Source organism: Campylobacter concisus (genome assembly GCF_902460535.1).
In the GTDB taxonomy this organism is placed as follows: Bacteria; Campylobacterota; Campylobacteria; order Campylobacterales; family Campylobacteraceae; genus Campylobacter_A; species Campylobacter_A concisus_AS.
Genome location: NZ_CABPTV010000001.1, coordinates 1 through 57,671, shown reverse-complemented (window position 1 = coordinate 57,671; position 57,671 = coordinate 1). Strand labels below are relative to the sequence as shown.

Annotated in this window: 53 protein-coding genes and 4 pseudogenes (1 of these 57 running past the window's edge); 12 read left to right on the top strand and 45 right to left on the bottom strand. The window is 39.7% G+C overall.

Annotated elements, in window-relative coordinates:
• The 4 genes in view from FZ945_RS00275 to pgp2 are tightly spaced (at most 9 nt apart) and all read right to left on the bottom strand, a layout consistent with a single transcriptional unit that may run on beyond the window.
• A protein-coding gene (locus tag FZ945_RS00275) for a peptide deformylase (RefSeq protein WP_148801686.1) crosses the window boundary here: on the bottom strand, positions 1-121 show its start. The gene continues 311 nt to the left of window position 1, outside the view; 121 of the gene's 432 nt are visible here — the first part of the coding sequence; its start codon is at positions 119-121; the stop codon falls past the left edge of the window.
• A 9-nt stretch (positions 122-130) separates the two neighbouring features.
• A complete protein-coding gene (locus FZ945_RS00270) occupies positions 131-1,144 on the bottom strand; it encodes an alanine racemase (protein WP_148801684.1) in 1,014 nt (337 codons plus the stop codon).
• A complete protein-coding gene (cmeU, locus tag FZ945_RS00265) occupies positions 1,137-1,376 on the bottom strand; it encodes a CmeU family protein (RefSeq protein ID WP_009294264.1) in 240 nt (79 codons plus the stop codon). Before cmeU ends, FZ945_RS00270 begins: the two co-directional genes overlap by 8 nt.
• A 2-nt stretch (positions 1,377-1,378) precedes the next feature.
• Positions 1,379-2,344, bottom strand: coding sequence for a cell shape-determining L,D-carboxypeptidase Pgp2 (pgp2, locus tag FZ945_RS00260; protein ID WP_148801682.1), 966 nt, complete (start codon positions 2,342-2,344; stop codon positions 1,379-1,381).
• Positions 2,345-2,480: 136 nt separating this feature from the next.
• On the opposite strand from pgp2, the gene FZ945_RS00255 reads away from it, so the two are divergent.
• From FZ945_RS00255 to FZ945_RS10480, 5 genes and pseudogenes are all read left to right on the top strand, one after another.
• On the top strand, positions 2,481-2,903 hold the full coding sequence (locus tag FZ945_RS00255) for a copper chaperone PCu(A)C (protein ID WP_012001485.1): 423 nt from the start codon (positions 2,481-2,483) through the stop codon (positions 2,901-2,903).
• A complete protein-coding gene (locus FZ945_RS00250; RefSeq protein WP_103611157.1) occupies positions 2,903-3,367 on the top strand; it encodes a hypothetical protein in 465 nt (154 codons plus the stop codon). Before FZ945_RS00255 ends, FZ945_RS00250 begins: the two co-directional genes overlap by 1 nt.
• A gap of 9 nt (positions 3,368-3,376) precedes the next feature.
• Positions 3,377-3,919 carry an SCO family protein gene (locus tag FZ945_RS00245; RefSeq protein ID WP_148801680.1) on the top strand — a complete coding sequence of 181 codons (543 nt, stop codon included), beginning with the start codon at positions 3,377-3,379 and terminating at the stop codon, positions 3,917-3,919.
• A gap of 147 nt (positions 3,920-4,066) precedes the next feature.
• Positions 4,067-4,786: pseudogene (locus FZ945_RS10485) on the top strand (cache domain-containing protein); the annotation flags it as partial.
• A 36-nt stretch (positions 4,787-4,822) separates the two neighbouring features.
• A complete protein-coding gene (locus FZ945_RS10480; protein WP_410369040.1) occupies positions 4,823-5,986 on the top strand; it encodes a methyl-accepting chemotaxis protein in 1,164 nt (387 codons plus the stop codon).
• A gap of 331 nt (positions 5,987-6,317) precedes the next feature.
• Here the strand turns inward: FZ945_RS10480 and FZ945_RS00235 are convergent, their stop codons facing one another.
• The 13 genes and pseudogenes from FZ945_RS00235 to FZ945_RS09710 form a co-directional block, all read right to left on the bottom strand.
• Positions 6,318-7,169 (bottom strand): universal stress protein, encoded by an 852-nt coding sequence (locus tag FZ945_RS00235; RefSeq protein ID WP_148801676.1) that lies wholly within the window; start codon positions 7,167-7,169, stop codon positions 6,318-6,320.
• Between the two features lie 18 nt (positions 7,170-7,187).
• Positions 7,188-9,386 (bottom strand): polyribonucleotide nucleotidyltransferase, encoded by a 2,199-nt coding sequence (locus tag FZ945_RS00230; RefSeq protein WP_148801674.1) that lies wholly within the window; start codon positions 9,384-9,386, stop codon positions 7,188-7,190.
• On the bottom strand, positions 9,376-10,074 hold the full coding sequence (locus FZ945_RS00225; protein ID WP_002941705.1) for a sodium:proton antiporter: 699 nt from the start codon (positions 10,072-10,074) through the stop codon (positions 9,376-9,378). Before FZ945_RS00225 ends, FZ945_RS00230 begins: the two co-directional genes overlap by 11 nt.
• A 13-nt stretch (positions 10,075-10,087) precedes the next feature.
• Positions 10,088-12,250 (bottom strand): LPS-assembly protein LptD, encoded by a 2,163-nt coding sequence (locus tag FZ945_RS00220; protein ID WP_148801671.1) that lies wholly within the window; start codon positions 12,248-12,250, stop codon positions 10,088-10,090.
• Positions 12,243-12,707 carry an RDD family protein gene (locus FZ945_RS00215; RefSeq protein ID WP_262367120.1) on the bottom strand — a complete coding sequence of 155 codons (465 nt, stop codon included), beginning with the start codon at positions 12,705-12,707 and terminating at the stop codon, positions 12,243-12,245. The genes FZ945_RS00220 and FZ945_RS00215 overlap by 8 nt, the downstream gene beginning before the upstream one ends.
• The gene (gene purD / locus FZ945_RS00210) at positions 12,689-13,936 is read right to left on the bottom strand and encodes a phosphoribosylamine--glycine ligase (RefSeq protein ID WP_148801669.1); all 1,248 of its coding nucleotides are present in this window, start codon (positions 13,934-13,936) and stop codon (positions 12,689-12,691) included. The genes FZ945_RS00215 and purD overlap by 19 nt, the downstream gene beginning before the upstream one ends.
• A 232-nt stretch (positions 13,937-14,168) precedes the next feature.
• On the bottom strand, positions 14,169-14,807 hold the full coding sequence (locus FZ945_RS00205) for a uroporphyrinogen-III synthase (protein WP_148801668.1): 639 nt from the start codon (positions 14,805-14,807) through the stop codon (positions 14,169-14,171).
• Positions 14,800-15,960 carry a multidrug effflux MFS transporter gene (locus tag FZ945_RS00200; RefSeq protein WP_148801666.1) on the bottom strand — a complete coding sequence of 387 codons (1,161 nt, stop codon included), beginning with the start codon at positions 15,958-15,960 and terminating at the stop codon, positions 14,800-14,802. Before FZ945_RS00200 ends, FZ945_RS00205 begins: the two co-directional genes overlap by 8 nt.
• A 111-nt stretch (positions 15,961-16,071) precedes the next feature.
• Complete coding sequence (locus tag FZ945_RS00195; protein ID WP_103581887.1) at positions 16,072-16,716, bottom strand: cupin domain-containing protein; 645 nt, start codon at positions 16,714-16,716, stop codon at positions 16,072-16,074.
• Between the two features lie 72 nt (positions 16,717-16,788).
• Positions 16,789-17,148, bottom strand: a pseudogene (locus FZ945_RS00190) (bifunctional tRNA (5-methylaminomethyl-2-thiouridine)(34)-methyltransferase MnmD/FAD-dependent 5-carboxymethylaminomethyl-2-thiouridine(34) oxidoreductase MnmC); the annotation flags it as partial.
• Positions 17,149-17,283: 135 nt separating this feature from the next.
• The gene (guaA, locus tag FZ945_RS00185; RefSeq protein ID WP_148801664.1) at positions 17,284-18,816 is read right to left on the bottom strand and encodes a glutamine-hydrolyzing GMP synthase; all 1,533 of its coding nucleotides are present in this window, start codon (positions 18,814-18,816) and stop codon (positions 17,284-17,286) included.
• Between the two features lie 10 nt (positions 18,817-18,826).
• A complete protein-coding gene (nhaD, locus tag FZ945_RS00180; RefSeq protein ID WP_148801662.1) occupies positions 18,827-20,215 on the bottom strand; it encodes a sodium:proton antiporter NhaD in 1,389 nt (462 codons plus the stop codon).
• A gap of 113 nt (positions 20,216-20,328) precedes the next feature.
• The gene (locus tag FZ945_RS09710) at positions 20,329-20,496 is read right to left on the bottom strand and encodes a lipoprotein (RefSeq protein ID WP_002940093.1); all 168 of its coding nucleotides are present in this window, start codon (positions 20,494-20,496) and stop codon (positions 20,329-20,331) included.
• A gap of 30 nt (positions 20,497-20,526) precedes the next feature.
• On the opposite strand from FZ945_RS09710, the gene FZ945_RS00175 reads away from it, so the two are divergent.
• From FZ945_RS00175 to FZ945_RS00160, 4 genes are read left to right on the top strand one after another with little or no spacing between them, the layout of a single operon-like run.
• Positions 20,527-20,979, top strand: a complete 453-nt coding sequence (locus tag FZ945_RS00175; protein WP_148802019.1) for a hypothetical protein — start codon at positions 20,527-20,529, stop codon at positions 20,977-20,979.
• Positions 20,973-22,790, top strand: a complete 1,818-nt coding sequence (uvrC, locus tag FZ945_RS00170; RefSeq protein ID WP_148801660.1) for an excinuclease ABC subunit UvrC — start codon at positions 20,973-20,975, stop codon at positions 22,788-22,790. Before FZ945_RS00175 ends, uvrC begins: the two co-directional genes overlap by 7 nt.
• On the top strand, positions 22,787-23,521 hold the full coding sequence (locus FZ945_RS00165; protein WP_148801658.1) for a hypothetical protein: 735 nt from the start codon (positions 22,787-22,789) through the stop codon (positions 23,519-23,521). Before uvrC ends, FZ945_RS00165 begins: the two co-directional genes overlap by 4 nt.
• The gene (locus tag FZ945_RS00160) at positions 23,511-26,390 is read left to right on the top strand and encodes a DNA-binding transcriptional response regulator (RefSeq protein ID WP_148801656.1); all 2,880 of its coding nucleotides are present in this window, start codon (positions 23,511-23,513) and stop codon (positions 26,388-26,390) included. The genes FZ945_RS00165 and FZ945_RS00160 overlap by 11 nt, the downstream gene beginning before the upstream one ends.
• Before the next feature lie 280 nt (positions 26,391-26,670).
• Here the strand turns inward: FZ945_RS00160 and FZ945_RS00155 are convergent.
• Positions 26,671-26,925 (bottom strand): annotated as a pseudogene (locus FZ945_RS00155) (phosphatidylserine decarboxylase); the annotation flags it as partial.
• 57 nt (positions 26,926-26,982) lie between these two features.
• Positions 26,983-28,254 (bottom strand): anthranilate synthase component I family protein, encoded by a 1,272-nt coding sequence (locus tag FZ945_RS00150; RefSeq protein WP_148801654.1) that lies wholly within the window; start codon positions 28,252-28,254, stop codon positions 26,983-26,985.
• A 144-nt stretch (positions 28,255-28,398) separates the two neighbouring features.
• Here FZ945_RS00150 and FZ945_RS00145 point away from each other — a divergent pair, with 144 nt between their 5' ends.
• On the top strand, positions 28,399-29,139 hold the full coding sequence (locus FZ945_RS00145; RefSeq protein ID WP_103598330.1) for a sulfite exporter TauE/SafE family protein: 741 nt from the start codon (positions 28,399-28,401) through the stop codon (positions 29,137-29,139).
• Between the two features lie 27 nt (positions 29,140-29,166).
• On the opposite strand, the gene FZ945_RS00140 is transcribed toward FZ945_RS00145, so the two are convergent.
• From FZ945_RS00140 to lpxB, 25 genes are all read right to left on the bottom strand, one after another.
• Positions 29,167-30,627: a methyltransferase regulatory domain-containing protein gene (locus FZ945_RS00140; RefSeq protein ID WP_148801652.1), complete on the bottom strand. Its 1,461-nt coding sequence runs from the start codon at positions 30,625-30,627 to the stop codon at positions 29,167-29,169.
• Positions 30,627-31,706, bottom strand: a complete 1,080-nt coding sequence (gene serC / locus FZ945_RS00135; protein WP_148801650.1) for a phosphoserine transaminase — start codon at positions 31,704-31,706, stop codon at positions 30,627-30,629. The genes FZ945_RS00140 and serC overlap by 1 nt, the downstream gene beginning before the upstream one ends.
• Positions 31,707-31,708: 2 nt before the next feature.
• Positions 31,709-32,875: an exodeoxyribonuclease VII large subunit gene (gene xseA, locus FZ945_RS00130; protein WP_148801648.1), complete on the bottom strand. Its 1,167-nt coding sequence runs from the start codon at positions 32,873-32,875 to the stop codon at positions 31,709-31,711.
• Positions 32,868-33,590 (bottom strand): bifunctional demethylmenaquinone methyltransferase/2-methoxy-6-polyprenyl-1,4-benzoquinol methylase UbiE, encoded by a 723-nt coding sequence (gene ubiE, locus FZ945_RS00125; protein WP_148801646.1) that lies wholly within the window; start codon positions 33,588-33,590, stop codon positions 32,868-32,870. The genes xseA and ubiE overlap by 8 nt, the downstream gene beginning before the upstream one ends.
• Positions 33,591-33,603: 13 nt before the next feature.
• Complete coding sequence (locus FZ945_RS00120; protein ID WP_262367118.1) at positions 33,604-35,010, bottom strand: CYTH and CHAD domain-containing protein; 1,407 nt, start codon at positions 35,008-35,010, stop codon at positions 33,604-33,606.
• Positions 35,011-35,145: 135 nt separating this feature from the next.
• A complete protein-coding gene (locus FZ945_RS00115; protein ID WP_148801644.1) occupies positions 35,146-35,556 on the bottom strand; it encodes a Fur family transcriptional regulator in 411 nt (136 codons plus the stop codon).
• A 71-nt stretch (positions 35,557-35,627) separates the two neighbouring features.
• A complete protein-coding gene (dxs, locus tag FZ945_RS00110; RefSeq protein ID WP_148801642.1) occupies positions 35,628-37,454 on the bottom strand; it encodes a 1-deoxy-D-xylulose-5-phosphate synthase in 1,827 nt (608 codons plus the stop codon).
• Entirely contained in the window at positions 37,447-38,301 is an 855-nt protein-coding gene (fliH, locus tag FZ945_RS00105; RefSeq protein ID WP_148801641.1) for a flagellar assembly protein FliH, read from the bottom strand. The genes dxs and fliH overlap by 8 nt, the downstream gene beginning before the upstream one ends.
• Positions 38,298-39,329: a flagellar motor switch protein FliG gene (gene fliG / locus FZ945_RS00100; RefSeq protein WP_021087878.1), complete on the bottom strand. Its 1,032-nt coding sequence runs from the start codon at positions 39,327-39,329 to the stop codon at positions 38,298-38,300. Before fliG ends, fliH begins: the two co-directional genes overlap by 4 nt.
• Positions 39,329-41,026: a flagellar basal-body MS-ring/collar protein FliF gene (fliF, locus tag FZ945_RS00095; protein ID WP_148801639.1), complete on the bottom strand. Its 1,698-nt coding sequence runs from the start codon at positions 41,024-41,026 to the stop codon at positions 39,329-39,331. Before fliF ends, fliG begins: the two co-directional genes overlap by 1 nt.
• 4 nt (positions 41,027-41,030) lie before the next feature.
• A complete protein-coding gene (hisC, locus tag FZ945_RS00090) occupies positions 41,031-42,128 on the bottom strand; it encodes a histidinol-phosphate transaminase (RefSeq protein ID WP_148801637.1) in 1,098 nt (365 codons plus the stop codon).
• Positions 42,128-43,207 (bottom strand): prephenate dehydratase, encoded by a 1,080-nt coding sequence (gene pheA / locus FZ945_RS00085; RefSeq protein WP_148801636.1) that lies wholly within the window; start codon positions 43,205-43,207, stop codon positions 42,128-42,130. Before pheA ends, hisC begins: the two co-directional genes overlap by 1 nt.
• Positions 43,191-44,414, bottom strand: coding sequence for a diaminopimelate decarboxylase (gene lysA, locus FZ945_RS00080; RefSeq protein WP_148801633.1), 1,224 nt, complete (start codon positions 44,412-44,414; stop codon positions 43,191-43,193). The genes pheA and lysA overlap by 17 nt, the downstream gene beginning before the upstream one ends.
• Positions 44,415-44,469: 55 nt before the next feature.
• Positions 44,470-45,534 (bottom strand): LptF/LptG family permease, encoded by a 1,065-nt coding sequence (locus FZ945_RS00075; protein WP_148801631.1) that lies wholly within the window; start codon positions 45,532-45,534, stop codon positions 44,470-44,472.
• Positions 45,531-46,079, bottom strand: a complete 549-nt coding sequence (gene pth / locus FZ945_RS00070; RefSeq protein ID WP_103581994.1) for an aminoacyl-tRNA hydrolase — start codon at positions 46,077-46,079, stop codon at positions 45,531-45,533. Before pth ends, FZ945_RS00075 begins: the two co-directional genes overlap by 4 nt.
• Positions 46,080-46,090: 11 nt before the next feature.
• Entirely contained in the window at positions 46,091-46,627 is a 537-nt protein-coding gene (locus tag FZ945_RS00065) for a 50S ribosomal protein L25/general stress protein Ctc (protein ID WP_002939542.1), read from the bottom strand.
• Positions 46,628-46,694: 67 nt separating this feature from the next.
• Positions 46,695-47,855, bottom strand: coding sequence for a type IV pilus twitching motility protein PilT (locus FZ945_RS00060; protein ID WP_148801629.1), 1,161 nt, complete (start codon positions 47,853-47,855; stop codon positions 46,695-46,697).
• Entirely contained in the window at positions 47,855-48,847 is a 993-nt protein-coding gene (locus FZ945_RS00055; RefSeq protein ID WP_148801627.1) for a transaldolase, read from the bottom strand. The genes FZ945_RS00060 and FZ945_RS00055 overlap by 1 nt, the downstream gene beginning before the upstream one ends.
• A 4-nt stretch (positions 48,848-48,851) precedes the next feature.
• Entirely contained in the window at positions 48,852-49,478 is a 627-nt protein-coding gene (gene serB, locus FZ945_RS00050; protein ID WP_148801625.1) for a phosphoserine phosphatase SerB, read from the bottom strand.
• 8 nt (positions 49,479-49,486) lie between these two features.
• Complete coding sequence (locus tag FZ945_RS00045; protein ID WP_021087872.1) at positions 49,487-49,984, bottom strand: chemotaxis protein CheW; 498 nt, start codon at positions 49,982-49,984, stop codon at positions 49,487-49,489.
• Positions 49,985-49,994: 10 nt separating this feature from the next.
• The gene (locus FZ945_RS00040; RefSeq protein WP_148801623.1) at positions 49,995-52,349 is read right to left on the bottom strand and encodes a hybrid sensor histidine kinase/response regulator; all 2,355 of its coding nucleotides are present in this window, start codon (positions 52,347-52,349) and stop codon (positions 49,995-49,997) included.
• Positions 52,350-52,357: 8 nt separating this feature from the next.
• Positions 52,358-53,311 (bottom strand): chemotaxis protein, encoded by a 954-nt coding sequence (locus FZ945_RS00035; RefSeq protein ID WP_148801622.1) that lies wholly within the window; start codon positions 53,309-53,311, stop codon positions 52,358-52,360.
• Entirely contained in the window at positions 53,311-54,102 is a 792-nt protein-coding gene (locus tag FZ945_RS00030) for a UDP-2,3-diacylglucosamine diphosphatase (RefSeq protein WP_148801620.1), read from the bottom strand. Before FZ945_RS00030 ends, FZ945_RS00035 begins: the two co-directional genes overlap by 1 nt.
• Positions 54,103-54,164: 62 nt before the next feature.
• Positions 54,165-54,650, bottom strand: a complete 486-nt coding sequence (gene greA / locus FZ945_RS00025) for a transcription elongation factor GreA (protein ID WP_012001423.1) — start codon at positions 54,648-54,650, stop codon at positions 54,165-54,167.
• 3 nt (positions 54,651-54,653) lie between these two features.
• Positions 54,654-55,688 carry a lipid-A-disaccharide synthase gene (gene lpxB / locus FZ945_RS00020; protein ID WP_148801618.1) on the bottom strand — a complete coding sequence of 345 codons (1,035 nt, stop codon included), beginning with the start codon at positions 55,686-55,688 and terminating at the stop codon, positions 54,654-54,656.
• Positions 55,689-55,790: 102 nt separating this feature from the next.
• Between lpxB and surE the strand changes: the two genes are divergently transcribed.
• Positions 55,791-56,567, top strand: a complete 777-nt coding sequence (gene surE / locus FZ945_RS00015) for a 5'/3'-nucleotidase SurE (RefSeq protein WP_148801616.1) — start codon at positions 55,791-55,793, stop codon at positions 56,565-56,567.
• Entirely contained in the window at positions 56,557-57,204 is a 648-nt protein-coding gene (locus tag FZ945_RS00010; RefSeq protein WP_148801614.1) for a tRNA threonylcarbamoyladenosine dehydratase, read from the top strand. The genes surE and FZ945_RS00010 overlap by 11 nt, the downstream gene beginning before the upstream one ends.
• A 245-nt stretch (positions 57,205-57,449) precedes the next feature.
• Here the strand turns inward: FZ945_RS00010 and FZ945_RS00005 are convergent.
• Positions 57,450-57,671 (bottom strand): annotated as a pseudogene (locus tag FZ945_RS00005) (methyl-accepting chemotaxis protein); the annotation flags it as partial.

Sequence of the window (57,671 nt, the reverse complement as noted above, 5' to 3'; positions counted from 1 at the left end):
CGACAAAGGCTGGGATCTGCTTTGTATCAAGCTGATTTAGTATCTGCTCATAAACTTTAAACTCACTCTCCTGCGCGCCAAAAGCAAGGCTTGCAAGAGCTAATAAAACGATCTTTTTCACATATTACCTTTATATAAATTTTCTAGTGATATTTGGCGAGAGTTTGACCAAGATGTCGTAGTTTATCGTGCCAAAAAAGTTAGCCCAGACATTTGCGTCCTCAAAGACACAGACCCACTCGCCACTATCCTTGCAGCTAAAGCTATCCATCGAAATTTTGCCAAGTATCAGCTCACCGTTTGCAAGCCTTAGCTCGCCAAGTCCATTATATCTTAGCAGTCCGTCGCCATATCCAAGATCATAAGTAGCGACGTTTATATCATCTTTTGCTATAAATTTAGCCCCATATCCCACGCTTTGACCACTTTTTAAGACCCGCCTGCTGACGCGCTTTGCCCAAAGTGAAAGCACTGGCTTTAAATTTAAAGAGCTATTAAACTGCGCATATCCATACTGAGCGATGCCCACGCGCACCATCTCATCTTTTATCTCGCTCGCTCTTTCAAGGGCGGCTGAGTTGTGAGAGTGAAAAATCGGTTTTTTTATACCAAACTCATAACAAAGAGCTAAAATTTTCGCTTTTGCGGCGTTAAAATTTTCTCTTTGCACGAAATAATCAGCATTTAGCTCATCACTTGCGCGAAAGTGAGTATAAGCGCCAAGAAGCTCTAAATTTCTTCTGGCTAAAATTTCAAATGCATAATCAAGCTCGCTTATATCAAGCCCATTTCTATGCATGCCAGTGTCGATAGCAAGGTTGATTTTTGTATTTTCTTTTATCTTTAAAAGTGCGTCTATGTCGTTTATGGCGTAGGTAAATTTAGCGCTCTCATCGCCTGTTGGGATGTGCGAGAGGATCAAGATATTTTCAAAGATATCAGCGATCTCATTTGCTTCACACTCGCTCTTTACAGCGCAGTTTTTTATGCCAAATTTCTTAGCCTCGCTAGCTATGAGCCTTGCGCCGTGCCCATAAGCGTTATCTTTTAGCACTACGATAACATTTTCTTTTCCGCCAGCTTTGTCACAAATTTTAGTTAGATTGTGGATGTAAGCTGCTTTGTTTAGGCGTATCTCAGACATTAAAATTCACATCATAAGCTTTATAAACATCAGGCAAGAGCTTTCTTACGTTGTAGTCAAATGCATAAAATTTAGCGTAAATTTCTTTTAGATCAGCCTCTTTAACCTTGCTAAAGTCAAAGACATCAGTGCCATTTTTCTTTGGCACTTGGCGGTCAAGCTCAGCAAAAAATGCCGACCTAGCCTCTAAAATTTTCTCTATCTTCTCTTTTACTTCTTGAGATTTTTCCACTTCTACTCCTCTATAAAAATTTTCATCTCATCGCCATAAAGCTTGACATAAAGGGTCTTTTGACCTGCAAATTTATGCGTATCAGCAGCGTAATCCTCATAAAAACTCACGCGAAAGAGCTTGTCGTTTTTAAGATTTGGATAAGGTGTGATGAGAAAATTTGAAAAAGAGATATGTTTTTTCTCTTTTTTAGAAAAGATAGCTCGTTTCATATTTTTAAAATTTTCTAAGCTCATGCCGTCATATCGCTCAAAATCTTTATCATAAAATTTCAAATAGCTATCAATGTCACTCTCACTCCAAGTCTTTTTCCAGTTAAGAATTCCAGAGATGATCACCGCTATGTCGTTCACGCTTGCTTCTGGGCGCTTGTCTTCGTAGATAAATGCGAGCGTTTTTTTATGGTCTATAACTTCGTCAAATTTCATCAAGATGTCATTTTGCATAGCCACACAGCCCTTTGTCTTTAGCTCATCTGTCCTTTGACCATCAAGCGGATAGCCATGTATCCAGATGCCGCTGCCATTGCGTTTTGCAAGTTTATCAAGCAAATTTGGATATGAAAGAGAAAAGGCAAGAGGCCCCAAGTATCTATCATTTGGCGTAAATCTACGTGTGAGCTGATAGACACCAACTGGCGTTCTTAGATCGCCCTCAAGCAGTTTGTCGCCGTTTTTGCCAACAATGACGCTTGAGCTAAATAGTTTTTTTGTAACGCCGTCTTTATAAGAGATGACTTCAAGCTCTTTATCAGTCTTATCAACCACGCTTAGAAGTATCTCGTTGTCGTAATATCCGTATCTAACGTCCTTGTCTTTGAGCTTTTTTAGCCAGTAGTCCTTACTTAAAATGTTTTTTTCAATGGCTTCTATGACAGCAGATGGGCCATTTTTTAAGTAAATTTCTTCGTAATTTTGGGCAAAAAGACAAGGCGCTAACGCGATGAAGAAAAGTAGTATCTTTTTCAAATGAAGTGTCCCAAAAAGTAAAATTTAGTGCGTAATTATAACCTAAAAAATTTCAATTTTTAAATTTTAAAGGGAATTTTAGTTTCTTTATATGTATAATCTGAAAACCATTATTAATTTACCATAAAGGAAAAATATGAAAAAACTTGTTTTTGGTGCATTACTTGCGGCTTCTACACTAATGGCAGCTGACATCAGCTTAGATCATGTCAGAGCAAGAGACACAAAGCCTGGCACAAACAACAGCGCTATTTTCATGGATATCAAAAATGCTTCAAATGCCGATGTAAAGCTAGTTGGCGTTCATTCAAGTGTTTGCAAAAGCACTGAAATTCACACTCACAAGATGGAAAATGGCATGATGGCTATGGTTCAGGTCGAAGACGCCGTTATCCCAAAAAATGGCGAGACAAAGCTAGCGCCTGGTGGTCTTCACATCATGCTTATGGATCTAAATAAGCCCATAAAAGATGGCGACAAGGTTGATCTTGAGCTAAAATTTAGCAATGGCGAGAGCATCAAGCTTGATAATATCGGAGTAACCAAAAACTTTAAATAATGAAAAAAATTCTAATCATTTTTTCACTAATCTTTATCGTAGCAGGCGCTTTTTGGATAGGTCATAAATTTATGGTCAGCAAAGAGGATCCGCCTGAATTTGCCGATGTAAATACATCGCTTGATCCTCTAAAATGCGATCTAAACAAAGATGCTTGCGAGGTGAAATTTAATGGCGTTAAGCTAAAGATAGACATCTCGCCAAGACCGATCTTTGCGATGAGGCCATTTAGCTTTAAGATCATTAATGGCAAAAATTTAGGGCTAAAAGATCCAAACCTTGTAATCGATGGCATAAACATGAACATGGGTTCTATAAAGGCAAGGCTTGATCAAAGAGGCGATAATCTAATAGCGCAAGTCGTGTTAAGTGCTTGCGTGGTCGATCTTATGAGGTATAGGTTTAAGCTACTTGATGGCGAAAAAGAGACTGGATTTTTTGTCGATCTTGATCTAAAAATGTAAGGGCAAATGATGAAAAAGACACTTTGGGGCTTAATAATAATCTTAATATGTGCTGGTCTTGCGATGCTTTTTATAAAGCCAAACAAGTATGATTTTAAGGCGCTTTCAGAGCATGGCGAAGTGAGTCTTAAAAATTATAACGGCAAGTATAAAGCGATATATTTTGGTTATCTTTACTGCCCCGATGTCTGCCCTACTACGCTCTCTCTTTTGGGCGATGAGCTAAATAAACTAAAAAGAGACGACTTTGAGCTACTTTTCATCACTCTTGATCCTGAGCGTGACACGCCTGAAAATTTAACCCTAATGGTAAAAAATTTCTACAAAGATGCAGACGGACTAAAGATGAATGATCTGCCAAAAGCCACTAAAAACTACGGCGTAAAATACCAAAAAGTGCATCTTAAAAACTCTGCTATGGGCTACTCTGTCGCTCACAGCTCCGCTATCTATCTGCTAGATAAAGAGGGGAATTTCTACAGCGAAATTTCAAATTTAACTAGTGAAAATATCAGAGAAAATCTTTTAAATTTGATAAAAGAGCGACCTTAAATTTATCTTTTAGATCAGAATTTCTTATTTTTAAAGAAAAACTTCTTAAACAGCTATACAATTCTTTTTAAACTAGCCGATATAGACAACATAAAATCATTATGTAAAGGAATTCGTGTGAAGTCAATCACCAATAAAATAGCACTAATGCTAATAGTTGCTCTATGTATTTCGTTTGTGGCTATGTCAGCCGCTAGTTACTACACTGCCCAGAGTAAAACCATCGAGCTAGTCACACAAGCTCAACGTCAAATTCTAAAAGATGTAAAATCTACACTAGATACATTTTTTGACAACAATTTTCAGACGATAGAAAAGATAGCTGCGACTATGTCTAAGCTTGATGAAAATCGCAATGGTATAGATATCGCTCTAGCACAAGGCAAAGCAATGGCTAACAAAGAAGTAGCTCTTGTCTATGCTGGCTACGATGATGGAGCTATGTTTCGCTCAAATGGTAAAAATCAAACTCCAAAGGATGGCTATGATCCAAGAACAAGAGGTTGGTATAAACTAGCTAAGCAAAAAAATGGCACAACATTTTCTGATCCTTATATGGCAGCTTCTTTAAAACAAATGGTTATAAGCTTTGTTGCGCCGATAAAAGATATAGGCATTGCCGCAACTGATGTAAGTATAGAAGATCTTAGTAAAGATATCACGGAGATCAGCAAAACAGATTACAGCTATGCATTTGTTGCTGATAAAGATGGAAATATCATTATGCACCCCGATAAAAATTTGATCAACACAAAGCCTGAAATCACTAAACAACTAATAGAAAAATATAAAAATAAAGAATTTAATGAAAACGGACTAATTGCTTATAAAAATACAAAGGGAGAGGATAGATATGCCGACTTCATAGAGCTAAACGATCGTGGCTGGCTGGCTATATCTGCTATGCAAAAAGATGTATTTACGTCAAATACTATGCCATTACTTAAAATACAAGCTATTATGGCTGTTATTTTTATTGTTATTTTATCTGCATTTGTTTTATTCCTTTTAAAAAGTTCTTTAAAACCTATCAAGACCATACAAGATAAATTAACTGAAGTATTTAAATTTGTTACATATAAGGCTGATGCTCCAGCTAAATTAGATATAAATAGAGAAGATGAATTTGGGCAGATGAGCAAGGTTATTAATGAAAATATTAGCGAAGTAGTTGAAGGTATCAAAAAAGATAATGCAATGATTAGCGAGCTTAATGCCATTGTCAATACTGTTAATAAAGGTAAATTAGGAGTTGTTATAAACCAAAATCCAAATAACCCATCTTTGGCAGAGTTAAAAACACTACTAAATAGCTTCTTTGCTGGCATAACACATAATATTAGAAGTGTTACTGCTATTTTAAACACGTATTCTAAGAATGATTTTACACCAACTATCAAGGTTCCAGAAGGTGCTGAGGCTGATCTAAAAGATATGATACTTGGAGTATCAAATATGGGTGAAGTAATTTGCACTATGTTAAACTCAAATTTAAATGATGCCAAGATGCTTGAAGAAAAAGCTAAACTTCTAGCTGAGTCTGTATCTCAAGTAACAAGCTCAGCTAGCACACAAGCAAGCTCACTTCAAGAATCTGCAGCTGCAGTTGAGCAAATGTCTAGCTCAATGAATGCCATCTCTCAAAAGACAGCTGATGTTATAAGACAATCAGATGAAATTAAAAACATCATAACTATCATTAGAGATATAGCAGATCAAACAAACCTTCTAGCTCTTAATGCTGCAATAGAAGCTGCAAGAGCTGGAGAGCATGGTAGAGGATTTGCTGTTGTTGCTGATGAAGTAAGAAAGCTAGCTGAAAGAACTCAAAAATCTCTAGGTGAGATAGAAGCAAATACAAATGTATTAGCTCAATCAATAAATGAGATGAGTGAATCTATAAAAGAGCAAAGTGAAGGCATAAATATGATAAATCAATCAGTTGCTCAAATAGATAATCTAACAAAAGAGAATGTTGTAATTGCTAATAGAGCTAATGAAGTAACAAGTGATGTTGATAACATGGCTAAGACAATAGTAAGTGAAGTAAGAAAGAATAAATTTTAATCAAACTACTTCATAAATCTTCATAAATTTCAACCTGGTTTAGGCTGGGTTGGGATTTTAATCTTTTTAAATTTAATTTTTATCCAACTGCTTTAAATTTAATAATCAAAAAGCTTAAACAAAAATGCATGCAGTGCTTTAGCACAATTGCATGCGTTTTGTGTAATAGAAAGTCAGGCAAATTTTAAAATTTCATGAACGAGTAATTTCGGCTCTGATTTTAGTGGCAAGCTTTGCGAGACCTAGATCAGTAGTCAATTCTTGCGAGTGAATGGGATTCTAAAATTTGTAAAGCAAAAAAGAATTAGATCGCGGGCTAAGCCGCAATCCATTATAGATAAACTGGGATATTTGTATGTTCTAAGAAAAATCTTGATGTTCCGCCAAGAACCATCTCCATTAGTCCGTTTTCGCCGTATCTGCTAGCTACGATAAGGTCTGCGTTTCTATCATTTGCAGCTTTTAAAAGTGCCTCGCCAGGTATAGTTGTAGTTGCTATAACTTCAAAACTAGCACTGATATTATGAACCTTAAAGTACTCTTCAAGTTTTTTAAGATTTAGCTCGGCATTATCGCCAAGGCTTGCTTTTGAAGTGATGCACTGAACTTTTTTAGCGCTCTTTAAAAGATCGATCGCGCCAGTTAAGGCTCTTGAGCTTTGAGTTGTTCCCGTCCAGCTTACAAGGATATTATCAGCTTTAAAATCACGCATCTTTCTAGGGATAACGATCGCATTTTTGCCGCTTTTTAAAACAGCTGACTCAAATGTACCTGTGATCTTGCCATCAAGTGGCACTGCAGCTACGACTAGATCGCAAAATTTACTCTCTTGCTCAACTATGGCGCTTCTTTTTCCATTATGGATCGTGAAATTTGCAGTGCAGACATCTTCGATGACCTCGTCGCTCACCTTTATGCCTAGCTCTGCGCAAATTTTATTAAAAAGCTTTTCATTCTCTTCGTGCTCAACCGCAAGCTCTGACTTGGCTGATTTTAAGAATTCCTCAAAAAGCACTCCACCACGAAGCGTCATTTTCATATTATAAACCACGCTTGGATCTAGTTGGCAAGTGAGGATCTCTATGTGAGCTTTAAACCATTGTGCAACCTTTAAAGCACCGTAAATTCTTGGCTCGATATCGTCCCCTGCTCCTATTGGAAAAAGCAACTTTTTGTATTTCATCATCTATCCTTTAAAAATTTATTCAACCAAAGAGAGCGAAATTTTGTTTCCTTTTTGCTCGCTCACACACACTTTTACCTGATCGCCTACGTTTAATGGGCTCTTTATCTTCGAGATATGAAGCAGACCATCAACACCGTCTTTTAGCTCAATAAATACTCCAAAATCAACCACGCTTTTTACGCTTCCAACAAACTCATCTCCGATATTAAATGTCGGTTTTACGCGGTCTTTATCGTGTTTAAATGGCTTTTTGCCAAATGAGCGAGAGTTCTCTTTTGAAGTGATCGAAATGATGTAGTCTTTTGCCGCATTGACGTTTTTCTTAGCGCCACCTGCTATTTTGACCTCGCCTTTTTCTCTATCAAGGTCGATTGAAACTTCAAATTTCTCGATGATCTCTTTTATGGTCTTGCCAGCTTGACCGATGATATCTACGATCTTGCTTGGATCAACGCTAAATAGCTCAAGTTTTGGAAGCACATCTTCGTTTATCTCTATATTTTTATCAGCCTGTGTCATTAGAGCAAGGATATGCTCTCTGCCGCGTTTTGCTTGATAAAGTGCCTCTTTTAGCACCTCTAAGCTTATGCCACCAAGCTTGATGTCCATCTGAAGCGCTGTGATGCCATCACCTGTGCCAGCAACTTTAAAGTCCATATCGCCGTCATGGTCTTCAAGTCCCATGATGTCAGTTAAAACTGCGTGCTTATCGCCCTCAAATATAAGACCCATCGCAACACCTGCAACTAGTTTTTGGGTATTGACCCCAGCAGCTCTAAGTGCGAGCGAACCACCGCAAACACTAGCCATAGAGCTTGAACCGTTGCTCTCTAAAATTTCTGAAACGACCCTTATCGTATATGGAGAAGCTAGATCGATGCTTGGTGCAAGGGCACGTTTGGCTAAATTTCCATGTCCAAGCTCACGTCTGCCTGGAGCTTTAAGCGGGCTTGCTTCACCTACGCTAAAGCCTGGGAAGTTGTAGTTAAACATAAATTTCTCAACCAAAGGAGCTTTTTCGGTAAGGATGTCATACATCTGAGCATCGCTATCTGTGCCAAGAGTGGCGACAACTAGCGCTTGAGTCTGACCTCTTGTAAAGAGGCATGAGCCGTGAGCGTTTGGAAGGACATTTGTCTCGATGCTAATAGGTCTAACCTCTTCAAGTCCGCGTCCATCGGCTCTAACGCCCTCGTTGATGATCTGCTCTCTTACTATTTTCTTTTTATATTTACCAAGGACATTTGAGATGACGGCCTCATCCCAACCCTCTTTTTGAGCTACCTCATCGCTTGAAATTTGCTTAGCGATCTTGCCAAGCTCGCTAGCACGCTCACTCTTTGCCATTTGGTTGATAGCGTTTTTAACCTCTGCTTTATAAAATTTATCTATGTAAATAGCGATATTTTCGTTTTCTATCTCTGGTTTTAGTTCAAGTGCTGCGTCCTCTTTTTTATGCTCTTTAAACGCCTCTTCATAAGCGTTGCTAGCTCTTAAGATCGCCTTTCCAGCAAAGTCTATCGCCTCAACCATCATATCTTCGCTAAATTCGTTCATCACTTGCTTTTGCGCCATGCTATCGCTTAGGCTTGGATCTATCATCGGCTCTATCGCTACCATCGGTATAAGCTGCGTAGTTTGCTGAGGCAAGCTTCTCATCTCTATCATCAAAAGCTCATCTTTTGTACCAGCTACATAAAGATCGATCGCACTTTGTTTTAGCTCAGAGTTGCTTGGGTTTATGACAAATTTATCATCTATATATCCAACTCTCACGCCACAAACTGGGCGATTTACAGGGATGTCACTAAGATACAGTGCAACTGAAGCTGCATTTAGGCTCACAACTTGCAAATCAACCTCAGGATCAGCCGAAAGTACCATGACAACGATCTGCGTTGGGTATGCGTAGCCTTTTGGGAAAAGTGGGCGAAGTGATCTATCTATGATGCGAGCTGTTAGCGTCTCAAAGTCGCCTGGCTTGGTCTCACGCTTGACGTAACCGCCTGGGATTTTACCAGCAGCGTAAGCTTTTTCGATGTATTGCACCGTTAGAGGCAAAAAGTCCTCTTCAACTTGCACATCTTCTCTTGCCACAGTTGCTAAAACTACGGTATTTTTCACCCTTAAAAGCACCGCTCCACTAGCTTGTTTAGCTACTTTATTAAGGTCAAAAATTTCGACCTGATTATTGACTTCTATACTATATTGCATTATTTTTATCTCCTTGTTGTTTTTGTAACGGTAAATAGTGAGGGCTCTCTTCTAATATCGACATGATGCGCTCGCTCGTAGCCTCGATCTTTTTCTCGTAATACGAATCCACATCGATAAAATCAACGATCTTGTTTATCGTGTAAATTTCATCGACCATATCATTTAAATTTGCAAAGACATCGGTGGCTATCATCGGCGTTGCGTATGAGATGGATTTTACCTTCACATCAAGCAGCGTCTTTATGCAGATGAGTGCCGTCATGCCAGTCTCACACCCCTCATCGATCAGTAAAATATTCTTGCCCTTTAGCTCTCCTATCAAATTTCCTTTTCTATATTTATAGACATTTTTTAAAATTTTCTCTTCATATTTTCTATGCGCCTCGCCGTAGATGTAGTCATAGCTTATGTTAAAAGCCTTTATGAGAGGGTCGTTTAGCACGATATCCTCAGTTTCGCTAACTATCGCTACGTCACATTCACTGTTGTTTGGCGCAGGGATTGGCTCGCTAAAGAGCATCTCATAGCTTAAATTTAGCCCCCTGCAAACCACATCAGTCAGTATAACTGACTCAAGCGACATGCAAAGAACTATCGTCTTAGCGTCATTTAGCTCTTTTTTTGGCAAGATCTCGATGAGCTTATTGGCTGCATCTAGTTGATCTTTAAATTTAACGCTTGCCATTTACCTAGCCATCTTATTTGCTACTTGATGAAGCGGTGCTGCTTTGTGAAAAGTCATAGTGCAAGCCGCCCATCGGATAGAAATTTATAGTAAAGTAGATGCCGCTTTTCTTAGTTGAGGCTGAGCCATTTGTCGTTGTTGTCGGCTCGACATCGTGTTGATAAATTAGCCCGTAGTTCCAGCACTTCCTTTGATGAAGCACACCAACTCTCCAGCTCTTTGTGTAGCTTCTCTCAAGGTCGTATTGCCAGCCGCCAATTAGGCTATATTGATGCGGGAGCTTCACGCCAGCGCTGCTTGTAAAGTAGCTATCTTTTGTTGCACTATTTTTAGCCTTGCTGTCGCTCTTTTTCATCGTATGGAGCATATTTATCCAAAATAGATCGTGCGTATAGTAAAGTCCGTTTTGCACCTTTTTAAGCTCTCTATCTTTGTGCGAGTACTCAAGCTTGTTATAAACGCTAAAATTCTCAAACGGATATAGGTAGATAGCATTTTTTAAATTTGAATACTCATCATCTTTTGTGTAGTAACCTTGTGAGATACTGTGTTTGACAACCTTTCTGCCACTGCCATTAAAGAAATACTGCGTCAAATAGCCAGAAACTTCCTCTTTACTTTGATCTTGAGCTAAGAAATTTTCATACTCATTTAGATCTTTATCGTAGATAAACTCGTCGTCTAAATTTCCTTTTCTATATCCTGGCAGCAAGTACTCAGCACCAAAATTTAAAGTGTGATAAAAACTCTCATACGCCTTTGCAAGGTCTGTGTGAAGAGCAAATTTATGGTAGTTATTTACAAAATTTGCGTGCTTATCTTCTCTTTTGTCATCAAATGAATTTATCTTATTTTCGTAGTTTATCCTTGAAGCGTAAAGGTACTCGTAAAATGAAAACGTTAAGCTATCATCAAACAGTGGCACATGCACTGAAGCTGGCAGCGTAAATTCATACTGAGTTGCTCTAACGCCTATTTTTCTATCATATCTATGCGATTGAAGATCGATTGAATATAAGATGTTTGGCAAGACTATATCGTCTGTAAATTTATGATACTGAAGCGATGGAAGCTCTTGAAGTGTATCTTTGTTTTCGTTCTTTGAGCCGATCTTTTCGGTATCTATGTAGTATTTTGCATAGGCACCAAAGTAGTGATCGTCATTTGCGATAAAGTAGTTAAATTTAGAGGTCACAAGCGAGTCATAGTCATCATCTCTGCCCTTTAAATTTAGATAGTCTATGTCATTTAGCTTGGTTGCATCTATCCACATACCCTCTTGCAGATCAGCCTCGCTAAGGTATTTTATGAGTTTATCTCTTTCATATTTTAGCCCGACACCTTTGTGGGTTTTGTTTTTTAGCTCGGCGCTGTTTGAGGTCTTGCTAGTTTGCTTGTCACGGTATCTTTGCTTGTCGCTAAACATACCAAAACTGATCTCACCTCTTGAATCAGGCGAATCAGTAAATCTAAAAGCACCGTAAATTCCAGCGCCTCTGTTTGTTCTTATCTGCGGATCAAACTCCAGATCCCACTCATTATAAGGCGCAAAATATACTGGCTGCTTATAGTAAAAGCCCTCTGACTTGCCGTATCCAAGCTCTGGTGGCAAAAGACCTGTCCTTCTTGTGGTATCAGTTGAGAAGCCAAAGTATGGCAAGTAAAAGACTGGCACATTTGCTATGCGAAAGACTGGGTTAAAAAGGTGCAAAAATTTACTCTGTTTGTTTAGCATGGCTGAGCTTGAAGTGATGCTCCAGTCAGGATCTTGGACATTACAGCTTGAAACCATAGCCTTTCTTACTCTATAATACTCGCTATCAGAGCTGCTCTCGTCGCTTCTCATCCACACTTCCATGTCTTTGTTCATCATAAAGAGCGACTCAAAGGCAGCATTGTTGTTTTTTAAATTTAGCTTGGCGTAGTTTGAGCGAGAGACCTCGTCTTTACCTTTCATCATATTGACATTGCCAAAGAGCTCGATGACGGAGCTATTTTGATCATAGACAGCGCAATCAGCTGTCACAAGATACTCTTGCGAATATACAATAACGTTTTTATTTGCCGTTACGATGCCCTTATCTTGCTTCACGTCATCAGCTAATAGCTGCACATCTTGCACTGCTGCACTTAAACTAAAAACACAAACCGGAATTAAAAATAAAAATTTACGCATTTATCACCACTGTTTTTGCTATTTTGTCTTGCCACGTCTGCCTTGCAGGGTTTGAAAGTGCCCACGCAAAGCCAAGATAAAAACAAGCTTCACTAACTATCCTAAAGATCGCCCTAACAAGACTTTGAGTTAAATTTGGCTTATCTAAAATTTCTACATTTATACACATCGTCTTTGTTATCATCTGCCCAGGGCTTGCACCATAATACCAAACGAAAAATGTGTGATAGATGACTTTTATAGCGACCACTTGCCAAAATAAATTTAATACTAAATTTCTAGCATCATCATAGTTAGTGCTAGTAGAAAGAGGCTCCCAATAGATGATCATAAAAAGACACGAAACTATGATCTCATCGATAGAAAACGTCATGATCCTTTTAGCAAAAGGGGCAAGTGAAATTTCTTCGTTTTGAAGCTTCTCTTCTATCTGCATGCTCATTTTAGTGCCTGCCACGCGATATCTTTTCTAAAGTGCGCTCCGTCAAATTTGACATTTTTGCAAAGCTCATAGGCCTTATCACGTGCCTCTTTTATGCTCTTTGCAGTCGCCACGCAGACTAGCACTCTGCCACCATCTGCGTAAATTTCATCACCCTCTTTGCTAACACCTGCGTAAGCTATATGGGCATCTTTTACATCATTTAAAACTGAAATTTTAGCCTTTGGGCTGCTTTTATAAGGATAGTTTTTGCTAGACAACACCACACCAACAGCAAATTCATCTTTTAAGCTGATAGGCTTTAGCTCGCCCTTTGCAGCGTTTAATAAAATTTCACTCAAATTTCCATCTATCAAAGGCATCAATACCTCGCACTCAGGATCGCCAAATCTCACGTTAAACTCAAGCACATAAGGCTCATTTTTCACGATCATCAGCCCCACAAAAAGCACTCCGCAAAACGGACTGCCCTCGTTTTTCATCCCTTTTAGCGTAGGTTTTACCACCTCTTCTTCGACCCTTTTTACTAACTCTTTTGAAGCAAGCGGGCTTGGAGCATACGCACCCATACCACCAGTATTTGGGCCCTCGTCGTTATCAAGCAAGCGCTTGTGGTCTTGCGCCACTGGTAAGCTTACGAAATTTTCGCCGTCACAAATGGCAAAAAAGCTAAGTTCAAACCCGTCCAAAAACTCTTCAACCACCACAAATTTACCAGCATCACCAAAGCTAGCCCCACTTAGCATGTCGCTAACTGCCTCTTTGGCCTCCTCTTTAGAATTTGCGATGATCACGCCTTTTCCAGCGCAAAGTCCATCAGCCTTTACGACCATTGGCACGCTTAATGTATCAATAAATTTAAATGCTTTTTCTTTATCGTCTGTGTTTAAGTATTTTGCAGTTTTTATATTATTTCTAGCTAAAAAGTCCTTCATATAGGCCTTGCTAGCTTCTAGTCTAGCAGCTGCTTTGCTTGGTCCAAAGATGAGCAAACCCTCTTTTTTAAAGATATCCACCACGCCTTCGCTAAGAGGCGCTTCAGGTCCCACGATAGTTAGTTCAATACTATTTTTTTTGGCAAAATTTGCTAGTTCATGAAAGTCTTTTATGTTTAAATTCTCGCCAAGGCGTGAGGTCGCACCATTTCCAGGCGCAAAGTATAAATTTATATCGTTTTTTTCACTTTTTAGCTTAAGAGCGATAGCGTATTCGCGGCCGCCACTTCCTATTATGAGAATGTTCATATTATCTCCGTAAATTTAAAAACCCAAGTGGGCGTCGCATAGAAGAGTGGCCCATAAACAAAGCCAATCTTGCAAATAGATGGATACCAAAAGGTTGCAACTTCTCGCTGTTTAAGGCTCAAACGAAGCCACATCGCAAGGCACCCATACCTTTTCGCTAACAAAAAAGTGTTGGACCCCGTAAAATGCTGACTCGCTTCACTCAGGCAATAAAATTATATAAATTCTTTGCTTAAAGTAACGTTTTAGCAAGTGCGATACAAGCGTTTATATCTTGTTTTTGGCTCACTATTGGCGTGCTAAATTTTAGCTCTTTTGCAGTGACCTTTCCGATGCTTATCGTCTGATAGCTCTCGTCCCAGCCAAAATTACTAAGAAAATTTCTCACATTTATTGGAGATGCGAATATCAAAATGCTATCTTTTGGCGGTTTTAGCTCCATTTTGCAAGGGTTTAAGACATTTTCGTAAGCGATGATCACCTTTATATTTACGCCGCCATCTTGTAAAATTTCTAAGAAATTTGAAGCGCTGTCTTTGCCCTTTAGATAAAGCACCTTTTTGCCTTTTAAAAGTGGCAAAATTTCTCTTGCAAAGTCATCTCCATGAGCATTTTGCCCAGTGTAAATTTCACTAAAGCCAAACTCTCTTGCAGCTGCTGCACAACTATTTGCGATAGCAAAAACTGGCAAATTTATAGGCAAAATGCCATTAAATTTTAAAGCTTTAAAGGCATTTTTGGAGGTTGCCACAAGAGCGTCATATTCACTTAAATTTATCTCAAATTTCAAAAACTCGATCTTACTAACGTTTAAATTTATAACGCTCTCATCAGTCGTTTTTGTGTTTGAGACAAGATAAATTTTACGCAACTCTTTTTAGTCCTAAAAATGAGATAAAGGCAAGCACGCTGCAAGCTAAAATAGCTATTGACGTCAAGTAAAAAATGTCGCCAAGACCAACTAGTGGAGAGATGACGCCGCCTAAGAAAAATGGGCAAAATCCAAGCACCGCCGAGGCTGAGCCAGCGTACTCCCTGCCCTCGTTCATCGCAAGTGATGAGGCCGTTGGTAAGATAAAGCCAGTAAAGAGCAAAAGCAAGAAAAATGCGATGATAACGCCGATCACTTCAAATTTAGTGCAAAGCATGAGTGCAACAAAAATGCTAGCAAACAAGGTGCCAAAAAGCCCAGTTTTTAGCGCTTTGCGTTCATTTATTAGGCTTGCAAGCCTAGCACCTATGACGATGGCTAGACCATTTGCCCCAAAACAAAAGCCGTAGCTTAATGGACTTAGCGAGTAAAAATCCTGAAATATAAAAGAAGATGCCGCGATATAGGCAAACATCGCGCCCATAGTAAATGTCTGGATCGCGATAAAGAGCATAAATTTCTTTTTTCTTAAAATTTTGCCAAAGACACCGTAAGTCTGAAGCAGTGGTACTTTTAGGCGATCTCTCTGGTTTAGGCTCTCTTTGAAATAAAAATTTGCGATAAATAGCACAATGCCAATGATAGTTAGTGCCATAAAGATGCCGCGCCAGTCGGTAAATTTAAGTAGCAAGCTGCCACCTATTGGCGAAAGTATCGGAGCAAGGCCATTTACAACCATCATAAGGCTAAAGAATTTTGTCATCTCGTGACCCTTATAAAGGTCGCTCACAACGGCTCTTGAGATGACAAGACTGCCCGCACTTGCAAGGCCTTGGATGATGCGCATAAAGATAAAAAACTGGATATTTTGCGCAAAAAATATAAAAATCGTGCTTACCGTATAGACGATGAGCGAGATGGTAAGTGGCGTTTTTCGGCCAAATTTATCGCTGATTGGGCCAATTATTAGCTGGCCTATCGCAAGGCCTGCCATTGAAGTAGTTATCGTTAGCTGCGTGGCTGAAACGCTTGTACTAAACCACTCAGTTATGGCTGGAAGTGCTGGCAAGTAAAGGTCTGTGACAAATGGTCCAAAAGCTGAGAGCACGCCCAAAAATAGTAGTAAAAATAGTTTGGAATTTTCTTTTTTCATAGCTCTTCTTTAAATTTTAAAGGGATTATATTATGACTTTGCTTTTTGGGTTATTAAGGGTAAATTTAAGGCGATTTATAAAATAGAAAAGCCCTAAAATAGGGCTTATTTTTACATTTTGTCTTTTGTGACGATTAGAAGCATTTTGAATTTGTCTTTCACTTTTAGGCCGTGTGGGATCTTACCTGGAAGCACGATACTATCGCCCTTTACAAGATGAAAGCTCTCGTCAGCTATCTTTAAATCAAGCTCGCCATCAAGCGCGATAAGTAGCGCATCGCCTGGTGCTGCGTGGGTCGAGAGCTCTTGATCTTTGTCAAAACTAAGCAGCGACATCGAGCCATTTTCGTTTTTGACAAGCGTCTTGCTAACTATCTTGCCACTCTCGTAGCTAACGGCATCTGCGAGGCTAAAAACACTCGCTTTGTCTAAATGATCTATCATAACATTCTCCTTAAAATCTATTAGTAAATATTTTGTTTTCTTTGTAAATTTGAGCTTTCGCCAAGTTTTTGCCTCGATAAGGCAGGCTTCGTCGCGTCCAAGCTTCATCTGCTTTTCGCCGTATTCAAGCTGCGCTTCGCCGTCAATGACGAAGGCAAGGCTGTCTATAAAAAGCATCTCGTGATCAAGCTCCTCGCCCTCATCAAATGCGTATATATCTACACTTGCGTTTTTGTTTTGAAAGAGCCTTTTACTAACGACGCTTTTTTCAACTATCTTTGTATCTTTATCAAGATTATAAATTTTGTTCAAGTTGTATCCTTTTTGCGAAGGATTATAATGCAAGTTTTGATAACAGTTCTTAACTTATGTTAAGGAATTTGACTATTTTAGTCCTTTTTTTAGCTTTCTTATCAAAAATATAGCAGGGTGTAGCTCGTAAAAAAGCGATCTTTCTATGCAAAGTGGGCGAGCAAGCGCAAGATCGGTTATCAAATTTGCTCCAAGTATCGCTGTGCCAAGTCCCCTTGAGCCATGAGCAAAATTTACAAAGAGATTTTTTTCGTAGCTTGCTTTTTTGTTGTTATCTTTATTTTTACTCCAAAATAGCCTCTTGTAATTTTGCTTGTAAAACTTCTCATCGTGCAAGGCGCCGATTATCGGAAACCTATCTCCGCTATAACTTCTATAACCCACACGTGAGCCGATGATGGTTGCTTCTCTAGTGTCAAAAAACTCGCTCAGCAACCCTAAACAATACAAATTTAACTAAAAAATTTATAAACAAAAAGCCAGTTAAAATTAAATTTACGGAGAAAATTTTTAAGAGATTAAATTTACAAATTTAAAAGAGCAAAAGGTGGCAAACCACCTTTAAATTTACTCCCACTCGATAGTTGCAGGTGGCTTGCTTGAGATGTCATAGACTACGCGGTTTATGCCATTTACCTCGTTTATGATGCGGCGGCTTACGTTTTCAAGTAGATCATAAGGTAGCCTTGAAAAGCTTGCAGTCATGCCGTCGCTCGCATCGACTACGCGCACGCAAACAGCGTTTTCATAGGTGCGGTTATCGCCCATAACGCCAACAGAATTTACATTTAAAAGTACGCAAAATGCCTGCCAAGTTTTGTTATACCAGCCACTACTTTTTAGCTCATCGCGCAAGATCACGTCGGCTTTGCGAAGTAGCTCGAGGCTTGGTTTATTTACCTCGCCCATGATGCGGATAGCAAGGCCAGGTCCTGGGAAAGGATGGCGGAAGACTAGCTCGCGGCTTAGTCCAAGCTCAAGTCCTAGCTTTCTAACTTCGTCTTTAAAAATCTCTCTTAAAGGCTCTATTAGCTCAAACGTCATCCAGTCAGGCAAGCCTCCAACGTTGTGGTGGCTCTTTATGGTCTTACTTGAGCCAACGACTGAGCTTTCGATGATGTCAGTATAAAGAGTGCCTTGAGCTAGAAATTTTACATCGCCATGCTTTTTAGCCTCTTTTTCAAAAATTTCTATAAATGTCTCACCTATGATCTTGCGTTTTTTCTCAGGATCAACGACGCCAGCCAAGCGACCTAAAAATATCTCGCTCGCATCTATGCTAACTAGCTCAACACCAAGCTTTGTTCTAAATGTGGCTTCAACTTGCTCTTTTTCGTTTGTTCTAAGAAGTCCGTTATCGACAAAAACAAGGATCAAATTTTCAGGCACAGCAGCCGCCAAAAGTGCTGCAGTCACAGAGCTATCCACGCCGCCACTAACTGCGCAAAGCACCTTGTGAGTGCCCACTGTTTTTCTTATCTCGTCTATCTTGTTTTTAGCGAAGCTTCCCATGTTCCATGTGCTCTCGCAGCCGCAGATATATTTAGCAAAATTCTTTAAAATTTGCGTGCCATACTCGCTATGTTGTACCTCTGCGTGAAACTGGATCGCATAAAATTTACGTTTATCATCACCAAAAGCACAATAAGGCGAATTTTCGCTGACCGCAATCGCCTCAAAGCCCTCTGGCAGGTCTTTTACATAGTCGCTATGGCTCATCCATACGATTTGTTTTGAAGGTGTATCTTTAAAAAGATCGTGTTCTTTTACCACGCTAAGTTCAGCCTTGCCGTACTCTTTGTGATCAGCTGCTAAAACCTCAGCACCATGCGTGTGAGCAAGCAGCTGCATGCCGTAGCAAACGCCAAGTATAGGGATATTTAGCTCAAAAACGCCATTATCACAAAAGTAAGCATCTTTAGCATAAACGCTAGCTGGACCACCACTTAAAATGATACCTTTTGGCTCTTTCGCTTTTATCTCACTAAGCTTTGCGTTAAATGGCAAAATTTCAGTATAAACTCCCTCTTCTCTTAGCCTTCTAGCTATTAGCTGAGTATACTGCGAACCAAAGTCCAAAACTATAATCGTATTGTTCATTTATAACCTTTTAAAAGTAGATGTGAAAAATTTCAAACTGCACATACCAAACAATGAGTGATACGATGTATCCCAAAACTACCATCCATGCATATTTCATATGCGCACCAAAGGTATAAATTCCTTTTAATTTACCCATTACTCCAACACCAGCTGCTGAGCCAAAACTGATCATCGAACCACCGATACCAGCTGTAAGTGTCACAAGTAGCCACTGACTCATAGACTCGCCTACATCAGCTCCCATGGCTGGATTTGCTTTTAGCACAGCTGACATAACAGGGACGTTATCAACGACTGCTGAGAGGAAGCCAACACCGATATTTACAGGTGTTGAGCCAAATTTATCATAAAGTGACACAGCGTAATTTAAAAATCCAGCAAAGTGAAGAGCGCCAACTGCAGCTAAAATTCCGAAAAAGAAAAATAGCGTGTTATTTTCGATCTTTGACATGTAGTGAAAGACGTTCATAGGCTCTTCATCTTTGTGAGCTTTTTTGAAATAGTAAGTGTAAAGGCTAAGCAGTGAGAAGCCAAACATCATGCCCCACATCGCTGGTAAGTGAAATAACTGGTGCATCATAACTGCACAAAAGATAGTAAATGCACCTATAAAGATAACCGCTTTACCGCCCTTTTTCATAACCACTTTTGGCTCATTTGCGACGTCAAAATGAGGCGCAGTATTTGGCACGATGCGTGAAAGTAAAAACGCTGTCACAAACCAGCCGATAAATGAAGCTGGGAAAAGTGCAAAAAAGTCTAAAAATGGTGACTTGCCAGCTGCCCAAACCATAAGTGTAGTGATATCGCCAAATGGACTCCATGCGCCGCCTGCGTTTGCTGCTACGACGATGTTTATCGCACCTGCGACTAGGAAATTTGTATTATTTCTATCTATCGTTAAAAGAACAGTTGATAGGATAAGCGCTGTTGTTAGGTTATCAGCCACTGGGCTAATGAAAAATGCCAAAATTCCAGTTAGCCAAAATAGCTTTCTGTAAGTGTAGCCTTTTGAAACTAGGTTGTATTTAAGTGCGTTAAATACATCTCTTTCAACTAGTGCTTCGATAAATGTCATCGCTACCATTAAGAAAAAGACGATCTGAGCTATCTCTAAGATCAGGTGATTTACCTCGTGCTCTAGCAAATGCACATCCATGCCATTTATAAGCATATAAACGCCGATAAGTAGAAACATAAAAGTGCCGATAAAAATGGCAGGTTTTGCCTTGTCGATGTGAAAATTCTCTTCTGCTGCTATGAAAAAATATCCAACAACAAAAATGATAAGCGATAAAATTCCCGCCCATGTAGTAGTTAAGTCAATAGCCGCAGCTTCTCCGTCAGCACCAAAGGCTATAGCAAAAAACAAACTTAGAAGTCCAAATAACCTCATATACTCTCCTTGTAAGATAAAAATTTGCGTATTTTACTTAAATGAGCCTAAAATTTAGGTTAGTTAAATTTATTAAGCTTGCATTACATTTTTATCTTACGCCAAATTTAAGATCAAATTTTATTGATCTTGTCAGTTTTTTTCTCTTTTACAGGTGCATCGCCATAAAATGGATCGTCCTTGTAGCCGCAGCCACTAAGTGCAAAAAGAGCGAAAATTAAAATAAAAGATGATAAGATAAGCCTATGAAAAACGCCAAATTTATGATAGATGCTATCCACGAAAATCCTTTGTATAAAGAAAAATTAAGCATGGCAGACGAGTGCCGAGAGCTTCTGCGCCTCATGGGTAAAGCAAAGCGATTTTACATAGCTTTTTGCTATGTTAGAGAAGGTATATTAACCTTCGTTCTCACTCATCCCTCAGGGCTTTTGGAGCTTAGACGTGATAGTAGTATAAATGATATAAAAGAGTTATTAAAAACATTTTGCAAGGTCAAAAAAGATAGCATTTTTGCAAGCGTCATCGAGCCAAAACCGCTTAATGAAATAAACTATATAAAAAACAAAAAAGAGGAAAATATAAGATTTATCGTGACTAAATTTTTAAAATTTTTCACGCCGCAAACCCCGCAAAGATCAAATTTTATAATGCCAGCAAGCAAGGGCGAGTTTAAAAATTTGGCAGAAAATGAGCAAATTTATAAGAAATTTGAAGAGCTAAGAGAAATTTTGCTAAAGAAAAACGAGCAGGCAAGATGCTAATAGACGAGATAAGAACGCTTCCAAATGAGCCTGGCGTATATCAGTATTTTGACGCTCAAAACAGACTTTTATATGTTGGCAAGGCCAAAATTTTAAAAAACAGGGTCAAAAGCTACTTTAAATTTACTCCAAGCCTAGCCCCAGCTGAAAAGCTAAGCCCGAGAATTTCAAAGATGATAAGCGAGGCCGTGCATCTTGAATACATCGTCACACCAAGCGAGGCAGACGCGCTCATACTTGAAAATTCCTTCATCAAGCAGCTTAAGCCAAAATACAACATCTTGCTTCGTGACGACAAGACCTACCCTTATATCTTTATAAATTTAAATGACGAATTTCCGAGATTTGAGATCACTAGAAAGGTGGTAAAAGGCTCAAATATACGCTATTTTGGGCCATATTTTAGTGGAGCAGGAGAGCTACTTGAAGCACTTTATCTAAATTTCAATCTCGTTCAAAAAAAGTCCTGCATAAAAGGCAAAAAAGCCTGCCTTTTTCACCAGCTAAAACGTTGCTACGCCCCATGTGAGGGTAAAATTTCAAAAGAGAGCTACGCCAAAATAGTTGCTGACGCCACAGCCGCTTTGCAAAATCCAAATTTGCTAATCGCTCGCCTTGAAGAGCTCATGCTAAACTACGCCAAGGCCGAAGACTACGAGCAAGCAGCCGCTACTAGAGATAAGATGCAGACGCTTAAAAATATGCAAACAAAGGTCGAGGTTGATCTAGCCAAGCTTGAGGACTTTGAGGCCTACTCGGTCGCTTGCGTGCACGATATGATCTGCGCGGTGAGATTTAGCGTGCAAAGTGGCAAGATAACAGGCGTAAAAACCGATATCACGCAGGCTAAAAACGCTCAAAAAGACGAGATAAACGAAGCTTATAAACAGGCCATTTTAAAAAGCTTTATCGCTGGTCAGCCAATAATCAGCACCAAAATTTACGTCCATGAAAACTTTGAAGATAGCGAGCTTGTTGAAGAAATTTTAAACGAGAGATTTGGGCGTAAATTTAGCATCACTTGCCCAAAAATAGGCGATAAGCGTAAAATTTGCGAGATCGCTACAAAAAACGCTGAAGTTAGCATCGAAAAATACCTAAAAACGCACGATAACGAGCTACTAAACGAGATAAAAGAGTATTTTAATCTAGCTCACACGCCTTACGTGGTCGAGGCTTACGACAACTCGCACCTTTTTGGCGAGGCAAGTGTCGGGGCGATGGTGCGCTATGAGCATGGCGAGTGGGCGAATCAAAACTACCGCCACATGCATCTAAATTCCAAAAACGACTACGATCAGATGAGAGAGAGCCTAACAGCTAGAGCACTTAGATTTGACAAGCTTGGTCCGCCTGATCTTTGGGTCATTGACGGAGGCGAGGCACTTTTAAGCTTAGCCTGCGAAATTTTAGCAAGTAGTGGCGCAAACGTCGATGTGATCGCTATCTCAAAAGAAAAAATAGACGCCAAAGCTCACCGCGCAAAGGGCGAGGCGAAAGATAAAATTTATACAAAAAATGGCAGCTTTAGCCTAAGCACGAGCGATAAAAAGCTGCAGTTTTTCCAAAAAATGCGCGATGAGAGCCATAGATTTGTCATCAGTTTTCACAGAAAAACAAGGCAGAAAAACGATATGCAAAGATCAGTGCTAAGACAAGCTGGCGTTTCTGAGGGCAGTATCGCGAAATTAATCAGCTTTTACGGAAGTTTTGATAAAATCAGCGAAGCAAATTTAGACGAAGTGGCAAAAATAACAAACAAAAGCGTAGCAGCAAAGCTTTTAACGCTCAAAGAAGGAAATTTGAAGTGATAATATACGACAAAAACGGTCAAATTTTAGCGATGGGAGATATCTCTCTTGGTCTGCTTGAATTTAAAGATATAAGGGAGTTTTTAAGCGAACATAAAGACATTGACGAGCTAGTTTTAGACTACAAAGAGTCTGGAGTTTTTATAGATTATCTAGCTAAAAGACCAAATTTAAGAGTAAATTTAAAGACCAAAAACGGCAAAATTTTAAATGCTACGCTTAAATTTTCAAAGATCAGCTCAGTAAAAAATGAAGAGTATTTTGAGCTTTTAATCCTCGATCAAACAGAAATTTACAGCCAAAACCAGCAAGCTGCGATGAAAGCAAAGACAAAGCTTCGCTTGCCAAATTTAAAGGTCGATGAAAAAGAGCTTTTGGATAAAGAAGAAGAGATCTTAAACGAGAGCTGGTTTAGCGAGACAGCTAGCTTTTTAAATTTAAGCAAAAGCGAGTTTGCGACCTATCTTGGTATATTTTTAAGCAAAGCCAAAGACAAGATGATCTTTATCCAAAGTGCGGTGCAAGCGCGAGATACTAAATTTTTAGAAGAGAGCATAAAGATCTTAAAAGAGCCAGCGCTAAATTTAAAGATCACTCCGCTTGTGGCAAATTTCGATGCGCTACTTACCAGACCAAACAAGATTAAAAAAATCGCTCAGATAAATGAAAGACTAAGCGAAATAAGCACACTTTGCAATAAATTTTCAAAAAGGCTTGGCAATGAGGGTTAGTAAATTTTTAGTTCTTTTGCCGATATTTTTGGCAGCTTTCGCTTGCTTTTATAGTGGCGCGCTCTACTTTGATAAATTTAGGATCTCTTATGGCATAAATAGCGAGGTAAAAAGAGAAAGTTTGATAAGAAAAACCTTAGATGCGATCGTTTCAGAAAGAATTGCTTACGAAAGATATGAAAAAACTAGGTCGCCACAAGACGAGACGGCTTTAAGAGAGGCAAATGCTGCTAAGAATTTGTTTGTAAAAAGTTTATCAAACAGCCTTTCTAACACACCAGATGATAAAAGGATAAGAGATAGGCTAAATGAAGTTTTAAAAAACGCAAATGCAAGTTGGGAGAGCTCTAATCTCTCGTTTCTTAGCTTTGTTGAGTTAGCAAATTCTGCTGTTGAAAGTGGGCAAATTTTATTTAGAGATGTTGCTTTAGACATTGATATCAAGCGTCATATACTCTCTTTACTTAGAACCTATGAGCTGCTTCAAAACGTAAATACCACAAAAGAGCATATCTTGGCTGTGCTTATGGGTAAAGAAAAAATTACCGAAAGTTCGCTAAAACAATCTCTAGATAGCCTTAAATACAACGATATAAATGCAAATTTACTCCCAAATGGCGACATAAAAGACAACATAATAAGAGATATAGATAGGCTTGATAATATAGAGACCTCTCAGGGCTATGACGAGATCCGCCTTAAGCTAAAGCTAAAAAATGAGCTAACACGTGATGAAATTTTGCAGATATATACCTTTGAAAGCAATAGAGCTAAGCTTTTCAGCAAGATAGCAAATGTCTTAAGTGACGAGCTAAAGAGACTAAATGATAACTTTAGAGTAAAGGTGCTTTCTCTAACATTTTTGATGTTTTTTCTATCGCTTTGGCTCTTTTACGCTGGCTATAAAACATACATCTGGCTAAAAGCTCTAGAAAATTTAAACCAAAAAATGAAGCTTGTAAGAGATGAGATTTTAAAAAGAGGTGATAGAAATCCACAAAATTTAATAGAAAGCTTCATAACCCTATATAAAGAGCTACTTCAAAAGTATGAGCAAGAAAGAAGCTTTGCTGCGATAAAAGATAGACTGCTTGTTAGGCTAAGTAAGAAATTTTATCAAGCAAAAGAGCAGATATTTAGCTCGGTCGCTACCCTAAAAAAAGATGAAAATGTGGTAAAAAATGAGCTTCTTTTTGAAAATTTAGAAAAAAATAGCCAAATAATAGCGATAAATTACAGCAATATAAAAGGCTTGCTTGATAGCAGAAATGGTGAGGTTGGACTAAATTTAAAGCCATTTAACCCACAAATTTTATTTTCAAACATCCTTGAAGCGCAGATACCTTTCACGCAAGAGAAAAAGCTAAATTTCTTAACCTATCTTGACGCAAACATTAGCGACGAGCTAGAGGGAGATAGCGAGAAGATAAGCGTTGTATTTGGCTCTATCATGCAAGCTATCGTGACAAAATGCGATAAATTTGCCAACTTGATAGTGGAGATAAAAAATGTCAGCGACGCCCTTAGCCAAAGCGGTCTTTTGCTCATCGAAACAAAGATAAGGACAAATCAAATTTTCATAAATGAAGAGCAGATAAAGGCTTTAAGCGCAGAAGATGAAAGCGAGATAAACGATGAAGAGAGCGAGTTTTATCTCAGACTTGCTAGCTTTTATCTAGGGCTTTTTAACTCAAACCTTGATATAAGCACGCTTGGCGGAGCTGGCAATGAGTTTAAATTTATCCTTAGCCTAAAAAAGGTGCAAAAACTGCAAAATTTCAGCCTAAATCACGAGCTAAGGATCGCATATCTGCCTGATATAAATGCAAAATACAATGAATTTTTCGCAGCTACTTTAGAAGATATGGGGCTTAGGTTTCAAAATATCATCTCAAACAATCAAGCACTAGCGAAAAACTACGACATCGTCTTTGCAAGGCAGAGTGCTAGTAAAAATATAAATATAAAAAATGCTGTCCTGCTAAAAGATCCGCTCACGCCACTTAGCGTTGCGCGGCTTGTCTATATGGAGAAAAATAGGGGCGAGAGCTTGGCTGAAGAGAAAGTGCTCTTTTTGCTATGCGATAAAAACCCGCTTAGTCTTGAGATGTTTTCGCGCGCTTTTAGCTTCTTAGACTGCGAAGTCATAGGCGTTAGCAGCCACAAAGAACTTAAACAAGCACTTCTTTTAAATAGATTTAACGCAGTCTTTATCGATGCTTCATTTTTTGAAAATGGCGTGGTAAATTTCGTAAAAGAGATAAGATCGCTTCAAGAAGAGAAGCTAAATTTAGTCGCCGTGGTCTCAAATACCTCAAATATCCCTGAAAGAGAGCTGCTGCCAGCTTTTGATGAGAAGATCAGAAAGCCTTTTAGCAAAGATGAGCTAAATCAAATTTTGCCTAAATTTATAAAAAACTATAAGCCAAGTAAAGAAAATAGATACTTTAGTAAAAATGAAAATATAGTGATTTACAAGAGCACGAAGCTTGAAAATAAGATATTTGCTGGCGCTCTTGGCGAGTTTCAAAACACGCTTGAGGTCGCAAATAGCTTTAGTGAGCTTTTGATAAAGATAAAGACAAAACCTTGCTCGCTAGCACTTGTGGATGAAGCAGCGGAGGGCTTTGATATAAAAGAGCTTTTAGCTACGATATCTGAGCTTAGAACTGGGCTAAAGCTAGATGCTAGAGTGCTTCTTTTTAGCAATAATTTAGAGCTTAAAAACCAAAAAGAGTATATAAAAATCCTATCTCCAAGTGTGAGCAAGATAGAGCTTACAAACTTCGTAAAATCAGAGCTTGGCGAGATAAATTCGACACAAAATGAACTAAAGAGCAACTTTAAATTTATAAAATTTAAGGTTTGAGTTTTGCTTAGCCTATAAATTTGAACTAAATTTATAGGCTTATATCTTTAGTAAATTTATGTGAGATAAAATTTAAATTTTTGCTGGGAAATTTGCCGCTTTGATTTAAAGTAGCTTGCGTTTTAGCAAAGCGATTTTAATCAAATTCTGGCTAAGGATTTGCAGGTTTTTGAATTTATTTAAGCTGCCAGTAGATCAAATTTATTATCAAAACAACATAGGTAAAAATAGAAATTTAACTAGCCTGTAAATTTTGCATCAGGCTAGCTTTGGACCAAATTTACTCTTTTATCCTGCCGATAGCTTCAGCAAATTTAAGCTCTTTGTTTTCAAAGAGGTTGTACTCGATTGCATCTTTTTCGCTAAGTATGACGATAGTTGAGCCAAGCTCGAAATTTCCAAGACGCTCACCCTTTTTGATATGTAAATTTTCATACTCATAAATTTGCGTAAAATTTGCCATCGCATTTGTTTGGATGCGTTCATCAAAGCAAAATTTCATCTTACCAACGTTTAGCGCACCAACGAAAAATAGGATCGTTAGGGCCAGGATCAAATTTTGCCCTGGCATGAAAGCTCCTACTTTGTAAATTTAAACCTCTTTTGCGCTATTTTTAAAGACATTTACCACGCTGGCTCGTTTGTGGCAAATTTCAGCATACTCTTTTTCACTTTTTGAGTCATAGACTATGCCAGCTCCAGCTCCGACAAAGACGTCGCTAAAGCCGTTTTTAGCTGGCACAAAGATGGCTGAGCGGATGAGGATCGCCACTTGTGCGTCGCCGTTAAAATGCAAAAATCCAATGCCCCCGCCATAGATATTTCGCTCAAAAATTTCAAGCTCATTGATTATCTGCATCGCTCTGATCTTTGGCGCACCACTTAGCGTACCAGCCGGGAAGATGCTAGCTAGCACGTCAAAAAGATTAAGCTCCCTAGCGCACTTGCCATAGACATCGCTAACGATGTGCATCACTTTTTCAAATTTCTGGATATGCATCGCATTTTTCACGACCACGCTCTTTGGCTCTGAAACCCTGCCGATGTCATTTCTTGCAAGATCGATTAGCATCTTGTGTTCAGCGAGCTCCTTTTCGTCACTTAAAAGCTCATTTTCAAGCGCCAAGTCAGCATTTGCATCGCCTCCTCTTGGTCTTGTGCCAGCGATTGGTGCTACAAAAATTTGCTCACTTTTCATCTCAAAAACAAGCTCAGGTGATGAGCCGACCACATCGCCATAAGGCGTAGGAAAATGAAACATATATGGGCTTGGATTTGCGTTAGCTAGCTTTTTGTAAAAGTCCAAGCTGCTCATATTCGTTGAAATTTCAAGCAGCTCACCAAGCACCACCTGAAAGACGTCGCCGCTTCTTATGTATTCTTTTGCAACTTCAACCATATCTTCAAAGTGTTTCTTCTCGCTACTAAGGTCAGTTTTTATGCTAAATTCACACTCTTTTTCGCCCTTATACTCAGCCTTTAAATTTAACAAAAAGTCATAATATCTCTCTTTATCTCCATAAAAAGTGTAAATTTTACTCATCTTATCAAAGTGCAGATATGCTTTAGCATCGGCGTAGATAAATTTTGGAAATTCATATTTTTTAGTTTTCTCTTCGCCTATATACTCGAAATATCTCACGCCATCATAAGCAAAAACGCCAAAAAGCCCAGCAAAAGGTGCGAGTGATCTGTTACGATTGGTATCAAAGTAGCTTCTAAGTCCGTAAAAGTCCATATCTTTTTCATCGATATATTCGCAGTCAATGCCGATTATCGTCTGCGTCTTATCTTCAGCAAGGTAGCTATTTTTAAATTTCTCTCTGATCGCTTCATAATAAAAAAGTGGTTGTTCTAAGAGCATATTTTTCCTTTTAAATTTTTCTTGATTATAAAAAATTTTCGCTTTTACTTTTTAGAATTTTGGCTAAATTTTTAAATTTACGCCTTTTTTACTATTTTTTTAAGAGCCCCTTGGCTAAAATTTGCACCAGTCAAGGGAGAAAAAATGCTTTTTGTAGAACTTTTTATATTAGGTATCGGCGTTGGTTACATCGCTGGTTTTTTTGGCATCGGTGGCGGCACGGTCGTCGTTCCTATAATGGTCGCCTTCGGATACGACGTGAAAACTGCCATTGGCATAAGCGTCATGCAGATGATCTTTAGTGCGACATTTGGCTCGTATCTAAACTACAAAGCTGGACTTTTAAAGCTAAACCGCGGCGTATTTTTGGGGCTTGGAGGCTTGGTTGGAGCTAGCTTTAGCGGTATCATCGTATCGCACGCGCCTGCACTCTTACTTGAGTCTATGCTTCTAGCAACTTTTGTCTTCTCACTTATAAAGCTATACTTTTCGCCAAACAGCGACGGCTCAAATGCAAACAATTCGCTCTTTTTGCTATTTTTAGTTGGCGTTTTTGTTGGCGTTTTTGCCATTAGTATCGGTATCGGCGGAGGCGTCTTTATCGCGCCGATCTTGGTAGGCTTTTTGCGTTATGAGCTGAAAAAAGCGGTCTCAATGGGCGTGTTTTTCGTTATGTTTGCGGCCATTGCGGGCTTCATCTCACTCTCGCTAAATGGCCATATCTCATACGCTGAGGGCGCATTTTTAGGCCTTGGCTCGCTAATAGGCGCATACTTTGGCACCAAAAAGACGCAAAATACCGACAAAAAAACACTTAAAAAATGGTTTTTGGTCTTTTACATAGCGATGATATGTTTGATATTAAAAGATATGTTTTTTGAGTAAGAGCATGGCTAAATTGCCACGCTCTTTTTAAATTTCTTCAAAAAAGTAAGCTTCGCTTAGTTTAAAAGCAAGCTCTTTTAGCTCATCTTCGCTTAAATTTACGCCCTTTGCGATCTCTTTAAAGCCAGCTTTGCCGTCAAATTTCAATGCAGCTTTGATCTCTTCAACGCTTAAACTAAGCTTACCGTTTAGCTCATTTGCCAAAGAAATAACTGGCAAACTAGCCTCCAAAAAATACCCTAGATACGCTGCTGCTCTAGGCTTTAGCCTAGTTTTTTTAGGCTCATAATCAAGCGCAATAAGCTTTGATGATGAAATTTTAGTGTTTTGATCATTTAAAATTTCAAGTAGCCCCATAAATGCTTCGCTCTCACTCTCACCAAGTGCAGCCTTTACTTCGCTTAAATTTAGACTTTGCGGATAGGCTTTGCTTAAAATTTCTTGCGTTTTTGTCCTTGGCTGTTCGCTAAAATAGGCAAAATTTAGGCTATTTAGCTCACTCTCGCCAAGCACCGCGTCAAAATCATCAGCGCCTTCAAGCCTTTCTTTGTGCGCGATGAGGCTTTTTCTAAAGGATCTATTAAACAAAAAGTCGTTTAGCTGCTCTTTTTTGATGCGAGTGTTGTAGCTTTGCTCGATGTGCGCGTCAAAGCGGTAGATCCCAGTCGAGCTTGCAAAGATATCGTTTAGTGAGGCATCTATGACGTAGCAAAGTCCGTGTTTATCGATGTGCCTAGCAAATTTATTAAAGTAAGTTGGCTCGTTACTCGCCTCCAAAAAGTCGTGCAAAATGTAATAATCACTCCCCTTTGCGATGATGCCTTGCAAGAAATTTAGCTGCGTCAAAAGTAGCTTCATACTATCTTTATAGACGACGTCGCTTTGGTTTTGCAGGCTAAATTTCAAATAATCCTGCAAGAAATTTAACTCTTCTTTGACGTGAGGAAGTGAGTCTTTATCGCCCCTATTTGCGCTCGCAAAAAGCATGAAATCTCTTAAGATATCAAGGCTCTTCCAGCCTGGGTAGGTATTATAAGAGACGTAGGCGATGCCATCTTTGCTAAGTAGCGCCTTTATCGTTGCAAGTAGCGCGTCTCTTACGTTTGGGCTCACCCAGCTATAAACGCCGTGAGCGATGATGTAGTCAAACTCGCCAAACTCTTTGATATCGTGCTCATTCATGTGTAAAAAGTCACGCTCAAGAAGTGTGAAATTTTTTAAATTCATCTTCTTTGCGATCTTGTTGCCCTCTTCTACTTGGTGGCTTGAGATGTCGATGCCAACGACCTTTGCCTCTTTGTGCGAGACGGCAAATGGCAAGATATTGCCACCGTATGATGAACCAAGCTCAAACACTCTAGCGTCTTTTAAATTTGCCGCCTTTAAGCCTAAAAATTTAGCGACCGCCTCTATCCTAACGGGTGAGCAGTCGCTAAATGCAGCCGAGAAATAAGGAATTTCATCGTAAGCTTTTTTTGCCTTGTTCATCAGCCGTGCTTTCTGGCAAATTCTCTCATAAACTCGCCAAGTTTCTCAACGTCGCTTTGGCTAACGGCGTTGTAGATAGAGGCTCTTATGCCCCCAAGATGTCTGTGACCTTTTAGTCCAAGCATGCCCTCTTTTAGCGCCTCTTCGACGAAAACTGGCTCAAGCGCATGATCTTTTGGTATCGTAAAGCTCACGTTCATATCTGACCTGCTTGATTTTTTGGCATGTCCCACGTAAAAGCCATTTGAGCTATCGATGATATTATAAAGCGTGCTTGCTTTTTTGGCGTTTATCTTCTCAACCTCGGCAAGTCCGCCAAGATCTAGAAGGTGCTGCATGGTTAAATTTAAAAGATAAATTCCAAAAGTTGGCGGTGTGTTGTAAAGTGAGTTTGCCTCTACGTGCGTTTTGTAGCGTAAAAACATAGGGACGTTTTGGCTGCTCACGCGATCAACTAGGTCTTTTCTTAAAATGACGATAGTCACGCCACTTGGGCCTGCATTTTTCTGAGCGCCACCATAAAGCAAGCCGATACTGCTAAAATCAAGCGGTCTAGCAAAAAAGTCGCTCGAAGCATCGACAACTAGGGGCGATTTGGTCTTTGGCATAGATTTATACTGCGTGCCATAAATAGTGTTGTTTGAGCAGATGTAGGCGTAGTCAGCGTCATCGCTAAATTTAAACTCAGGGATGTAAGAGAAATTTTCATCCTCGCTGCTTGCGATGACATCTACATTTACGCCAAACACTTTTGCCTCTTTGATCGCTTTGTTTGTCCAAACGCCGGTGTTTGCGTACTGCGCCTTGCCACCTTGATATAAATTCATCGGTATCATGCTAAATTGCAAGTGCGCGCCACCTTGCAAAAATAAAATTTCATACTCATCGCCGATGCCATAAAGCTTTCTTATCTTATCCATCGCGCCAAAGTGGATCTCCTCAAAGGTCTTACTTCTGTGGCTGATCTCCATGATCGAGTAGCCCTCGCCTCTATAGTCGGTAAATTCGGCCTTTGCGTGCTCTAAAACGTCTAGTGGTATCGCGCTTGGGCCTGCGCTAAAGTTGATTTTTCTACTCATTTTTACTCCTTGATAATTGCTTTTTTATGTGTATTTTGCGAGATAAGCTCGATCTCATCATCTATTTTTAAATCCCTAAGATCAGCTCTCTTGCCATCTTTTCTAACCTCGATAAGCCCCTTCGTGCTCTCAAAAAAGAGCCCCCTCATCTCGTAGGCTTTCTCCAAAGAGCCAAGGGTTGAGCCAAGAACTAAAATTTTCCTTGAAACAGCGTTAGTTAGGGCATTTTGCTTGTTTGCTACCTCGCTAAATTTTAGCTCGATCCTAGCTTTTAGAGCATTTGATGAAAATTTAGAAAGTAGTAAATTTAATAAATTTTGCTTCTTTGTGATCTTTAAATTTAAAGCGCTATCAAGATCGTCGCTAAGCCTATCAAGATACTGGAAAAACGCCTCTTCATCAGGCAGTAGATCAAGCATAGCTGCACTTGGCGTAAGCGACCTGCGGTCTGCTACAAAGTCACTTATGACGTAGTCAATCTCGTGGCCGATAGCACTTATGACTGGCGTTTTGGTAGCGTAAATTTCACGTGCTAGACCCTCGTCGTTAAAGCACCAAAGATCCTCTTTGCTGCCGCCTCCTCTAGCTAAAACGATCACATCAACGCCGTATTTATCGGCTCTGCGTAAGGCTTTTATAAGCGAGCTTGGGGCACTTTCACCCTGAGTTAGCGCATCAAATATATAAATTTCACTTAGCCTCCAGCGACTTCTTACCACCTTTAGCATGTCTTGAAGCGCGGCTGAAGTGGCGCTTGTGACAAGGGCTATTTTCTTAGGTAAATTTGGTATCTCTTTTTTTGCACCGATGTCAAAAAGCCCCTCGTTTTCGAGCTTTTCTTTAAGCTGCCTAAACGCAAGCTCAAGCTCACCCTCGCCATCAGGCAGCATCGCACTAGCCACTAGCTGATACGACCCACTTGGCGAATAAATGGTCACTTTGCCATAAATTTTGACCTTTAGTCCCTCTTTTGGCAAGAATTTCACCTTTTGGTTATTCATGCGATACATCACAGCTGAGATGCTTGACTTTTCGTCCTTTAGCGTGAAGTACCAGTGCCCAGAGGCGTGCTTTGTAAGGCGCGAAATTTCGCCACTTACCTCGACATAATCAAGTGTCGATTCAAGCAGCGCCTTTGCTTTTTCGTTTAGCTCAGATACGCTAAGCATTGATCTCTTTGACCTTTTTAGCGATAAATAGCGTTGAGATATCCATGCTAAAGCCCTTGCAAAGCTCTATCTCAAAGCCGGCATCAACTAGCTCATCGCAAAAGCTCTTTGCGTCCAAGAAATTTTCTATCGAGCTTGGCAGATACTCGTATGCCTCTTTGTTTTTTGAGATAAAGCCGCCTATGCTTGGCAAAATTTTACTTAGATAAAAATCTCTTAGCGCAGTTATTAAGCCTTTTTTCTGGCGCTTTGTAAATTCAAGCACGACAACGTAGCCATCTGGGGCAAGCACTCTATTAAATTCTCTAAGCGCAGCCTTTCGCTCGACCACGTTTCTGATGCCGTAGCTTATGCTTAAAATTTGAGCCTCGCCACTTGTAAGCGTTGTATTATCAGCGTAGGCTTCTATAAATTTAAAATTTGGAAATTTCGCCCTCGCCTCTTTTAGCATGCCACTTGATGGGTCGATGCCAGTTAGGCTTTTCACCTCTACGCCAAATTCTTTTGAAATTTCACTCCAAAGCCCCATCATATCGCCAGTGCCGCAAGCCACATCCACGATATTTATGCTTTTATTTTTAAAAATTTCTAGCATATACCTGCAGGCAAATTTCCTCCAGCTCACATCCACGCCAAGGCTTAGCACCCTGTTTGCGACGTCATACGTAGGAGCGATCTGGTTAAACATATCAACTATTTTTTCTTGTTTTTGCATAAATTTTAGACCTTTATATGTAGTAAATTTTTAAATTTCGCGAGATCTTGCGAGTTGCTTTTATAAATTTAAGCCGCTTTTTTAGTATCTCTTCTCTAGTTTTGTAAATTTGTTTGTAAATTTTACTCTCTAGCTTTTCCTTGCCAGCAGCCTCTGGCAAACGCTCTAAGATGCCAAGCCAGACGTCGTAGTCTTGAAGCGCACCAAAGATCTCTTGCATATCTTTTAGCCGCTCTTCATACTTTTTAAGCCCGTCAAAATAAAAAATCTCACTCAAAAACTCGTAGGTATATCTCACCTTTTTAAGCTCGATCCTGATCTTGTGAAAGCTCTCATTTGGGCAGTCTTGATCTAGGCTTTTTAGCCTTTTTTGAGCTAATACCATAAGCGTTCTTAGCTTAAACGAGCCAAGGCGTGAAAGGCTTACATCAAAGAGCCTTGATCTATAAAACTCGCCCTCGTTTAAAAATATCTCCCACTCTTTTAAAAATGCGTAGTTTTCCTCGTCACTAAGGTAGCTTTTAACGTTTTCGTATTCTAAATTTAAAGCCTTTTGCACAAAGTAAATTAGCTCATTTGCGTGCTTTTGCTCGCTTAAAAAGCCTAAAAATATGTCTAAGTCTCGCTTTTTATTGGTTGAATTTGCCAAAATTTTAAAATTCTCTCCAAAAAAGAGCGTCACTTTCTCATCAAAAACTCCGTTAAAAATTTTAAGTAACGACCTAACTTTTCTTAAATTTACGCGTAAGCTATGTAAAATTTCTTCATCGTGATCTTGCAAATAGTCGCTCTTTAGCCTCTTTATATCTTTATATATGCTTAAAAACAAAGCTCTAAGTGCCTCGCCACTTTTTAAATTCGCAGTAAAATTTGGCGAAATTTCTTTGTTTTTAAAGACATTGTAGACTCTTTTGTAGTCGATTTGTTCATTTTCGTTTGCGTGAATAGCTAGAAATTTGTTTTTATATCTTTTATCGCAGGTGACATCAGCTTGGCAAAACTGCTCCAAAAAAGCTGGCAATTTAAAATAGACAGCCTCGTTTTCATCACTAAATTCGATCTCAAATGTGCAAAGTCCGTTTAAGTCATCTTTAAAGATATCGATATTGCAGGGATTATTATTTAGTCTAAAGATATATCTATCTTTTGTGATTACGCGTCCGATACGGTTTTTTAGAGCCTTTTTAAACTCCGCCTTTTCACAAAATTCCTCATTTTCTTCTCTTATAAGATCTTTGCCAACCTTGATCGTTTTTATAAATTTACCCTCTTCACTTCTGAAGCGGATCTCTTCATTTTGCGTGATCTTGGTGTAAAACTGAGAAATTTCAAGGTGCTTAAAAACTACTCCAGCATCTTTTAGAAAATCTAGAATTTGAGAATTTTTGAGTAAAAATTTACGCTCTATCTCCAAACCCACATTTTTCTCCGAAATTTTTTGCTTATTTTAGCAAGTTAGTGCTTAAAATAATGAGAAAAATGCTAATTTCAGGCTTGTTTGAAGTGTTTTATGAAGAAAAAAATTTATGTTGCATAATGCAACATAAATTTTGCCTTATCGGCAGTGTTTACAGCTTTTTACGCTAGCAACGATATTTAGGCGCTCGATGATGTTACAGATCTTTTTTTCAAGCGCCTCTTGGTATTTGCCAAGCTCTGAGTCATCATAGCTCATATCCTCGACGCTACCGCAGTTTTCGCAAACCACGTGGATGTGCGGATGCTCGTAAATGTCGTATCTCGCCTTTTGATTGACGATATTTACTTCAACCACTAGACCCTCGTCTTTTAGAGTGTTTAGGTTTTTATAGACAGTTGCGAGCGAAACTGATGGATTTTCTTTCAAAATTTCATCATAAAGCTCATCGATCGTTGGATGTGTGTGACGATCAAGAATTCTCAAAACGCTAAGACGCTGCGGCGTTACTTTAAGCCCAGACTGTTTTAGCAACGATACATATTGCATAATTTTCCCCTATACAAATTTTTGCTTTATGCTAGCAAAAGTAATATTAAACGTTTCTTTATTAAATGATATTAATTATTCTCTAGTAATTTTTGGGTAATTTGTTCAGCGCTTATGCCAAGGCTCTTTTCAACCTCTGCTGTCGAGCCATGCTGGATAAATTTATCACCATACTCAAAGCTAACAACGCTTACATTTGATATGCCATTTTCTTGTAAAAACGCACTTACGATCTCGCCAACACCGCCTTTTTTAGTGCTATCACTAAAGATATACCACTTTTTAGTGCGTTTTGCAAGATCCAGCAAAAGCTCACTATCAAGTGGTTTTACAAAGACTAGATCAACAAGGATAGCTTCGAGCTTGCCAGCTAGTAAATTTCTAACCAAATTTGCTCTGCCAACGCCGTTACCATAGCCTAAAAACGCGATGTCACTCTTTGCGTCAGCCAAAATTTCACCCTTGCCAAACTCAAGTGGCTTAGCTTTAAACTCATCTCTTAAGATAAACGCCCCACGCGGATATCTAAACGCGCTAACACCCTTGTAAGAGTAGGCAAATTCCATAACATTTTTCATACTCTCTTCGCACCTTGGAGCAAAAAGAACCATGTTTGGCACAGCGTTTAAAAAGCTAATGTCAAAAGCACCTTGATGCGTTTCGCCGTCTTCGCCCACGATGCCCGCTCTATCCATCGCAAATGTGATGTTTAAATTTAGTATAGAAGCATCGTGGATGACCTGATCGTAGGCCCTTTGCATAAAGGTCGAGTATATCGCAACAAATGGCTTAAAGCCCTCTTTTGCCATGGCTGACATCGAGGTGACTGCGTGCTGCTCGGCTATCGCCACGTCCCAAAAGCGGTCTGGAAACTCATGTATGAGCGCGTCCATGCCAGTGCCTGTTGGCATCGCAGCCGTTACACCAACGATATCGCTGTGCTCTCTTGCCATCTTTAAAAGATGCTCGCTAAAGATCGCCGTGGCTGACTTGTTTGACTGTCTTTTGATAAATTCGCCACTTTTTAGATCAAACGGCCCAACTCCATGCCAATTTTCATAGTAACCCTCGGCAAATTCATACCCTTTACCCTTTAGCGTCTGCACGTGCACGATGACTGGCTTTTTCATATTTTTGGCTGTTTCAAATGTGCTAAGAAGCGCTGAAAGGTCGTGCCCATCGACTGGGCCTATATACTCAAGTCCAAGCTCTTCAAAAAACATGCCAGGAGTGATGAGTCTGATGCCCTCCTCCATGCGTCTAGCCATGTAGGCTGCGGAGTCTGGCATGTAGCTTAAAAAGCGCTCAACCCTGCCTTTAAATTTTTGATAAAACTGCCCTGCCATCATCTGGCTTAGATATTTGCTAAGCGCGCCTATTGGCTTACTTATGCTCATCTCATTGTCGTTTAGGATGATGACGCAAGGATATTTTCTATCCCCCAGCTCATTTAGTGCCTCGTACGCCATGCCGCCACTTAGCGAGCCATCGCCTATGACAGCTACTGGCAAGCGCTCTTCATTTTTTAGCCTGATCGCCTTTGCAGCGCCAACTGCAAGCGAAATAGACGTTGAGCTATGGCCTGCTACAAAATAGTCAAATTTGCTCTCGCTTGGCTTTGTGTAGCCGCTGATGCCGTTAAATTTCCTAAGCGTGTCAAAGCTATCCCAGCGCCCAGTTAGTAGCTTATGCGCGTAGCTTTGGTGGCTCACGTCAAAGATAAACGGATCTTTTGTAACGTCAAAAATTTTATGCATCGCAACGATGATCTCGACTGCGCCGATATTTGAGCTAAGATGACCACCATTTTTGCTAACGGTGGATAGAATTTTATCTCTGATGTCGTGGCAAAGCGCGTTTAGCTCATCGACATTTAGGCTTTTAACGTCTTTATTCATTATTTACCAGCATTTTTAGCTTTTCAAGCCTTGTTTGCATCGTCGCATCTATGTTTCCGCCCTCGCTTATTATCACCACGCCACCCTTGCTTATGGCATCATCAGCGCTTACTTTTACGCGTTCGTTTTTACTAAACTGCTCTTTTAGATAGTCGCTATCTTCTGGATTAACGCGAATTTCTATATTTTTTACGTCGCTTAGCTCTTTTATAAGCGAATTTGCTAGGTGATGAGCGATCTGGCTAGAAGCCGTTGAGACCTCTTTTTCTATCACTTCTTTTGCGATCTTTATCGCAGTTTGGCCAAGCTCGTCTTCGCTCTTTTTCAAAAACTCATCAAATTTAGCGTACTGCTCATCTAACTTTGCAGCTGAAGCGTTAAATTTAGCCTCAAGCTCTTTTATCTTTGCCTCGTTTGCGGCGTTTGTTTGAGCGATGCCTTCGTTTTTGCCATCCTCTTTTGCACGGGCAATCTCAGCTTCAAGACGCTTTGCAAATTCGCTCTCTTGATTTTCTATTTGCATTTGAAGCTTGATGATATTGCTGCTTAGCTCATCTGTCTTTTTAAGCAGCTCCTCGACAAAACTTGAGTCAAATCCAGGCTGGTGAGCTGGCTGAGGCTGAGAGCCAAAATGGCTTTGCATGCTTGGCTGCATTTGGTGAACTGGCTGACTTTGCGGCGCAAAATTTTCACCGCCTTGCTCCAAGCTTTGATCAGCCAACTCTGTGCTTATGTTTTCATTTACCAAAACATCTTGAGCCCTCTCGGTGGTCCCAAGCACCTTAAATCTATAATTTTCTATAAAGTGAGCCGGTGAGGTCTCACTTGTTATTACGCTACTTTTCATTCTATCATCTCATCTGCTTCGCCAACTTGGAAGACACCTTGATCAGCTAGACCTTGAACGACCTCAACGATGCGTCTTTGCGCCTCTTCAACGTCTTTTACACGCACAGCGCCAAGGTATTGCATCTCCTCTTTGAATGCTTCGGCTGCACGCTGAGACATATTTGATAAAAATTTATCCTTAATGCCATCACTAGCTCCTTTAAATGCGATCATAAGATCTTTTTTATCGACATTTTTGAGAATTTCTCTAATTGCAGTTGCATTAAGGTTGATAATATCTTCAAATGTAAACATAAGCTCTTTAATCGTTGTAGCAAGCTTATCATCGCTTTGTTCGATGCGCTCAATGGTGCTTTTGCTAGCTTTTTGGCCAAGTCTGTTAAGCACTTCTGCCACGGCTCTTGGGCCACCAACCTCAACCTTGTAAGATGTGAGACTTTCAAGTTTGCCCTCAAGCACAGTTGAGACACGCTTGATGACTGATGGGCTGATCTCGCCAAGGTTTGCCATCCTGATCACGACCTCGCTTCTTAGCTCATCTGAGAAGAAGCTTAGTGTCTCGGCGGCACTTGTTGAGTCCATGTGGGCTAGGATTAGCGCGATAGTTTGAGGGTGCTCTTTTACGATGAAGTCTGCGAGTTGTTGTGGCTTTATCTTATCAAGATAGCCAAAGCTCTTTGAGTTTTCCATGCTTTTAGCAAGCTTATCTAAAATTTTCTGAGCAGCTTCTGGACCAAATGTGCGGTATAAAATTTCTTTTGCATACTCTAAGCCACCGCTTCTCATATATTGATTTGACTGCATGAGAGCGTAGAATTCTTCCAAGATAGCGCCTGCTACTTGCTTGTCTATATTTTTTGAAGTCGCTATGTAGCCCGAAATTTCAGTGATGATATCAACATCCATATGAGAAAACATAAGAGCTGTCGCCTCTTCGCCAAGCTGGATTAGTAAAATAGCGATCTTTTCTGGCATTGAAAGATCGTCATATATTATCTTTTGCTTATCGGTTAGTTTTATAGACATCAAATTTCCTTACGCATGTTAAAGTCACTATCGTTTTTAATCATATCTTGGAGTAAATTTGAAATTTCCTCGCTTCGTTCAGTGACTATCGTCTTCATCTTTTCAAGAAGGACGTCGTATTTTAGCTCGTCTTCGTTAAATTCACCGCTAAGACCAAGCTGCTCCTCGACCTTCTTGCGAGCGGCTTTAAATTTCTCGAGCGTATCTTCAGCATCCATCTCGATATCTTCAAGATCGTCCTGGGCTTGCTCCTCTTCTTCTTTCGTCTCTTCAAGCATCTTTTGCATAAATGGCACGATGACTTTTTTGTAGAAGATGTAGAGTAGCAGCGCCGCAAAGATGTATTTTAGTAGTGGCAAGAAAGGCATCACGTAGTTATTCATAAAGCCATCCATCTTCTCGCCAGTGCTGACATCTTTGCCAGTTTTAAACTCGAAGTTATCCAAGCTCACCTCATCGCCTCTATTTTGATTGTAGCCGATTGATTGCTTGATTAAATTTGTGATTGATTCTCTTTGCTCTTTGGTAAGCGGGGCAAATTCAAGCTCGCCAGTTGGCTTGCCATCTTTGTCCTTTTTGCTCTGATAAAGTCCGTCTATAACGACAGCTGCGCTTACTCTGTTTATGCTAGCAAACTGCCCTTTGACATTTGTCACTTTCTTTGAAATTTCGTAGTTCGTCTGCTGCGAGCTTTTGTTGTACTGCTCTTTTAAAGTGCTGTCATCTAGTCCTTGAACTGGACCTATGTTACTAACCGCACCTGGGACGCCGCCCACTTCATTTGGAGATGAGCCTTGGCGTTTTTCCTCGATATTACTCTCGCTTCTAACGACGTTATTTGGGTCATAGACTTCGCTTTTTGTATCTTTTTTGTCAAAGTCAAAGTCGATATTTACCTTTGCTACGACCTTATCTGCCCCACCTACGATAGGAGCTAGGACATTTACTATCTTTTGCTCGTAATTATTTTCAAACTCGCGCTTATAGCGGATCTGCTGAGCTATGGCATCACTATCAAACTCACCGTCTTCATCGCCAAGTGCAACACCGTCTTGATTTACTATCTTTACATTTTCGGTGCTTAAATTTGTAACAGAGGCAGCAACTAGGTTTTTAATGCCAAAAATTTGCTTCGCATTTAAACTAACGCCTGGCTTTAGCTCAACTACGATAGAAGCGGTCGGAAGTGCTTGTCTTTCAGTGAAAACGCTCTCTTTTGGTATGGCTATTCTTACGGTTGCTTTTTGGATAGACGAGAGGCTCTCGATCGTTCTAGCCAGCTCGCCCTCAAGCGCTCTTTGAAATTTAACCCTTTGCTCGGCATCAGTAGCTCCAAATTCTTGCTTGTCAAAAATTTCAAAGCCGATCTTGCTCTCTTTTGGTATGCCAAGCGTTGCAACCGCGATACGCTCTTTATACACATCGCTTGTTGGCACAAGGATAGTGCCTTCATTTGCTAGTTTATACTTTATGCCATCTTTATTTAGCTGATCGACTATTAAGGCTGAGTCGCTTGGGCTGATGTTTTCGAAAAGGACGCTATATCCTGCAAAGCTATCACTTTTACTTTTGTAAAGCGTTAAAAATACCAAAAAAGCCACTACTAAGACGATCGAGCTGCCTGCAACGATCTTTTGTTTTAGTGAAAGCTTTTGATAAATTTGACTTATTTGATGAAGTAATGCCTTAAAATCCATATCCCTACTTTAAAATTTGCTTTAACTCTTCAAAAACTCTATCGTTTTGCCATGCCTGACCGATGGTGATTCTCACCGCATTTAAGGCATAGCTTTTTAAATCTCGTAAAATTATACCTTTTTTTAGCATCTTTTCGCATATCTGGCTTGATTTTGGCTCGTTAAATTTAAATGTGATGAAATTTGTATAGCTTGGGATAAACTCAATGCCATTTTTCCTTGCAAATTCCTCATATCTCTTCATCTGCTCGAAGTTGTTTTGCATAGTTTTTTGCACAAATTCATCATCACCAAGTGCTACGATCGCCGCTCTTAGGCTTGGAGTTGTGATGTTAAATGGAGCTCTTAGCTTTGAAAGAGCGCCTATGATCTCTTCATTTGCCACGCCGTATCCAACGCGCATGCCACCAAGTGCGTAGGCCTTTGAAAAAGTGCCAAGATAGATGGCATTTTTAAATTTCACCACCTCGCTTGGCTTTATCTCTTTTTTGCTATCTTTAAATTTAGCAAATTCGTTGTAGGCACAATCAAGCACCACAAGCGTGTTTTCACCAATGTTTTTTATAAATTTATAGACCTCATCAGCATCGATGCACTCGCCTAATGGGTTATTTGGCAGGCAAAGAAAAATGACTGAAATTTCATCTTTGTGCGCATTATAAATTTCTAAAAACTCACTCAAATTATGCTCTACGCTCTTTGTGCGGTAAATTTTAGCTCCAGTTTGTTTTGCATAAATTTCATACATCGCAAATGTCACGCCAGCCATCAAAACGCCACTTTGCTTGTTTGCCTTTGCATGAAGCGCATACTCTATGATCTGGTCGCTTCCAGAACCGATGATTAGATTTTTGCTAGTTACGCCAAATTTCTTAGCCAGCCCCTCTTTTAGCTCAAAGTAGCTATCGTCTGGATAGAGATGTGCATTTTTAGCGACCTCTTTTAGCGCCTCTTCTACGCGTTTGCTCGTGCCAAAAGGGTTTTCATTACTCGCTAGTTTTATCACATCTTTTGCATCGATGCCAAACTCTCTAACCACAAGCTCGATTGGCTTTCCAGCCTCGTAATTTACTAGATCATCTAAAAAGTCATTAAATTTCATTACTCATCTCCGTTTAAATAGCTTCCAAGCCACGTTATCTCAGCGCCGCTTTCTTTTGCGAGTTCAAAGGCGTTTTGCACCTTCTCATCGTCGATGTGCCCTTCAAAGTCAAGATAAAAAATTGACTTAAATTCGCGCTGTTTGATAGGACGTGACTCAAGTTTTGTGATATTGATATTCTCATTTTTAAAGATAGAAAGCAGATCAGCAAGGCGTCCTGGACTGTGATCAGTTTTAGCTAGGATCGAAGTTTTCGAGTTTTCAACCTTGGCGTTTTTAAAATCACTTAAGATCAAAAATCTCGTTCTATTTGCCATATTATCTTCAATAGTCTCATAGACGATTGGCACGTTGTAAATTTTAGCTGCGATTTTTGAGCAAATGGCGGCTGATTCTCTATCCATAGATGCCATATATGCAGCTGCTGCGGTTGATTTGGCTGGGACAAATTCGACCTCATTTAGCAAGTGATCTTCTAAAAATTTACGGCACTGGTTGTAGCCTTGCGGATGCGAGTAAATTCGCTTTATCTCTTTTAAATTTTCATTTATGCTAACAAAGCTGTGGTGGATATCTACGTAGAGCTCTGCCACTATCTTTATATCATCAAATTTACTCAAACAATCAAGCGTAGCTCCAACAGCGCCTTCGGTGTTGTTTTCGATAGGTACGACACCATATTTTGCCTCTTTTTGAGCTAGCTTCGTAAAAACTGCCTCGATCGTAGCAAGTGGCAGATAGGCACTCATCGCGCCAAATCTACTCTGCGCTACTTGATGCGTATAGGTGCCCTCAGGTCCTAGATAGACGATCTTTTGAGGCATCTCTAAATTTCTACTAACAGCAAAAATTTCAAGATAAATAGCCTCGATCGCAGCCTTATTTAAGGCTTTATCTTTGCTAAGGCTTGTTAGGCGGTTTATGATAGCTCGCTCGCGCTCAGGGCGATATATAGGCGTCCCGCTCGTTTGCTTTAGCTTGCCGATCTGCTCGACAAGCTTCATCCTCTCATTTAATTTATTTAAAATGAGATCATCGATACTATCGATCTCTTTTCTAAGCTCATTTAGCTCTTGCATCAGCGCTCTCCAAAAATTCTATCTCAGGTGCCACAACGTCCTCGAAACTCTCGCGTCTTCTTATCAGCCTATCTTTCCCATCAAGCACGCAAACTTCAGCGGCTCTGTTTCTTGTATTGTAGTTTGAGCTCATGCTAAAACCATAAGCCCCAGCTCCCTTAACCACGATGACATCGCCACTTTCGCACTCTGGCAGCTTGATATCTTTTGCTAAAAAGTCACCGCTTTCACAAACTGGACCAACCACGTCGCAAGTGCCTAAATTTTCATCCTTGCCGTAGGCGAAAATTTTGTGATGCGCGCCATAAAGGCTTGGTCTTATGAGATCATTCATCGCGCCATCAGTGATGACAAATCTTTTCTTGCCGTTAAATTTCTCATATAAAACGCTTGCGACAAAGTAGCCAGCATTGCCCACGATGAAGCGTCCTGGCTCGCAAACGATAGTCACATCTTGACCCTTTAGCGCGCCTAAAATTCCTTGTGCGTAGTCATATAAATTTATCTCTTTTTCGTCGTTATAGATGATACCAAGTCCGCCGCCAACATCAAAGAATTTGATGTCGATCTCGAGCGCCTTTAGCTCTCTTAAAAGCTCGCTAACGATGTTTGCAGCGTCTATGATCGGACTTAGAGAAGTTAGCTGCGAGCCGATGTGAAAGTGTATGCCAGTTGGCTCAAGAAAGTCTGAGTTTTTGGCATGGATATACATTTTTTTAGCAGTCACGGCATCAACGCCAAATTTGTTTTCATTTAGCCCTGTTGAGATGTATGGGTGCGTTTTTGCATCGACACCTGGATTTACCCTGATGCTAATCCTTGCCTTTAAATTTAGCCCCTTTGCAATGTTTTCAAGCCTTAAAAGCTCGGCAAAACTCTCGACATTTATCAGCAAAATTTCATTTTCTAAAGCCTCTTTTAGCTCTTCATCACTCTTGCCAACGCCGCTAAAGATGATCTGATATCTCTTAGCTCCTGCTAGTAGCGCCCTTTTGACCTCACCGATGCTAACGCAGTCAAAGCCAGCCCCAAGCTCAGCCAGAAATTTTAAAACGCTTAAATTTGAGTTTGCTTTTACAGCGTAGCAAACCAGAGATTTTCTAGCATGAAATGCGTTTTTTAGCGCCTCGTAGCGCTCTTTTATGTGGTTAAAATCATAGATGTAAAGTGGGGTTTTATATTTGCTTGCAAGCTCTTTAAAATTCATAAAATAGCCTTTGTTAAAATGGCTTGATTTTACAGAAAAGTTGCCAAAATTTGGCTTAACGATGCGATTTTATGAGATAAATGGCGTATGCAAAAAGTAAAATAACTGGAAGCACCATGCCGATCTCTGGCAAGATGACTGAGGTTTGAGCAAATTTGGTTAAGATAAAGAGAAGTCCCCAAACTACGAGAGTTATCACAACAAAGATAAATGTTGAGAGTGCTAGGTTAAAAAACCTACCAGTTACTGGCAAATGATAGTAGAAAATAAGCAGCAAAAATGGCGCAAAAAATGGGGTGATAGCAAGGTTATAAAATGCTGTTCTTGCGCTGTCTAGCCCTATGCCTTCGTTTTTAAATGTCTTTATAAAATTTATCGCGTCAGGTATGTTAAACCTCGAGTTTTCAACACTTGCCGCGCTCTCTATACTCTTTGGCTTAAAGCCTTTTAGTGCGTCCATATTGGCACTCTCTTTTTTAACAAATCCAGCCTCACCAAGCTCTAAAATTTGCGGTAGGCTAGTTTGATTAACATCCTCTAAAACCCACTCGTTATCTTTAAATTTAGCGTGATCTGCAAAGGTTGTCGAGATCAAATTTGTGCCATTTATCTCAAAGATCCTTACGTCATTTGCCCTTTGTTTGGCCGAACTTAGCTCTTTTATGTAGATAAATTTGCCTTCAAATTTTAAAAATGAGTCGTTTGTGCTTTTTGAAAAAGCGGTGTTTTTTGCGATGCTTTTTTGATAGTCATGCGCATAAGCAAATGGCGTAAAATTTAGCCCGACATAAAAAATAGTCACAAAAAAAGCGATAAGAAATGGCGGCAAAATGAGCTTGTTTTTGCTGATACCAAGAGCATAAAAGCTGATTAGTTCGTTTGAGCGAACCATATTTACATGCAAAATTATTAGTGCAAAAATGAGCGAAAGTGGCAAAACGTAGCTAATGGCACTTAGCGCAGTAAGGCCAACGTAGAGCAACTGAAGGTTCGCAGATGGCGGCAGATCTTTTAAATTTGTAAGCAGATCAATGCCAACATAAAATAGCTCAAGCGCTAAAAATACGATAAGAAAAGATTTTATATAGACCCAGCCAACGTATCTGGCGTATAGTTTCATTTGATAAGACCTTTTTTTACCGTAAATTTTTGTGAAATTTCGTTTATGTCGCTCTTTAGTAGCTCGCAAACCGCATTTTTTGTATAGGCTAAAATTTCATCTAAAGCCTTTTTCTCCTCGTCACTAAACTCTCCAAGGACAAAATTTTTAGCATCGCCATCATGTCCGATACCAACGCGCACTCTTTCGTAGTCGTTGCCTATTAGATTATCGATCGATTTTATGCCGTTGTGCCCGCCGCTACTGCCGCCTTTTTTAAATTTAACCGCACCAAAACTAAGATCAAGATCGTCGTGGATGACGATGATCCTATCTGGCTTATAAAAGTCTTTTACCGCCTTAACACTTTGGCCTGAGAGGTTCATAAAAGTTGTTGGTTTTAGCAAGATAATGTCGTTAAATTTAAAAACTTCGCCTTGAAATTTAGCTGAGCTAACATCTTTGAAATTTGAGTCTTTTAGGAGGTCTATAAGCATAAAGCCTATGTTGTGTCTAGTGTTTTCGTATTTGGGGCCAGGATTGCCCAGCCCCGCTATTAGTGTCACAAAAGCCCTTTTTATTTAGCTTTAATAACTCCAAGTACCGCAACACGGTCAGCGTCGATGATAGTAACGCCTTTAGGAGCTGTGATATCACGAACCAAAATCGTATCATCAATGTCAAGTTTGCTTACATCAACATCAAATGAATTTGGTAAATTTTCAGCCGTGCATTTTACGCAAAGACGTCTTTTTGACTGGATCAAAACGCCCTTATTTTTAAGACCAATAGGTGTTCCAACTGGCTTAACCGGGATCATATATTTTGATAAAACGCCAGGAAGTGCTACTTTTAGATCCACGTGTTTAAGATCGCTTGTAACAACATCTCTTTGGTAATCAACAATAACGACATTATAAACTTTTCCGCCTACTTTTACATCAAAAGCAAGGCTCTCTTTTTTGCGCGCTTCTTTAATAAAGTCATTTACTTTAAAAGCAGCTGCAACATTCTCTAATCCCTTGCCATAAATGTTGGCGATTAGATAACCATCTCTTCTCAAAGCCTTCGCAGACTTCTTACCGATACTCTCTCTAACGATTCCTTCTAACATCGTTTTCCTTTCGTAAAAAATAAGTGGTGATTTTATCCAAAGCTTTATAAATTTCACATAAAGCTTATTAAATTTCTTTAAGTGCGATCACTTCAGGTTGATCTTGTTTGCTTTGAGGTTTGCCAAAATTTACACCATTTTCAAAACTAAAACCTGCTACATTTGAGCTTTTTATCTTAAGCTGTAAATCACCCCTGTTGCTAGCATTATCAAGCGCTACTTCGGCACTAATTATCTTATTTTCATAAAGCTCAAGCAGGTGCTGATCAAAAGTTTGCATGCCGTAAGTATTTTTTGACTCAGCTATGGCAAGATCGATCTCATCAAATTTCTCTTCAGATATGAGCTCTTTTATGCGGGTATTTTTTCTCATGATCTCGACTGCTGGGCGTCTTGTGCCAAAAAGCGTCTTAACTAGCCTTTGTGAGATGACGCAAGCAAGAACCGAAGAGAACATAAGGCTGACCTTATCTCGCTCGCCTTGAGGGAAGCTATTTACTATTCTATTTACGCTCTCTTTTGCATCAAGTGTGTGAAGTGTCGAAAGCACCAAGTGACCAGTCTCAGCAGCTCTAATAGCAGTCTCAATCGTCTCAAGATCTCTCATCTCACCCACCAAAATGATGTCAGGATCTTCTCTTAGCGAAGCTCTTAGCGCATCTGAGAAATTTAGCGCATCTGTCCCAATAGAGCGCTGATTTATTATGCTTTTATCGTCGTTAAATACGTATTCGATCGGATCTTCAATAGTCACGATGTGCGATCTTTTTGTCTGGTTTATGAAATTTATCATACTTGCAAGCGTTGTCGTCTTGCCACTTCCAGTTGGGCCAGTCACTAGGATGATGCCACGAGTGGTCTCAGTGCAAATTTTTTCTATCACGCTTGGTAAATTTAGATCTTTTATGGTTGGGATTTTCGTTGGAGTGACACGAAATACAGCAGAAATTCCATTTATCTGCAAAAACATATTTACACGAAAGCAGTACTCATCATTTAGTTTATAAGAAAAATCTATATCTTTTTTATCCATAAACTCATCAAATTTAGCCCCCAAAAGCTCATTTGCTATAGCTACCGCATCACTTGGGTCTAAATTTTCTTCGCTAAGTGGCATGATCTCACCATTAAATCTGCCATAAACAAGACTTGCAGACTTTAGGTGAAGGTCGCTGCCACCTTTATCGACTAAAGAGCACAGATATGAGTCTAGGTCTTGTTTGGTCATTAAAGTGATTTCATAATGTCGTCAAATGCCGCAACAAACTGCTTCAAGCCGTCATTTAAAAGCTCTTTATAAGTAGCATTTATATCGATATCATTATTTTTTATGATGTGGAAAAAGCTTGAGATATTTTCTTTACTAGGGGCATTTTTTGCCTCAGCTTTTTCTTTTATAAATTCTTTTATCGTCTCTATCGGAGCTGTGTTTATAGAGTTTTTATACATTAGCTCCCTAACGTAATAATCCCCTCTTAAGCCACCGCCTTTCACGCCTGTGCTTGCAAAAAGTGTCCTTACGTTTTCTAAGCCAAAATCCTCAATGATATGATAGATATTTGCAGCGTTCATTATGCCGATCTGTCCTGTTGGCAAGCTCTTTGCAGACATTGTCTCATCAAGCTTTCTATCAAATCTACTAACAAAAACGCTGATAACGCCTTTTGGCATAGTAGTATCCACAAAGCGGCTTGCGTATGCCTTACTGCCCTCTTTAAAAGCCTCTAGGCAATTTTTAGCCTGATCTGGCGAGAAAATGAGTGTCGCATTTACGCTGATGCCTCTTGCCATGAGCGCACTCATCGCCTCATAACCCTCTTTTGTAGCTGGAATTTTTATCATGACATTTGGCATTGAGATGAGGCTATGAAGCCTGATGCCCTCTTCTATCGTAGCAGCTGTTTCGCCACTTAAATTTGGATCAACCTCGATGCTAACAAAGCCATCATCGCCATTTGCGTAGTTTTTTAGCATTTTACATGCGGCGATCTTTATATCTTGGGTCGCTAAAATTTCATAGAGGTCTTTTGGGTGACGCTTGTTGCTATTTTGTATGATCTGTTTGTAAGCAGGTGATGCAAAAGCTGTTTTAAAGATAGCTGGGTTACTTGTAGCTCCGTTTATAACGCCACTTTCTAGCAAAGAGTTGAATTCGTTTTGTAAAAAATCTCTCTCTATAAAGTCACACCAAAGAGAAAATCTAGCTTCGTTGTCATACATTTTTTCACCTTATATAATTTAAAATTTCACGCAGATCTTTGGCATCCACGCAATGCGTCGCCTCTTTTTTTAAAATTTCTTTCGCACAAAAGGCAATTTTTAGATCACATTTTCTAAACATCGAAATATCATTAGCGCCGTCACCAACACACATGATCTCACTTTTATCTAAATTTAATAGCCCCTTTAAGCGATCTATCATCTCACCTTTTGAGCTACCAAACATCATCTCTCCGCCAACTTCACCTGTTAAAATTCCATCTTTATGGTGCAAAATATTTGCAAAATTTGCGTCAAATTTAAGTTTTTCTTGCATCTTATCAGTTGCGATGTGAAAACCACCACTAAAAACCACAACCTTTATACCTTTTTGCTTTAGAGCGTCTATAAGCTCGCTAGCTCCTGGCATGATAGGTAAATTTTTACAAATTTCATCTGCCTTTGAGAGTGGCATTCCTTTTAAAAATTTTACTCTTGCTGTAAGACTTTCAAAAAAATCAAGTTCGCCGTTCATCGAACGCTTCGTTATGCTAGCCACCTCATCACTGGCGTTATTAGCGGCGGCGAGGATATCAATCGTCTCGCCGTCCATTATCGTAGAGTCAAAGTCAAAAACACAAAGTTTTATCAAGCTATGCTCTAAAAATCACGCTTTAAAAGGCTTTCGACCTTTAAAATCGTAAGGATATTTTGATCGCGTTTGCCAATACCATAGATCATGCCTTTGTCTTTTACCAAAGTCTCTGGCGGCGGATCAATCCTGTTACGGTCTATTCTGATAGCCTCCGTCAAGCGGTCTATCACGAAGCCTGCGATGTTATCCTCATCTTTCATGACGATATATCTTGTATTTGAGCTTTGCTTTGTAACATTTAATGAAAAACGTTTTCGCAAATCAATAAGAGGGATAACGTTTCCACGCAAGTTAAATACGCCAAGAACATAGTCAGGCACACTAGGAACACGGGTGTATTCGATAGGCTTGATTATCTCTTGGATATTTAAAATAGGTATCGCATACTCTTCCTCGCCAACAACGAAGCCTACAAGTTGGACTATATCTTCGTTGTTTTTTATCTCAGGCTCGTCAATTTGCTGTTTTTGTTTGCTTAAAACTTGGTTTAGTTTATCATTCATCGCCTAACCCCTAACCTAATTTAATATTTTTTCTAACAACGTTTTCAAGGTACTCTGACGAATATGGTTTTGTGATATATTCAGTCATACCTACCTCTACTCCGCGCAATCTATCAGTTTTAGACGTTCTTGATGTTACTGCTATTAGCGGTAAAGTGCGATACTTAGAGTATTTGCGAATTTCACCAGCTAGAGTATATCCGTCCATCCTTGGCATCTCAATATCAATGAGCACCGCATCAAAGGCATGCTCGCCTGATTTAATTATATTGAGTGCTTCTACTCCATTAGTTGCTTCTATTATTGTGACGCCGATTGGCTCAAGCGATTTTTGCATGATGGTTCTATCCATCTTAGAGTCATCAACGATTAGAACCTTATAATCGCTTGGTTTCTCTTTTGCTTTAGCACTATCTTCCATTTCGGCTCTAATATTTACCTTAATATCCTTTGCCATCTCCATCATAGCACCAACGTCTATAATAAGAGTTACGCGGCCATCGCCTCTTATAGTAGCTCCAGCGATGCCTGGGATATTTTGTAGATAATCACCCATTGACTTAATAACGATCTCTTCTTGACCAACTAAAGTATCTACGATAATACCTAGTTTTGCCTCAGCAACGCCGATGATAACGACGTAAGTTTGATCTCCGCCGTCAAAGACTTTATTGACACCAAAGACGTCTGAAAGTCTAACAAGAGATAAGACCTCATCTCTTAGTCTTAAAACGTTTTTGCCATCAATCGTGTAAATATCATCGATCGGCACGCGAACAGTCTCAAGAACACTCGCAAGTGGTATCGCATAAAATTCCTCTTGTGTTCCGACAAGAAGTGACTGAATGATCGCAAGTGTGAGTGGAATTTTAAGCTTCATAACTGTGCCTTTTCCAACTTCACTCTCGATATCAATGATACCATTTAGTTTTTCGATATTTGTCTTAACAACGTCCATACCAACGCCACGACCAGATACGTTTGTAACCTTCGCTGCAGTTGAAAATCCTGGCTTAAATATAAGACCAAATGCCTCTTTCTCACTCATCGCATCAGCTTCACGCTCAGTGATGATGCCTTTTTCTATCGACTTAGCTTTAAGCATATCAGCATCTAAGCCCTTACCATCATCAACTATCTCAACAACGATATGGTTGCCTTCGTTGTAAGCTTTTAGCTGAACAAGACCTTTTTCAGGTTTGCCCATTGCCTTTCTTGTCTCAGGATCTTCGATACCATGATCGCATGAGTTTCTGATGATGTGAACTAGCGGATCGCCGATCTCTTCAACGATTGATTTATCAAGCTCAGTCTCTTCACCTGAAATTTCAAGGTCGATCTGCTTACCAAGCTCACGGCTTAAATCACGTATCATACGTGGGAATTTATTAAAGACTTTTGCTATTGGAAGCATCCTTGTCTTCATAACAGCTAGCTGGATATCAGTCGTAACTAGGCTTAGGCTTGATACTACTTGATTTAGCTCTTCAAGGAATTTCTCGCCCTCATATCTCTCTTCTACGTCATCATAAATTTTTAGTAGGCGGTTTTTGCCAAGGACAAGCTCGCCGATTAAATTCATCAAGTGATCAAGTCTTTTTACTTCAACACGTATCGTTTGCTCTTGTGCTACTGCACTGCTGCTACTAGCTGCTGGCACCTTTTTATCTGCATCTCTTTCTCTACTAGGAGCTGGCTTAGGTGCTGGTGCTGGTGCAGCGCTTGCGGCTGGAGCTATCTCTTCAGGAGATTTTGGAGCTATGCCTTTTGAAGCACGTCTTGCTTGATCTTCTGCTTTTCTAACTTTTAAGAGTCTCTCTATCTCAGCTTCAACCTCAGAGTCACTTAGCTTTGAAAGCTCAGCATCACTTACTTCAGGAGCTGCTTCTTCAGCTGGTGCGGCTGGCTCTGGCTCTTTTACTGGCTCAGGAGCTGGTGCTGCTGCTGGAGCTTCTGGGGCTGCGCTTGGGGCTTCACCTTCAGAAATTTGAGTAAGGCTAGCGCATATATTTTTAATATCAATGCCAGCGGCTGCGTCACTACCGTTATCTCTAATGCTCTCAAGTAGTCCTTTCATCATATCAACTGACTCAAGAACAACATCCATGATATCTGGAGTGATCTTTAGCTCGCCTTTTCTAGCTTTGTTTAAAACATCCTCCATATGGTGAGTAAGCTCTGTTAAAACGTCAAAATTTAAAAAGCTTGAGCTACCTTTTACTGTGTGAGCAACACGGAAAATTCTATTTAAAAGCTCCAAATCTTCAGGATTTGCCTCTAGTTCAACAAGGTCATGGTCTATCTGCTCAATAAGTTCGAAAGCCTCTATTAAAAAGTCTTCCATTATTTCTTTCATATCATCCATACTTCACCTCACTTCGCAGATTTAGAATGTGCTTCAATCACTTTTAGCACCTCTTGATAAAATACACCAGCATCAAATTTTGTAAGATACGCAGCACCACCGGCTTCTTTACTCTTAACCTCACTAAATTCATTGCTTAATGAAGAGTTAAACACAACTGGAACATCTTTAAATCTCTCATCATTTTTAATAGTTGAAGCAAAGCGGTATCCATCCATTTGTGGCATTTCGATATCACTTAAGATAACTCTAAGCTCTTTTGCTAAGTTATCTCCATATCTTTGATAAAGCTCTTCCATTCTCTCTAAGCCCTCAACACCGTTTTTAGCTTCAACTATACTAAGACCCATCTTTTCAAGTGCATCTTTTACTAGCTTTCTAGCAGTTGAGCTATCATCTAGAACCAAAGCAGCACCTTTGATCTTTTGATCGTCTGTTACGTCAAATTCGATCTTTGGTGAGTAAATTCCTAGCTCTTCAACGATGCTTTCAAGATCAAGGATAAGAAGTACTTCGTCGTTTTCTATTCTTGTTACGCCTGTGATCTTACCTTTATCTAGAGTTCCAGCTCCAGCAGCAAAATTTGCAGGCTCTATGTCTTTCCAGTTTATACGTCTGATCCTCTTGGCCTCATGGACGATAAAACCGATTAATATACCGCTAAATTCAGCGATAATAACACGTGGCTTTATGACTACACCCTCAGTTGGCTCGATGATATTCATCCATCTTGCCAAATTTATAACAGGGATAACCACACCTCTTAAATCAAAAATTCCCTCGATATACTCAGGAACGCCAGGAAGCTCGGTAAGATTTGGCATCTTAATGATCTCCCGCACCTTTGCGACATTGACTCCGTATATTCCTTCATATACTTTGTTTTCGGCCTTTTTAAAGATACGAAAATCAACAAGTTCCATCTCGTTTGAGCCCGTTTTTAGTACGTTGTCTCCAAACATCAATGTCCTTTCAAACTCATTTTGAGCAAATTCAACTTTTGCTGGGCGTATTCTACAACAAAATAACTTTGCTCACATGCAAAACAAGGTAAATTTATATAAAATCTATCGTAAATATCAAATAGCTCACCTTGATGATAGTGTCCCTCTATCACTATACTTGCGTCAAAGCCCTGCAAATGCTTGCTCATTAGCTCCTTGAAGTTTGAAATTTTATAGTGCAGATTTTTCTTAGTAAGTTTGGCTAGTATCGCTTTTGAAATTTTAAAATCCAAAATTTTATCAAGCGCGTTCATAAATTTCAAAAACCATCTAAGCCTTAAAAATCTAAGCGCATACTTATCTATAAAAGGTAAAAATATATCTCCGTGCGCGATCTGGACGTGCTCACCGCCTATAGTTCTAAATTTCACTGGCTGAGCGCAAATGTCATAAACCTTTACCCCTTCAAAGCTTAGCCTCTCGCCTTTGTCCCAAAAATCTCTTGTTTTATTAAATAAATTTGAAAGTCTAAAGTCGTGATTGCCCTCAAAATAAAAGATCTCTATCTTTTCTGAAATTTTATTTATCAGTCTCAAATGCTCGGCATAGAAATTTATAGTGTATTCGCCCTCGCCTGTCAAAAAGTCAAACATATCGCCTAGCAAGAAAATTTGCGGCGGCTCTTTGATCTCTCCGCTATCAACGGCGCGTAGAAAATTTAAAAATCCATCTCGGTTTACATTTTCATGCGCATCAGCCAAAAAGATCGCGCCTTCTTTTATAACGGGGGCATATAGATATTCGCTCAAATTTTGCCTTAATTAAAAATTAACAGAGCCAAAAAGCAGTTTTAGCTCTTTGCCTCATCTTTTTAGTCAAATTTTATAGGCTTGTAGCAAATTTTCACGATCTCAACGTCGCTTCTGCCTTTTGGTAAATTTAGCGCTACCTCATCGCCCTCAGCCTTGCCTAAAAGCTGCTTTGCAAGAGGTGAGTTTATCGAGATATAACCCTTGTCTAGGTCACTTTCGCTCACACCAACTATCGTGTAAGTATGCTCTACCTCAGTCTCTTCGTCCATTATCGTCACACTAGAGCCAAACCTCACCCTATCGTGCTCATAGCTACTTGGATCGATCACTTCAGCATTTGCAAGAAGCGCGCTTAGCTCTGCTATCCTAGCATCTATGAAAGCTTGCTTCTCTTTTGCAGCGTGATACTCAGCGTTTTCTTTTAGATCACCGTGGCTTCTTGCGATGTCGATCTCAGTTACGATTTGAGGACGTTGCACCAGCCTTAAATCTTTTAGCTCAGCTTCTATCTTCTCGTATCCGTGCATTGTCATTGGTTCACTCATTTTTTACTCCATATTTTTTAAAATTTTTACTACATTTTTACTGCTACCATGCCCTAAATAAGCCCTTAGCTCATCGCAGCCTTTTAAGAATTTCTGCCTATCACAGCTCTCATAGGCTCTTAGCAAATTTTCAGCCGTTGCAAACTCTTGGATAAACTCCTCATGAAGCGGCTCTTTGCCCATGAAGTCAAACATTATATTTGCTAGACCTGTGTGCTTGATCTTTACAAATTTTCTAGCGATGAAAACATCTATCGCTTTTGCCTTGTATGCTAGCACAAATGGCGTACCAATGAGCGCTGCCTCAAGCGTAGCAGTGCCAGAGCAAACAAAGGCAAAGTCGCTCTCATACAAGGCTTCAGGCGTGTTTGAGACGACCTCAAAATCACTTGTATCGCCATAAATTTCACCAACTTTATCAAGCAAAAATGGCGGCACGACAAGTAGCCTTTTTGCTTCTATCTTTTTCGCAAGCTCTCTATAAACTGGCATAAGCCTTGAAATCTCTGACCTTCTTGATCCTGGCAGAAAAGCCACTTTGCCACTGCTACTTAGGCTGGTTTTTTTAAGTTTTATCTCATCCATCAAAGGATGGCCCACATAGGTCGAGCGGCTATAAAATTTCGCATCAAATGGCAGGATCGAAGCTAAGTTGTCACAATACCTCTCCACAACGCTTACCCTTTTTGGCTTCCACGCCCAAACTTGAGGCAAGATGTAGTATGTCACGGCTGCTTTTGCACCAGCTTCTTTTATCGCCTTTGCAAGCGGCAGGTTAAAGGCTGGACTATCTATTAGCAGCACCGCATCAGCCTCTTTTGCCATCTGGCTCATCACTTTCATCGCCTTTTTTGCCTTAAAAATGAGTGGCAAAACCTCGACAAAGCCCATCGCTGAAAACTCGCTACTTTTCATATATGGCGTGCCAAGCTCTTCGCTAAAAATTCCCATTAGCTCAAATTCGCCCTCGAAATTTTTCAAAATTTCTTTTAAATGCAAATTTGCCGATGGCTCAAGAGCGGAGACTAAAATTTTCATTTACACACTTTCATCAGGTCTTTTTTTGGGGGCATTATACGCAAAAATTCTTTAAAATTTTAAGAAAGCTGTGATAAAATCCAACCCTTTAAAGGATAAAATTTGAAAGAAATTTTGATAACAAATGACGATGGATTTGAGGCGACTGGCTTGCTTGCCTTAAAAGAAGCTTTAAGCGAGCTAGATGGCGTAAATGTCACGATCGTAGCTCCAAGCTCTGAAAAATCAGCCTGCGCTCACTCTTTGACGCTTACAAGACCTCTTAGGTTTATAAAACTTGATGATGGCTTTTTTAAACTTGACGACGCAACACCCAGCGACTGCGTCTATCTCGCACTTCACGCACTTTATAACAAAAAACCAGATCTTGTAATAAGCGGCATAAATCACGGGGCAAATTTGGGCGAGGACATCACCTACTCTGGCACATGTGGAGCGGCGATGGAGGGCGTTTTACAGGGCATTAAAAGCATCGCTTTTTCGCAGTTTTATGAAAATAACTCACTAAATGAACTTGGCTTTGAGCTAGCAAAAGAAGTCGTTAAATTTATCGTGCCAAAGGTGCTAAATGATGAAATTTCGCTAAATCAAAGAGAATTTCTAAACGTAAATATCCCAGCAGTAACAAGCAAAAATTTCAAAGGCTACACCGCCGTGCCAGCTGGCAGACGCACCTACGCCACGCATGCCACGCTTAATCGCAACCCAAGAGGCATCGAGTACTACTGGCTTGGAAACGCAGCACTTGACTACGAGGGCGGCGAGCCAAGCGACATCAGCAAGGTAAATGAGGGTTTTGCCACGATAACGCCCATAAAACTAAATATGACTTCATACGAGAGCTTGGATAGCTTAAAAGGGAAATTTGATGCAAAATGATAGATTTACAAGGATAAAATGGCTCTTTGGCGAGGATGGTTTTAGCAAGCTTCAAAGCGCAAAAGTGCTAGTTTGCGGAGCCGGAGGCGTTGGTGGGATGTGCGTAGATGCGCTTGCTAGAAGCGGGGTCGGAAGCATCACTCTAATCGATAAAGACATCTTTGACGTGACAAATCAAAATCGCCAAATTTACAGTGAAAACGTAGGCGGCGTAAAGGTGGAGGAGTTTGCCAAAATTTATCCTTGCATCACGCCTATGCAGACGCTGATCACGCCTGAGTTTGTCGCTGGATTTGACTTTAGTAAATTTAACGTGGTGGTCGATGCGATCGATGATATCACCGCCAAGATCGCCCTTGCAAATGCAGTAGATCCTAGCAAATTTATAGCCTCGATGGGTGGTGCAAAAAGGGTTGATCCTACAAAAATAAAGGTGGCTAGCGTTTGGAAAACATCGGTCGATCCACTAGCTAGAAAATATAGATATGAGCTAAAAAGATCGGGCTTTAGTGGTAAATTTGACGTGGTCTTTTCAACAGAAGAGCCACTTTGCAAGCCACTTGGAAGCTTCATGGGCGTGACTGCCTGCTTTGGGCTAAATTTAGCCTCATTAGCTGTTAAAAAGATAGTTGGGTAGTAGGTCCAAATTTATAATAAATTTTGAAATTAGAACTAGCTATCGCGGTTTTAAATTTAGTAATCCGCTAAGGCGAGTGAGTGAAATTTTAAAATTTGTAAAGATGAGCAGAAAAATAAAAGATTAAAGATTAAATTTAAAGTTCAAAATTTAAAAGATTAAATCCCAACCCAGCTTAAACCAGGTTGGAGTTTATTAAATTCAGTAGTTTGCATTAAACAAATTTAAGTTTGTTTATTAAGAAGTTAAAACCTCTTCTTCCTAACATCTTCAACTATAGCTTTAGCCATCTCATCTACTTCTGATGTTACTTCGTTTGCTTGGTTTGCAATTACTACATTCTCTTTTGTTAGATTATCTATTTGAGCAACTGATTGATTTATCATATTTATACCTTCACTTTGCTCTTTGATTGATTCACTCATCTCATTTATTGATTGAGCTAGGACATTTGTATTTGCTTCTAT

Excerpts from the sequence above, each read along its gene's own strand:
- FZ945_RS00270 (WP_148801684.1), bottom strand. The coding sequence starts at position 1,144 with ATGTCTGAGATACGCCTAAACAAAGCAGCTTACATCCACAATCTAACT.
- FZ945_RS00255 (WP_012001485.1), top strand. The coding sequence starts at position 2,481 with ATGAAAAAACTTGTTTTTGGTGCATTACTTGCGGCTTCTACACTAATG.
- FZ945_RS00250 (WP_103611157.1), top strand. The coding sequence starts at position 2,903 with ATGAAAAAAATTCTAATCATTTTTTCACTAATCTTTATCGTAGCAGGC.
- FZ945_RS00245 (WP_148801680.1), top strand. The coding sequence starts at position 3,377 with ATGAAAAAGACACTTTGGGGCTTAATAATAATCTTAATATGTGCTGGT.
- FZ945_RS10480 (WP_410369040.1), top strand. The coding sequence starts at position 4,823 with ATGCAAAAAGATGTATTTACGTCAAATACTATGCCATTACTTAAAATA.
- FZ945_RS00235 (WP_148801676.1), bottom strand. The coding sequence starts at position 7,169 with ATGAAATACAAAAAGTTGCTTTTTCCAATAGGAGCAGGGGACGATATC.
- FZ945_RS00230 (WP_148801674.1), bottom strand. The coding sequence starts at position 9,386 with ATGCAATATAGTATAGAAGTCAATAATCAGGTCGAAATTTTTGACCTT.
- FZ945_RS00225 (WP_002941705.1), bottom strand. The coding sequence starts at position 10,074 with ATGGCAAGCGTTAAATTTAAAGATCAACTAGATGCAGCCAATAAGCTC.
- FZ945_RS00220 (WP_148801671.1), bottom strand. The coding sequence starts at position 12,250 with ATGCGTAAATTTTTATTTTTAATTCCGGTTTGTGTTTTTAGTTTAAGT.
- purD (WP_148801669.1), bottom strand. The coding sequence starts at position 13,936 with ATGAACATTCTCATAATAGGAAGTGGCGGCCGCGAATACGCTATCGCT.
- FZ945_RS00200 (WP_148801666.1), bottom strand. The coding sequence starts at position 15,960 with ATGAAAAAAGAAAATTCCAAACTATTTTTACTACTATTTTTGGGCGTG.
- guaA (WP_148801664.1), bottom strand. The coding sequence starts at position 18,816 with ATGAACAATACGATTATAGTTTTGGACTTTGGTTCGCAGTATACTCAG.
- nhaD (WP_148801662.1), bottom strand. The coding sequence starts at position 20,215 with ATGAGGTTATTTGGACTTCTAAGTTTGTTTTTTGCTATAGCCTTTGGT.
- FZ945_RS00175 (WP_148802019.1), top strand. The coding sequence starts at position 20,527 with ATGGCAGACGAGTGCCGAGAGCTTCTGCGCCTCATGGGTAAAGCAAAG.
- uvrC (WP_148801660.1), top strand. The coding sequence starts at position 20,973 with ATGCTAATAGACGAGATAAGAACGCTTCCAAATGAGCCTGGCGTATAT.
- FZ945_RS00160 (WP_148801656.1), top strand. The coding sequence starts at position 23,511 with ATGAGGGTTAGTAAATTTTTAGTTCTTTTGCCGATATTTTTGGCAGCT.
- FZ945_RS00150 (WP_148801654.1), bottom strand. The coding sequence starts at position 28,254 with ATGCTCTTAGAACAACCACTTTTTTATTATGAAGCGATCAGAGAGAAA.
- FZ945_RS00145 (WP_103598330.1), top strand. The coding sequence starts at position 28,399 with ATGCTTTTTGTAGAACTTTTTATATTAGGTATCGGCGTTGGTTACATC.
- FZ945_RS00140 (WP_148801652.1), bottom strand. The coding sequence starts at position 30,627 with ATGAACAAGGCAAAAAAAGCTTACGATGAAATTCCTTATTTCTCGGCT.
- serC (WP_148801650.1), bottom strand. The coding sequence starts at position 31,706 with ATGAGTAGAAAAATCAACTTTAGCGCAGGCCCAAGCGCGATACCACTA.
- xseA (WP_148801648.1), bottom strand. The coding sequence starts at position 32,875 with ATGCTTAGCGTATCTGAGCTAAACGAAAAAGCAAAGGCGCTGCTTGAA.
- ubiE (WP_148801646.1), bottom strand. The coding sequence starts at position 33,590 with ATGCAAAAACAAGAAAAAATAGTTGATATGTTTAACCAGATCGCTCCT.
- FZ945_RS00115 (WP_148801644.1), bottom strand. The coding sequence starts at position 35,556 with ATGCAATATGTATCGTTGCTAAAACAGTCTGGGCTTAAAGTAACGCCG.
- dxs (WP_148801642.1), bottom strand. The coding sequence starts at position 37,454 with ATGAATAAAGACGTTAAAAGCCTAAATGTCGATGAGCTAAACGCGCTT.
- fliH (WP_148801641.1), bottom strand. The coding sequence starts at position 38,301 with ATGAAAAGTAGCGTAATAACAAGTGAGACCTCACCGGCTCACTTTATA.
- fliG (WP_021087878.1), bottom strand. The coding sequence starts at position 39,329 with ATGTCTATAAAACTAACCGATAAGCAAAAGATAATATATGACGATCTT.
- fliF (WP_148801639.1), bottom strand. The coding sequence starts at position 41,026 with ATGGATTTTAAGGCATTACTTCATCAAATAAGTCAAATTTATCAAAAG.
- hisC (WP_148801637.1), bottom strand. The coding sequence starts at position 42,128 with ATGAAATTTAATGACTTTTTAGATGATCTAGTAAATTACGAGGCTGGA.
- pheA (WP_148801636.1), bottom strand. The coding sequence starts at position 43,207 with ATGCAAGAGCTAAATGAGCTTAGAAAAGAGATCGATAGTATCGATGAT.
- lysA (WP_148801633.1), bottom strand. The coding sequence starts at position 44,414 with ATGAATTTTAAAGAGCTTGCAAGCAAATATAAAACCCCACTTTACATC.
- FZ945_RS00075 (WP_148801631.1), bottom strand. The coding sequence starts at position 45,534 with ATGAAACTATACGCCAGATACGTTGGCTGGGTCTATATAAAATCTTTT.
- FZ945_RS00065 (WP_002939542.1), bottom strand. The coding sequence starts at position 46,627 with ATGTTAGAAGGAATCGTTAGAGAGAGTATCGGTAAGAAGTCTGCGAAG.
- FZ945_RS00060 (WP_148801629.1), bottom strand. The coding sequence starts at position 47,855 with ATGACCAAACAAGACCTAGACTCATATCTGTGCTCTTTAGTCGATAAA.
- FZ945_RS00055 (WP_148801627.1), bottom strand. The coding sequence starts at position 48,847 with ATGTATGACAACGAAGCTAGATTTTCTCTTTGGTGTGACTTTATAGAG.
- FZ945_RS00045 (WP_021087872.1), bottom strand. The coding sequence starts at position 49,984 with ATGAATGATAAACTAAACCAAGTTTTAAGCAAACAAAAACAGCAAATT.
- FZ945_RS00040 (WP_148801623.1), bottom strand. The coding sequence starts at position 52,349 with ATGGATGATATGAAAGAAATAATGGAAGACTTTTTAATAGAGGCTTTC.
- FZ945_RS00035 (WP_148801622.1), bottom strand. The coding sequence starts at position 53,311 with ATGTTTGGAGACAACGTACTAAAAACGGGCTCAAACGAGATGGAACTT.
- greA (WP_012001423.1), bottom strand. The coding sequence starts at position 54,650 with ATGAGTGAACCAATGACAATGCACGGATACGAGAAGATAGAAGCTGAG.
- lpxB (WP_148801618.1), bottom strand. The coding sequence starts at position 55,688 with ATGAAAATTTTAGTCTCCGCTCTTGAGCCATCGGCAAATTTGCATTTA.
- FZ945_RS00010 (WP_148801614.1), top strand. The coding sequence starts at position 56,557 with ATGCAAAATGATAGATTTACAAGGATAAAATGGCTCTTTGGCGAGGAT.